56 protein-coding genes (1 of these 56 running past the window's edge) are annotated in these 57671 nt (G+C 50.0%); 45 read left to right on the top strand and 11 right to left on the bottom strand.

Annotation, left to right across the window (positions count from 1 at the left end; genetic code table 11):
- The 10 genes from AC1DF0_RS14170 to AC1DF0_RS14125 form a co-directional block, all read left to right on the top strand.
- Positions 1–216 carry the 3' end of a histidine phosphatase family protein gene (locus AC1DF0_RS14170; RefSeq protein ID WP_442053207.1) on the top strand. The gene continues 372 nt to the left of window position 1, outside the view, so only the last 216 of its 588 coding nucleotides appear in the window; its start codon lies beyond the left edge, outside the window; its stop codon occupies positions 214–216.
- A gap of 190 nt (positions 217–406) precedes the next feature.
- Complete coding sequence (locus AC1DF0_RS14165; protein ID WP_442053208.1) at positions 407–1570, top strand: hypothetical protein; 1164 nt, start codon at positions 407–409, stop codon at positions 1568–1570.
- 76 nt (positions 1571–1646) lie between these two features.
- Complete coding sequence (locus AC1DF0_RS14160) at positions 1647–2153, top strand: gamma carbonic anhydrase family protein (RefSeq protein ID WP_442053209.1); 507 nt, start codon at positions 1647–1649, stop codon at positions 2151–2153.
- 22 nt (positions 2154–2175) lie between these two features.
- The gene (locus tag AC1DF0_RS14155) at positions 2176–2358 is read left to right on the top strand and encodes an IDEAL domain-containing protein (RefSeq protein WP_307467129.1); all 183 of its coding nucleotides are present in this window, start codon (positions 2176–2178) and stop codon (positions 2356–2358) included.
- Between the two features lie 175 nt (positions 2359–2533).
- Positions 2534–2956: a DUF2487 family protein gene (locus tag AC1DF0_RS14150; protein ID WP_442053210.1), complete on the top strand. Its 423-nt coding sequence runs from the start codon at positions 2534–2536 to the stop codon at positions 2954–2956.
- A gap of 242 nt (positions 2957–3198) precedes the next feature.
- Complete coding sequence (locus tag AC1DF0_RS14145; RefSeq protein ID WP_337103449.1) at positions 3199–3732, top strand: Rieske (2Fe-2S) protein; 534 nt, start codon at positions 3199–3201, stop codon at positions 3730–3732.
- Positions 3733–3748: 16 nt separating this feature from the next.
- Entirely contained in the window at positions 3749–4420 is a 672-nt protein-coding gene (gene qcrB / locus AC1DF0_RS14140; protein WP_307201559.1) for a menaquinol-cytochrome c reductase cytochrome b subunit, read from the top strand.
- A gap of 19 nt (positions 4421–4439) precedes the next feature.
- Entirely contained in the window at positions 4440–5315 is an 876-nt protein-coding gene (locus AC1DF0_RS14135; RefSeq protein ID WP_477574429.1) for a c-type cytochrome, read from the top strand.
- Positions 5316–5375: 60 nt separating this feature from the next.
- Positions 5376–6005, top strand: a complete 630-nt coding sequence (locus AC1DF0_RS14130; protein ID WP_442053213.1) for a DUF1405 domain-containing protein — start codon at positions 5376–5378, stop codon at positions 6003–6005.
- Positions 6006–6048: 43 nt separating this feature from the next.
- Positions 6049–6918 carry a sporulation protein YpjB gene (locus tag AC1DF0_RS14125; protein ID WP_477574428.1) on the top strand — a complete coding sequence of 290 codons (870 nt, stop codon included), beginning with the start codon at positions 6049–6051 and terminating at the stop codon, positions 6916–6918.
- On the opposite strand, the gene AC1DF0_RS14120 is transcribed toward AC1DF0_RS14125, so the two are convergent.
- On the bottom strand, positions 6902–7141 hold the full coding sequence (locus AC1DF0_RS14120; RefSeq protein WP_477574760.1) for a DUF2179 domain-containing protein: 240 nt from the start codon (positions 7139–7141) through the stop codon (positions 6902–6904). The two genes, AC1DF0_RS14125 and AC1DF0_RS14120, sit on opposite strands and share 17 nt — an antisense overlap.
- A gap of 136 nt (positions 7142–7277) precedes the next feature.
- Here AC1DF0_RS14120 and AC1DF0_RS14115 point away from each other — a divergent pair, with 136 nt between their 5' ends.
- The 21 genes from AC1DF0_RS14115 (at position 7278) to AC1DF0_RS14015 (ending at position 27670) form a co-directional block, all read left to right on the top strand.
- On the top strand, positions 7278–7613 hold the full coding sequence (locus tag AC1DF0_RS14115; RefSeq protein WP_477574427.1) for a nucleotide pyrophosphohydrolase: 336 nt from the start codon (positions 7278–7280) through the stop codon (positions 7611–7613).
- 54 nt (positions 7614–7667) lie between these two features.
- Positions 7668–8213: a tetratricopeptide repeat protein gene (locus AC1DF0_RS14110; protein WP_477574426.1), complete on the top strand. Its 546-nt coding sequence runs from the start codon at positions 7668–7670 to the stop codon at positions 8211–8213.
- A 5-nt stretch (positions 8214–8218) separates the two neighbouring features.
- Complete coding sequence (dapB, locus tag AC1DF0_RS14105) at positions 8219–9025, top strand: 4-hydroxy-tetrahydrodipicolinate reductase (protein ID WP_442053217.1); 807 nt, start codon at positions 8219–8221, stop codon at positions 9023–9025.
- Between the two features lie 30 nt (positions 9026–9055).
- Complete coding sequence (locus AC1DF0_RS14100; RefSeq protein ID WP_442053218.1) at positions 9056–9478, top strand: methylglyoxal synthase; 423 nt, start codon at positions 9056–9058, stop codon at positions 9476–9478.
- Positions 9475–10191 carry a bacillithiol biosynthesis deacetylase BshB1 gene (gene bshB1 / locus AC1DF0_RS14095; RefSeq protein ID WP_442053219.1) on the top strand — a complete coding sequence of 239 codons (717 nt, stop codon included), beginning with the start codon at positions 9475–9477 and terminating at the stop codon, positions 10189–10191. Before AC1DF0_RS14100 ends, bshB1 begins: the two co-directional genes overlap by 4 nt.
- A gap of 74 nt (positions 10192–10265) precedes the next feature.
- Positions 10266–11429, top strand: coding sequence for an N-acetyl-alpha-D-glucosaminyl L-malate synthase BshA (gene bshA, locus AC1DF0_RS14090; protein ID WP_477574425.1), 1164 nt, complete (start codon positions 10266–10268; stop codon positions 11427–11429).
- A gap of 42 nt (positions 11430–11471) precedes the next feature.
- Positions 11472–12782, top strand: coding sequence for a CCA tRNA nucleotidyltransferase (locus AC1DF0_RS14085; RefSeq protein WP_477574424.1), 1311 nt, complete (start codon positions 11472–11474; stop codon positions 12780–12782).
- Complete coding sequence (locus AC1DF0_RS14080; RefSeq protein WP_477574423.1) at positions 12775–13749, top strand: biotin--[acetyl-CoA-carboxylase] ligase; 975 nt, start codon at positions 12775–12777, stop codon at positions 13747–13749. The genes AC1DF0_RS14085 and AC1DF0_RS14080 overlap by 8 nt, the downstream gene beginning before the upstream one ends.
- Positions 13750–14041: 292 nt before the next feature.
- Positions 14042–14971, top strand: a complete 930-nt coding sequence (panB, locus tag AC1DF0_RS14075) for a 3-methyl-2-oxobutanoate hydroxymethyltransferase (RefSeq protein ID WP_477574422.1) — start codon at positions 14042–14044, stop codon at positions 14969–14971.
- A complete protein-coding gene (gene panC, locus AC1DF0_RS14070; protein ID WP_442051825.1) occupies positions 14968–15918 on the top strand; it encodes a pantoate--beta-alanine ligase in 951 nt (316 codons plus the stop codon). Before panB ends, panC begins: the two co-directional genes overlap by 4 nt.
- Positions 15845–16228 carry an aspartate 1-decarboxylase gene (gene panD, locus AC1DF0_RS14065; protein WP_337103435.1) on the top strand — a complete coding sequence of 128 codons (384 nt, stop codon included), beginning with the start codon at positions 15845–15847 and terminating at the stop codon, positions 16226–16228. Before panC ends, panD begins: the two co-directional genes overlap by 74 nt.
- Positions 16229–16367: 139 nt before the next feature.
- Entirely contained in the window at positions 16368–17114 is a 747-nt protein-coding gene (locus tag AC1DF0_RS14060) for a hypothetical protein (protein WP_442051824.1), read from the top strand.
- Positions 17115–17118: 4 nt separating this feature from the next.
- Positions 17119–20046, top strand: coding sequence for an ATP-dependent DNA helicase DinG (dinG, locus tag AC1DF0_RS14055; protein ID WP_477574759.1), 2928 nt, complete (start codon positions 17119–17121; stop codon positions 20044–20046).
- Positions 20043–20699, top strand: a complete 657-nt coding sequence (locus AC1DF0_RS14050; RefSeq protein WP_442051823.1) for a redox-sensing transcriptional repressor Rex — start codon at positions 20043–20045, stop codon at positions 20697–20699. Before dinG ends, AC1DF0_RS14050 begins: the two co-directional genes overlap by 4 nt.
- Positions 20680–21990, top strand: coding sequence for an amidohydrolase (locus tag AC1DF0_RS14045; RefSeq protein ID WP_477574421.1), 1311 nt, complete (start codon positions 20680–20682; stop codon positions 21988–21990). The genes AC1DF0_RS14050 and AC1DF0_RS14045 overlap by 20 nt, the downstream gene beginning before the upstream one ends.
- Positions 21990–22562, top strand: a complete 573-nt coding sequence (locus AC1DF0_RS14040; protein WP_477574420.1) for a cell wall elongation regulator TseB-like domain-containing protein — start codon at positions 21990–21992, stop codon at positions 22560–22562. The genes AC1DF0_RS14045 and AC1DF0_RS14040 overlap by 1 nt, the downstream gene beginning before the upstream one ends.
- A gap of 111 nt (positions 22563–22673) precedes the next feature.
- Entirely contained in the window at positions 22674–23213 is a 540-nt protein-coding gene (locus tag AC1DF0_RS14035) for a hypothetical protein (protein WP_442051820.1), read from the top strand.
- A 1-nt stretch (position 23214) separates the two neighbouring features.
- Complete coding sequence (locus AC1DF0_RS14030; RefSeq protein WP_477574758.1) at positions 23215–24699, top strand: AAA family ATPase; 1485 nt, start codon at positions 23215–23217, stop codon at positions 24697–24699.
- Between the two features lie 173 nt (positions 24700–24872).
- Positions 24873–25745 carry a 3-hydroxyacyl-CoA dehydrogenase family protein gene (locus AC1DF0_RS14025; RefSeq protein ID WP_442051819.1) on the top strand — a complete coding sequence of 291 codons (873 nt, stop codon included), beginning with the start codon at positions 24873–24875 and terminating at the stop codon, positions 25743–25745.
- A complete protein-coding gene (locus AC1DF0_RS14020) occupies positions 25745–26956 on the top strand; it encodes an acetate/propionate family kinase (protein WP_442051818.1) in 1212 nt (403 codons plus the stop codon). Before AC1DF0_RS14025 ends, AC1DF0_RS14020 begins: the two co-directional genes overlap by 1 nt.
- A 21-nt stretch (positions 26957–26977) precedes the next feature.
- Complete coding sequence (locus AC1DF0_RS14015) at positions 26978–27670, top strand: DnaD domain protein (protein ID WP_442051817.1); 693 nt, start codon at positions 26978–26980, stop codon at positions 27668–27670.
- Positions 27671–27733: 63 nt separating this feature from the next.
- Here the strand turns inward: AC1DF0_RS14015 and AC1DF0_RS14010 are convergent, their stop codons facing one another.
- The 9 genes from AC1DF0_RS14010 to AC1DF0_RS13970 form a co-directional block, all read right to left on the bottom strand.
- On the bottom strand, positions 27734–28747 hold the full coding sequence (locus AC1DF0_RS14010) for a MerR family transcriptional regulator (RefSeq protein WP_477574419.1): 1014 nt from the start codon (positions 28745–28747) through the stop codon (positions 27734–27736).
- Between the two features lie 127 nt (positions 28748–28874).
- The gene (mtnB, locus tag AC1DF0_RS14005; RefSeq protein ID WP_477574418.1) at positions 28875–29522 is read right to left on the bottom strand and encodes a methylthioribulose 1-phosphate dehydratase; all 648 of its coding nucleotides are present in this window, start codon (positions 29520–29522) and stop codon (positions 28875–28877) included.
- A complete protein-coding gene (locus AC1DF0_RS14000) occupies positions 29512–30192 on the bottom strand; it encodes a 2-hydroxy-3-keto-5-methylthiopentenyl-1-phosphate phosphatase (RefSeq protein ID WP_477574417.1) in 681 nt (226 codons plus the stop codon). The genes mtnB and AC1DF0_RS14000 overlap by 11 nt, the downstream gene beginning before the upstream one ends.
- Positions 30192–31421 (bottom strand): 2,3-diketo-5-methylthiopentyl-1-phosphate enolase, encoded by a 1230-nt coding sequence (locus AC1DF0_RS13995; RefSeq protein ID WP_477574416.1) that lies wholly within the window; start codon positions 31419–31421, stop codon positions 30192–30194. The genes AC1DF0_RS14000 and AC1DF0_RS13995 overlap by 1 nt, the downstream gene beginning before the upstream one ends.
- Positions 31418–32287 carry a pyrroline-5-carboxylate reductase gene (gene proC, locus AC1DF0_RS13990; protein ID WP_477574415.1) on the bottom strand — a complete coding sequence of 290 codons (870 nt, stop codon included), beginning with the start codon at positions 32285–32287 and terminating at the stop codon, positions 31418–31420. Before proC ends, AC1DF0_RS13995 begins: the two co-directional genes overlap by 4 nt.
- A gap of 34 nt (positions 32288–32321) precedes the next feature.
- Positions 32322–33578, bottom strand: coding sequence for a glutamate-5-semialdehyde dehydrogenase (locus AC1DF0_RS13985; protein ID WP_477574414.1), 1257 nt, complete (start codon positions 33576–33578; stop codon positions 32322–32324).
- A gap of 31 nt (positions 33579–33609) precedes the next feature.
- Entirely contained in the window at positions 33610–34713 is a 1104-nt protein-coding gene (proB, locus tag AC1DF0_RS13980) for a glutamate 5-kinase (RefSeq protein ID WP_477574413.1), read from the bottom strand.
- Between the two features lie 393 nt (positions 34714–35106).
- Complete coding sequence (locus AC1DF0_RS13975) at positions 35107–36297, bottom strand: aminotransferase class I/II-fold pyridoxal phosphate-dependent enzyme (RefSeq protein WP_477574412.1); 1191 nt, start codon at positions 36295–36297, stop codon at positions 35107–35109.
- A 127-nt stretch (positions 36298–36424) separates the two neighbouring features.
- On the bottom strand, positions 36425–36904 hold the full coding sequence (locus AC1DF0_RS13970) for a hypothetical protein (RefSeq protein WP_477574411.1): 480 nt from the start codon (positions 36902–36904) through the stop codon (positions 36425–36427).
- 122 nt (positions 36905–37026) lie between these two features.
- Here AC1DF0_RS13970 and AC1DF0_RS13965 point away from each other — a divergent pair, with 122 nt between their 5' ends.
- The gene (locus AC1DF0_RS13965) at positions 37027–37827 is read left to right on the top strand and encodes a carbon-nitrogen family hydrolase (RefSeq protein ID WP_477574410.1); all 801 of its coding nucleotides are present in this window, start codon (positions 37027–37029) and stop codon (positions 37825–37827) included.
- On the opposite strand, the gene AC1DF0_RS13960 is transcribed toward AC1DF0_RS13965, so the two are convergent.
- The gene (locus AC1DF0_RS13960; protein WP_337103417.1) at positions 37828–38721 is read right to left on the bottom strand and encodes a LysR family transcriptional regulator; all 894 of its coding nucleotides are present in this window, start codon (positions 38719–38721) and stop codon (positions 37828–37830) included.
- Positions 38722–38886: 165 nt separating this feature from the next.
- On the opposite strand from AC1DF0_RS13960, the gene leuC reads away from it, so the two are divergent.
- From leuC to AC1DF0_RS13895, 13 genes are all read left to right on the top strand, one after another.
- Entirely contained in the window at positions 38887–40302 is a 1416-nt protein-coding gene (gene leuC, locus AC1DF0_RS13955; protein ID WP_477574409.1) for a 3-isopropylmalate dehydratase large subunit, read from the top strand.
- Between the two features lie 28 nt (positions 40303–40330).
- The gene (leuD, locus tag AC1DF0_RS13950) at positions 40331–40930 is read left to right on the top strand and encodes a 3-isopropylmalate dehydratase small subunit (RefSeq protein ID WP_477574408.1); all 600 of its coding nucleotides are present in this window, start codon (positions 40331–40333) and stop codon (positions 40928–40930) included.
- A 158-nt stretch (positions 40931–41088) separates the two neighbouring features.
- Entirely contained in the window at positions 41089–42501 is a 1413-nt protein-coding gene (locus tag AC1DF0_RS13945) for an N-acetylmuramoyl-L-alanine amidase (protein WP_477574407.1), read from the top strand.
- Positions 42502–42520: 19 nt separating this feature from the next.
- Entirely contained in the window at positions 42521–43060 is a 540-nt protein-coding gene (locus AC1DF0_RS13940) for a GerMN domain-containing protein (RefSeq protein ID WP_477574406.1), read from the top strand.
- Positions 43061–43096: 36 nt separating this feature from the next.
- Positions 43097–45154 (top strand): S-layer homology domain-containing protein, encoded by a 2058-nt coding sequence (locus AC1DF0_RS13935; protein ID WP_477574405.1) that lies wholly within the window; start codon positions 43097–43099, stop codon positions 45152–45154.
- Between the two features lie 149 nt (positions 45155–45303).
- Positions 45304–45996, top strand: a complete 693-nt coding sequence (gene nth, locus AC1DF0_RS13930) for an endonuclease III (protein WP_475821602.1) — start codon at positions 45304–45306, stop codon at positions 45994–45996.
- 5 nt (positions 45997–46001) lie between these two features.
- Complete coding sequence (locus AC1DF0_RS13925; RefSeq protein WP_307201479.1) at positions 46002–46274, top strand: NAD/NADP transhydrogenase alpha subunit; 273 nt, start codon at positions 46002–46004, stop codon at positions 46272–46274.
- 11 nt (positions 46275–46285) lie between these two features.
- Positions 46286–49957, top strand: a complete 3672-nt coding sequence (locus AC1DF0_RS13920) for a dynamin family protein (RefSeq protein WP_477574404.1) — start codon at positions 46286–46288, stop codon at positions 49955–49957.
- 296 nt (positions 49958–50253) lie between these two features.
- Complete coding sequence (locus AC1DF0_RS13915; RefSeq protein ID WP_442051800.1) at positions 50254–52044, top strand: ABC transporter ATP-binding protein; 1791 nt, start codon at positions 50254–50256, stop codon at positions 52042–52044.
- Entirely contained in the window at positions 52044–53876 is a 1833-nt protein-coding gene (locus AC1DF0_RS13910; RefSeq protein ID WP_477574403.1) for an ABC transporter ATP-binding protein, read from the top strand. Before AC1DF0_RS13915 ends, AC1DF0_RS13910 begins: the two co-directional genes overlap by 1 nt.
- Positions 53877–54011: 135 nt before the next feature.
- Positions 54012–55193: a formate-dependent phosphoribosylglycinamide formyltransferase gene (gene purT, locus AC1DF0_RS13905; RefSeq protein WP_477574402.1), complete on the top strand. Its 1182-nt coding sequence runs from the start codon at positions 54012–54014 to the stop codon at positions 55191–55193.
- 452 nt (positions 55194–55645) lie between these two features.
- The gene (locus AC1DF0_RS13900) at positions 55646–56134 is read left to right on the top strand and encodes a hypothetical protein (RefSeq protein WP_477574401.1); all 489 of its coding nucleotides are present in this window, start codon (positions 55646–55648) and stop codon (positions 56132–56134) included.
- A gap of 833 nt (positions 56135–56967) precedes the next feature.
- Entirely contained in the window at positions 56968–57480 is a 513-nt protein-coding gene (locus AC1DF0_RS13895) for a hypothetical protein (protein ID WP_477574400.1), read from the top strand.
- Positions 57481–57671 lie beyond the last annotated feature (191 nt).

Below are 57671 nucleotides of genomic sequence, written 5' to 3'. Positions count from 1 at the left end.
AGCGCACTGAAGGAGCTAAGCTTACAATATAATGAACGTAATGTGCTGATCGTCTCGCATGGCAGTTTCCTTGCAATGCTGCTTCATAAGCTCTGCGAAGGTCTTGGCGACGAACGGCTGAATAATTTATCGTATTCGATACTTGAATATAAGGATGGTATTTGGTCTCCGCTGCTTCATAATTGTACGAGGCATCTTGAGCCGAGCCTGAAATAGAAGGAAGTCACATCATCTCTATCGATGATGTGGCTTCTTTTTTTGCGGAGACGATGCTTTCATCATGTTTTAAATGTGCGAGATTGACCCATAATGGTTATAAATGACGCTAATTCACACACAGTAAGCTTACGTAAAAGACGCGGCAAAGACAGGCAGGTTGTTCGCGTCAGGCAGAAAGGAGAGAGCGATGAATTTATCGGATATGCTAGGATACGCAGATATCCAGCAGCTCAGCAGAATTGCAGACGTATACCGCTGCGAGTGCAACGGTCATTCCAAAAACGAGTTGATTCAATCCATTCTCTCTACGGTAAGTCGAAATGATGTATTTGAAGCGCAGATCAGCACGATGAAGATGGAGGATTTGCGATTTCTTAATTCGCTTCTCTTTGAAGTGCGCAGCTCCTACAGTCTTGAGGATCTTATTGCACGCGTGCAGCAAGCGCGATTCGGCGAAACCGAAATTCGCGAGGAGGCAGCACCTCCGCCCAAATCGAAGCGTACCCGGAAAAAGGCCGAACAGGAGCCGCAGCCATTAAGTCCGCGGGACATCATCGCAAAATTCAAGCATCAGGGCTGGTTATTCAATGGCTTCAGCGGTCCGAATCGTTATTTGTTCCAAGTGCCGAACGATTTGAAGTCGCGATTTCGCGATACATTAAAACGGAAGTTCGCCGCAGAGCTGCAGTATACCGATGAACCGCCGGTATACCGTGACGAACAGATGCTCATACAGGATGATATCAGGCAGCTTCTCCATTATGCCTACCATAACGAAATCCAATTGACGCCAGACGGCTCGATGTACAAGCGCTTCAGTGTACAGCTGCTGGATCGATTCGGCGTTAGAGAGGAGCTTCCAGGGAAAGGCGAATGGCGGTTCGGCTACGGGAAACATTTCAATTATTACCCGAACCGGATGTCCTATCTATATGACTATTGCTATCACGCCAAATACATAAGCGAGCAGCAGGCAGTCTTAACGGTAACGACAATCGGGCAAGAACGGATCGTTGCAAAGCCGCCAGGCGAAGCCGAGGAGATGTACCGTTACTGGTTGAAGCTGTATAAGAGTCCAATTCCGAATTTGTTGTCATTGGTGCACTGGATCAATGCTTTGTCTGAGGAATGGGTGACGGTACAATCACTCCGTCAGGTGCTGCTGCCGTTTATTAAGCCGTATTATTATGACAGCGCGGAAATGATACTCGAGCAGCGTATTATGATGATGATGGTTCACCTCGGATTACTCAGGTTGGGTGAGCACCCGGAGCATGGAACGGTTGTGCGCATGACGAAGGCAGGAAGAGCGATTGTGGCTGGCGTTTCGCTAGCCGAGCCGATATTTTGAACGCAGCGGATGATTTGACTTTCAATTAGTGAATTGGTAGTATCTCTCTACTTGAATGTATGGGAGATGAAGGATAATGCTATTGCCTTACAAAGGGGTAATGCCGTCGTTGGAGGAGCAAGTCTATATTGCGGAAGGCGCTAAGCTGATCGGCGACGTAAGCTTAGGACGTCAGAGCACCGTATGGTTCAACGCTGTGTTGCGAGGCGATCTCGCTCCAATCCGCATTGGACATAGCTGCAATATCCAAGACGGCGTAATCGGACATGTGAATACGGATCAGCCGCTTATCCTGGACGATGAGGTGTCAGTCGGGCACGGGGCAATCATCCACGGCTGTACGATAGGCAAAGGCACTTTAATTGGAATGGGGGCAATCGTACTTAACGGCGCAGACATCGGTGAATATGCTTTAATAGGAGCCGGTTCGATTGTTACAGAGAACAAAAAAATACCACCCTATACTCTATCACTCGGATCACCCGCCAAAGTCGTAAGAGAACTAACAGATGACGATTTGCAGCGCATGAGAAGGACGATGGAGAGCTATGTGACGAAAGGTATAGAATATAGGATCTCTTAACGCCGGTTTGGAGGTGTATCCTATGGACAAAATGAAGGTAGCGTATGAAGCCATGCTCGGCCTGGCAGCTGAACTGGTGCTGGACGATGCTGTGCTCAAGTTTCAGACGAAGCAAATTCACGAGGCAATCGATAAGGCGCTGGCTGCTGGCGATGAGGATACGTTTTACCGTCTTGCTAAACAATTGAATGCATTAAAACGATAACGGCGCGAGCGTGGTCGAAGTTCCGTTGGAATCGTGAAAATAAGAAGCTTCCAAGTCCGCATATCGGGATATGATGCCCGAAGTTATGCGGAACGGAAGCTTTTTTTTGAAATCTAAGAAATTATCAATTAAACTCAGGTATGATGTTTACAAAACGAAGGCTGGGAGAGAGATTATGAAGTTTAGCGAGATCGAGAAGGAGCAATGGGAAGAGCTGCGCCCGTATTTGGACACCTGCTTGCTGCCTGTAACGGGTATGGACGGTTCAGAGCAGCCTTACGAGGCGACCGAATGGCTGGAGAGATTGCGAGATATAATGGATTTAATTGAAATACCGTTCAAGGGACGTGTAGTGACCTATCCGGCCTGCCATTATGTGACTTCATCCGGTTCATTCTCTGAAAGTGTGAACGCCATGTGCGCGGGTCTGAAGCGCTCAGGCTTCAAATATGTCGTCCTTGTGTCGGCCAATCCGGCGCTTGAACTGAGCTGCGAGCAAGCCGACCTATGGATACGACCGAATGAAGATGGGAATATTCCTGAACAGGCGTTGGTTTCTAACGAAATTCGGTTATTATGGCAATCCCAGACGGAATGATGCGACGATTGGCATTTTGTATAATAAAATCGGGTTTTGGGGAAAACTTATGGCAGACAAGGTCAAATGTGACAAAATGATAACAAATTAATGAACGGCATTTTGTTAGACGCGCAAATATCCAGCCATATTCTTGACGCTCCCTAGCACCTAGGCTATTATAAGTTATGTCCTAGTTCGTCATGTGTTTTGCCGTGCGGCAAGACGCGAGATATGGTTGGCAAAGGGGGTTAGAACAGAAGATGAGTAACCACGAACAACACGAGACCGCGCATCGACCGGTTCAGCGCAAAGAAATGTCCCGGCGTCAATTTTTGTCATATACGCTCGGCGGCACGACTGCATTTATGATGGGCGGCGCGGTATTGCCAATGGTCCGTTTTGCAGTGGACCCGCTCCTTGAGAAGAAGGGCGAAGGCACTTTTGTCAAAGTTGTTGAAGAAAGCAAAATTACAAATGAACCGCAAGAATTCAAATTCAAAATCCATCAAATCGATGGATGGTACGTGAGCGATCCTGAGCTCGCGGCATGGATTTCCAAGGATGACAACGGTACGGTATTTGCACTTTCGCCGGTGTGTAAGCATTTGGGCTGCACGATAGGCTGGAACACGAAAGGCAAAAACGAGTATGATTGTCCTTGTCATGACGCGCGTTATACGAAGGACGGCAAAAACCTTGCCGTAGCACCGAACCCGTTGGATGAATACGAAGTGAAGCTTGAGGACGGATTTGTTTATCTCGGTCCGGTCAAGCCGAACTCGCGGATGAGTTAAGGAGGGCGTATTTCAGATGTTTAAAAGTGTATACAACTGGATTGACGAACGTCTAGACATTACGCCGCTTTGGAGAGACGTTGCGGACCACGAGGTGCCCGAGCACGTTAACCCGGCTCATCATTTCTCCGCTTTCGTATACTGCTTTGGCGGTTTGACGTTCTTCATCACTGTAATTCAAATTTTGTCCGGCATGTTCCTTACCATGTATTATGTTCCGGACATTATTAATGCTTATGCCAGCGTTGACTATTTGCAGCACAAAGTTGCATTCGGACAAATCGTTCGAGGCATGCATCACTTCGGCGCAAGCTTAGTTATCGTAATGATGTTCCTACATACCCTGCGTGTATTCTTTACCGGTTCTTACAAAGCGCCGCGCGAAATGAACTGGGTAGTCGGGATGCTTATTTTCTTCATTATGTTGGGCCTCGGCTTCACAGGTTACCTGTTGCCTTGGGATAACAAAGCTTACTTCGCAACAAAAGTTGGTGTTCAGATCGCTGAATCCGTTCCGTATATCGGGCCGTATATCGCATCGTTCCTATACGGCGGCGACATCGTAGGCGCTCAGACGTTGACTCGCTTCTTCGCTATCCACGTGTTCTTCTTGCCTGGCGCATTGATCGCCATGTTGGCAGCTCACTTCTTGATGATACGGAAGCAAGGTATTTCTGGACCACTTTAAGCGAAGGGAGGATTCTATTATGGCGCATGGTCATAAGTCAGACGAGAAAGTTGTCTACGTAGGCGATTCTCGTGTTAAGAAAAGCAACCATCCGAACATACCGCCGGACTATACCTCTTACCCGGGCAAGTCGGAAGCCTTTATTCCGAACTTCCTGCTTAAAGAATGGATGGTCGGTTGCGTAGTCTTGGTCGGTTTTCTAGTGTGGACAATTGCTGAGCCGGCTCCGCTAGGTTATCCTGCGGATCCGACGAACGCTGCATTTATTCCGATGCCGGACTGGTACTTCCTGTTCCTGTATCAATTCCTTAAGTATCCTTACGTATCACAGGACTACATCGTTCTAGGTACGATGGGTATTCCAGGCGTTATGTTCGGCGCTTTGCTGCTCGCTCCTTTCCTCGATACAGGCAAGGAACGCCGCTTCTACCGCCGTCCGATCGCTTCATCGCTTATGGGTCTTACGTTGATTGCTTGTGTATACTTGACGGTCATATCGTGGGATCACTATCAGCACCAGCTCGAGATCAATGGACAAGTTCCAGAGCATATCGAGCGCGAGGAGAAAGCTCGCGAGGCTGCCGAGAAGGGCGAAGAAAGACCGAACTATACGAAGCCAACCGTGGAAGCTGCATTGGTTGACGCGAATGATCCAGCAATGGATATCGCGAAGCAAGCGCAATGTGTTTCGTGTCATGCAGCTGACCTGAAAGGCCAAGGATCTGTACCTAGCCTGGTAGGCGTAGGCGACAGGCATACGAAGGAAGAGCTTGTTGAGATCGTAACGAACGGTAAAAATAACGGAGCTATGCCTGAATTTGGCTCTAAGCTTTCTACTGAAGAGATAGATCAATTAACAACGTGGCTGTCTAAGCAGAAAGCTGCAACCGAATAACATAAGCAATAGAAAAACCTGATCGTATCATGCGGTCAGGTTTTTTTTGAAGGGAGAACAATGAACAAAATGGTATGGAACAGCTCGATTTTGCTTTATCGTCCTTTTCTATGGCTGCTCTTCTTGGTCAACCTGCTTGGAACGGTATACGGCTACATATGGTATGAAAGCCAGCTCATCTATACATCCGAAAACTTCGATTCGTGGTTATTGGTGTTCGTGCCGGACAGTCCGACTGCCAGCTTATTTTTTACGCTAGCGCTGCTTTACTTGCTATTTCCGCCAAGGAGTTCTTCGCGTCTAGTTACTGGGGGGCGTGCTATTATCGAAGCTCTTGCCGTCGTATGCTCCGTGAAATACGGTATTTGGGCAGTAGCGATGATCGTAGCAGGCGCTTGGCAAGGCGATCAACTCGAGTGGACGCATTATATGCTCATGGCATCGCATTTGGGGATGGCGGTCGAAGCTTTATTATACTTCCGCTATATGAAAGCCGGATTTGCCGCGCTGCTTGTCGGCACAGCTTGGCTGCTGCTGAATGATACGATTGATTATTCGTATGAGGTTTTCCCATGGCTCGCGGATGAATTGGAAGACGATATTCCTGCCGTACGTGCTTTCACATATGGATTGTCGATATTCAGCTTCTTTGCAGCAATGATCGTCTGGCGCTTTAGAAAGAAGGTATAACGCTTGTCTTCCCCTCATAGAATGAAACTATGGGGGGATGTCCATGAAGATACGGATTATGATTCCATTCGTCTTATGTATCGTCATGACGATCGGTTCAGCAGGCGCAGTATGGGGGAACACAATATTTGGCCCTAGCGGCAATTCATTGATAGCAGGTTCCGAGGCGAATATGTTAGCGAGTCTGGACGAGGCGGCCGCTTCATTGTATGAAGCAGCTTATACGAATAATCGCCAAGCCGCATTTCTAAAGCTTCAGCGGTTCAATCAACTTACCAAACAAGCTTCAGTGTCTGGTTCAGGTTCACAAGCTGGTTGGGAAGCGATTAACGAGGCTGTCGCCCAGATCGAGCAGGCTTTGGTTAGAGGTGAGCCAGGTTCAGGCTGGCTAATGGCTGCGACGCGCATTAAGCTGTCTACGGATGCTTTGGTGCGTCCAGAGCATGCCTTATGGCTGCAATATGAGAGCATTCTGCTTCATGATTGGACGAGAGTTCAGCAATCATGGAAGCGGTCGACAGACGATGGCGCACTCGCAGCAAGCGCGGCTATGGATAGCTTAAACGAGCATTTGAACCGAATCGAGCTAGCTGCATCCATTCAGTTTGGCGATACCGCAATTGATGAAGCTCTTGTTCGTGCCCATTATACAAACTTGCTATTGGACGGCATTATAGACGGCGGATCGAATGGTGAACGGGTTAACAAGTCGTTGGATGCGCTAAGGGATAAGCTTGTTCAATTGTTCGATGAAGGACGTGAGACAGCTGTTTTGCCGGTCGTTGCGCCCGCCGCCTCAACGAATCCTATTAGTTGGGCGCTGTTTCTAGGGACCATTATTTGCGCAGTACTAACTTATTCGGGTTGGCGCAAATATCAACGCTCGCCGTATGGAATCAAGCCTTTGAAATAGAGCTATTCTTACTTGAATCCTTCACGTAGCACATCATGCACTTCGTTAATGATATTAATCGCACGAGGGTCGATATTGCGTATATTTGTTTCAAACGGCGGGTTTCCTGCCTTTGGACGACGCAATAGACGACCTCTTTTTGTTGTCCGGCATACGCGCCCTTCGCAGGAAGCCGCGTAAGGCAGCTGGTGAGCGACAATGTGCCTAGCAGCGTGCAGATCATTTGCGCTCGGTCATTCAATAACCGAAAAACATTGATTTTCATGAACGACTTACGTTAACATAGAAACGTATATGGATATGGGCATTTCTACAAGCCAAATCCAAGTTGCAGCTTAGTCAGAAAGGAATTAAAGACGATGTCAGATAAATCGTTGAAGGATATACAAGGTGAAGTTGACGCTTATATTTCGCAATTCAAGGAAGGATACTTCAGTCCTCTTGCGCTTATGGCAAGAATGTCTGAGGAAGTAGGCGAGCTCGCTAGAGAAATCAATCACTACTACGGCGAGAAGCCTAAGAAGGCGGACGAGGCGGATAACTCGGTCGAAATGGAGCTCGGGGACATTTTGTTCCTGCTATCCTGCTTCGCTAATTCACTAGGCATTGATCTCACCGAGGCTCATGATAAGGTCATGCACAAGTTCGCGACGCGCGATGCTAATCGGTGGACGAAGAAAACGACCGAACTGTAAACAAGCTCCTTACATATGCTGTACCATCAACCTGTGTACAAGGAGGATGGGCGGATGGACGGAGAGGGCTGCATCAAGAAAGCTTATGAATTCATCCTTAACAGCGATTTTGAGCAAGCGATATATTGGTTTGAGCAAGCGATAGCGGTAGAGCCGGACAATGCGAGTTATTATCATAAATGCGCGATTTCTTGCTCGCGCAGCGGCAAGTGGAACAAGGCGAAGCATTATGCGGATGGCGCGTTAGCGCTTGAACCGGACAATGCAGAATTCAGATTCCACTTGCATACGATAGAATCGAAGCTGCTTCTGACTGAAGCGAAACTGCTTCTATTGAACGATCCGAATCAACCTGATAAGGCAATAGAGCTGCTTATTGAAGCAACGAGGCTGGATCCGCTCTGCTTCGAAGCCTTCTATACATTAGGTGTCGTATATGGTTCACTCGGTAGATTGGATGAAGCAGTTACTTCCGCGCGCGAGGCGTTACGGCTTGAACCCGAACATTCGTCTGCTCGGACTTTGTTCGCTGATGTAATCCGYAAACGGCGGTCGGAACGGCTAAAGAACGGCGGAACGAAACGAAAAAGGAATAGGTGATTGCGATGACGACTGAGAAAATAAAAGTGGCTGTAGTAGGCGCAAGCGGAAGAATGGGTCGGGAAGTTGTGAAAATGGTGCTGGAGGATGAGGCGCTGCAGCTCGTCGCAGCCGTCGCTCCTTCGGCCGGCCCTGTCGATGCAGGGATCTTCGCGGGCGTTCGCGAAACAGGCGTAACCGTAAGCGCAACGCTAGAAGAAGCACTGGCAAATGCCGGGGCAGATGTTCTTGTTGACTTCACGGTGCCGCATGCGGCATACAGCAATGCTAAGAAATCCATTCTTCACGGAGTTCGTCCGATTATGGGAACAACGGGGTTTACGCCGGAGCAGATCGTGGAGCTGGACGAGCTTTGCAAGGAGAAAGGCATTGGCGGCTTGATCGCGCCTAACTTCTCCATCGGTGCTATACTGATGATGAAGTTCGCCGCACAAGCTTCCAAATATATGCCGCATGTCGAAATTATCGAATATCACGGCGACCAGAAGCTGGATGCACCTTCTGGTACTTCGATCAAGACAGCGGAGCTGATCTCTCAGGTGAGACAAGAGCTTCGCCAAGGCAACCCGAAGGAAGAGGAAACGGTTGAAGGGGCTCGCGGCGGCTATTACAACGGATTCCGCATACATAGTGTCAGACTGCCGGGCGTATTCGCTCAGCAGGAGGTTATCTTCGGCGGTCATGGACAAACGCTCAAGATTCGCCACGATTCTTATGACCGCGCCGGTTATATGCCGGGTGTTAATCTCGCGGTGAAGAAGGTTATGAATTACAGCGGGATGGTCTACGGCTTCGAACATATTATGGATTAATGAGCTTGCGCAGCGGGAGAGGGGAAAGGCATGTTAAAGATCGCATTTATCGCACATGATCGCAAGAAGGAAGAAATGGTTAATTTCGTTATCGCTTATGAGCATGTATTTGTTCCTCATCAATTGTATTCGACCGGCACGACCGGCACTCGCATTATGGAGCAGACGAAGCTTAACATACATCGCTTCAGATCGGGTCCGCTTGGCGGCGACCAGCAGATTGGCGCTCTCGTTGCGGATAATGAAATGGATTTGATTATTTTCTTACGCGACCCGTTAATGGCGCAGCCGCATGAGCCGGACATTATTGCTTTGCTTCGTCTATGCGATGTTCAAGGCATTCCGGTAGCGACGAATATCGCAACAGCCGAGCTGCTTGTGAAGGCGCTGGAACGCGGCGACTTTGCTTGGAGAGAGCTTGTACATAAATACAAGCCGGAGGAAACAAAATGAACGTGAGGACTGCGCAATCGGAGTCATTGGACATACTCGTATTCGGCGCTCATGCCGATGATGCGGAGATTGGGATGGGCGGCACAATCGCGAAGCATGTGCGTGCCGGTCATCGTGTAGGCGTATGTGATTTGACTTTTGCGGAAATGTCCTCAAACGGCACCGTAGAGCTGAGGCAGCAAGAAGCTGCCGCTGCTTCTGCGGTGCTTGGTCTATCCGCAAGAACGAATCTTGGCATGCCTGATCGAGGACTGGAAGGCACGAAGGAGCAGATCGAGCGTATTGTTGCGGAAATTCGTTATTTCCGTCCTCGAATCGTGTTCGCGCCGTATTGGGTAGATCGCCATCCGGATCATGTGAATTGCAGCAGGCTTATCGAGGAAGCGGTATTCAACGCCAAACTTCGTCGATATATGCCGGAGCTTCCTCACGTTCAAGTCGAACAATTCATTTATTATTATATAAACGATGTCGAGCAGGTATCGCTTGTTGTGGATGTAAGCGAGCATTATGACGTGAAGCGTCAATCGATGCTTGCCTATCGCTCGCAATTCAGTCAAGCCTCTGCGGGCGAGGACCGTGTGTCGACCCCGCTGACGAATAGTTATGTTGAACGGGTTGAAGCGAGAGATGCTTTGCTTGGACAAGCCCGCGGCTGGGCCTATGCCGAAGGGTTCGCGATTAAGCGCCCGCATGCTGTAACGTTATTTTAGGATTTTAGACAAATCGTACAGCTCTTGTCGAATACATTAAACAGATAGACGCTTGCACAGGAGGTGCGACAATAGTGGCGAAGAAACTGAAGATCGGCATTACCTGCTACCCTACGCTTGGCGGATCAGGTGTTGTTGCCACAGAGCTCGGCAAACTGCTTGCCGAACGCGGCCATGAGATTCATTTTATTACACATAGCATTCCGTTCCGATTGGGACATTTTCACAAAAATATTTTTTTCCATGAAGTCGAAGTTAACGATTATTATGTATTCCGTTTCCCGCCCTATGATTTATCGCTTGCCAGCAAGATGGCTCAAGTGGCGAAGATGCAGCAGCTAGACCTGCTTCATGTCCATTACGCGGTTCCGCATGCGGTATGCGCTTATTTGGCGAAGCAAATGATTGGCGATGGCTTGAAGACAGTGACGACGCTGCATGGTACGGATATTACGGTACTGGCGCAAGACGAATCGCTTAAGGACTTGATCCGTCTAGCCATTCATCAAAGCGATGCGGTAACCGCCGTATCGAATGATTTGATTAACGAAACGAGAAACCTGCTCGATATTATGACGCCGATTGACTTGACGTATAACTTCGTCGACAAACGGATTTATTATCCGCGCGATTCGGCTTCACTGCGTGCCGATTATGTCAAGCCGCACGAGAAAGTGCTCATGCATATTTCCAACTTCCGTCCCGTGAAGCGGGTCGGAGATGTTATCGATATATTCGCCAAGGTGGCGGAGAAGATGCCTGCGAAGCTGATGCTTGTAGGCGAAGGGCCGGAATTGACCAAGATCCAATGCAAAATCAAAAACATGGGACTTGAAGATCGCGTTGTCTTTCTAGGCAAGCAGGAAGACGTTGCGCAAGTTATTTCACTTGCCGATGTACTGCTGCTGCCATCCGAGAAGGAGAGCTTCGGACTTGTTGCGCTTGAAGCGATGGCATGCGGCGTGCCGACGATCGGCTCTAACGCAGGCGGTATCCCAGAGCTTGTTACGCATGGGGAGACGGGCTTCTTGAGCCCAATTGGCGATGTGGAGAGCATGGCAGAAAACGCGATTCGACTGCTGCAAGACGAGAGGCTGCATGAGCAATTCAGAAAAGCATGTATATTCCGTGCGACGCATGAGTTCTGCAACGATGTGATTACTGCTCAATATGAACAAATTTATTACCGCGTACTCGGAATTGAAGCAGAAATGCCAATGATCGTCTGCGGAGAATAAAGTGCCTGCAAATTGACACATGTATCGGAGGCTGKATAACGTATGAAGCTTACATTGCCCACGCTGCTCGAAGCCGCTGTGCCAATTGTCGCTAAGCTTGAGGAAAACGGTTATGAAGCGGTGTTTGTAGGCGGCGCTGTAAGAGATACGGTAATCGGACTTCCGGTCAAGGACGTCGATATTGCAACCTCTGCGCGGCCTGAACAGGTTATGGCTTTGTTTCCAAAATGTATACCGACGGGTCTCCAGCATGGAACGATTACGATCGTTCATGAGGGTGAGACCTATGAAGTGACGACCTATCGCCAGGAGTCCGCTTACGAGGATTATCGCAAGCCTTCTGGCGTTGCGTACATAATGAGTCTGGAAGGCGATCTGTTGCGCCGCGACTTCACGATCAATGCGATGGCGCTTAAGAAAGACGGGAGCGTATACGATCCATACAGTGGCTCTGACGACATCGAGCTGCGTTACATTCGCTGTGTCGGGGATGCCGATGCGCGCTTTCAGGAAGATGCGCTGCGAATGATGAGAGCTGTCAGGTTCATAGCCGTCTATGGCTATCAGCCGACCGTCTCCACATGGAGGGCGCTTAAGAAGCATAGGGAACTTATGCAGCATATTGCAATGGAACGCGTTCAAGCCGAGCTCGACAAGATGCTTGCCGGCAGTGATCCGCGCAGAGCGCTCTCATGGCTGCATGCGAGCGGCTTGCTGTTTAAGTTGAAAGATAAGCTGCCTCTGCTTCAAAGTTTGAGTCGGAATTGTACCTTATCCACTAGACAAAGCAGTAAAGTATATGGGCGGATCAGCCTGCTTGATGATTTGGATTGCAGGTGGGCTGCCGTGTTGATCGAGAGTGCAATTTCTTCGGAAGCTGCTGATGAATCATTACGACTGCTGAAGCTATCGAATAATCGAAGAATGAGAATTACAGGATTGATCCGGTTGCATGAGAACGCCCTTGGTGTGAGGAGTGAAGGAGCTGTCAACGCTCCTTCCCTTAAGCGGTGGTGGGTAGAGACTGTCATTCGCGAAGGCAGACAAATGTCGGAGGATTGGCTTCTCGTCGAAGCGGCCCTTCATCGTCATGAAGTCGGATCAGGTTCTGATGCAATCGATTTGGCGATGTTGAAGGATCAATTAAATGCGTTTCCAATCGTAACGTTAAAGCAGCTGGATGTGAATGGACGTATGCTCGCTCAGCGGCTTATGAAGCCGGCAGGACCTTGGGTGAGCCGATGTCTGCATCGTCTGCTTGTACATGTGGCTAGCTGCGAGCTCGCGAATGAACGAGAGACGCTGTTCGAGCAAGCCGAACTTTGGGATAAAGAGGACAATAACAATGAGTAACGATAAGCTGTTGCAAATGTTTTTGCGTGAGCCGGGTCAATATGTATCCGGAGAGAAGATGAGCCAGGAGCTGCAAGTGAGCCGTACGGCGATATGGAAGCAGATTCAGAAGCTGGAGACCGAGGGCTATGGCTTCGAGGCATCCCGACGTTTAGGCTACCGATTGTTGAGCATTCCGGACAAGCTCGATTCCGATCTGCTCTCAAGCCGTATGACGTCAAGCCGCTTCGGTAGACACATTCTTATGCACGACACCGTTCAATCGACGCAGATTGTCGCTAGGGATGCGGCAGAGAAAGGCGCTCCGGAAGGGACGCTTATCATTGCAGAACAACAGACGAGCGGTCGGGGTCGCATGGGAAGAGGCTGGGTGTCGCCGAAAGGCAAAGGCATATGGATGAGCATGGTCCTTCGTCCCTCCGTGCCGATTCACTTTGCTCCGCAGTTGACTTTGCTTACTGCTGTAGCGTTGTGCAGAAGCCTGATACGGCTAACGGGGCTATCGATAGGCATCAAATGGCCAAATGACCTGTTAATCGAAGGAAAGAAAATAAGCGGCATTTTATTGGAATCTGCTGCAGAAGACGAACGGCTTCGTTATGTAATTGCCGGTGTGGGCATTAGTGTCAATCTGGAGCCATCCGATTATGTTGACGGACTTCTCGAGAAGGCAACTTCGCTGCGCATCGCTTCCGGACATACGTTGTCGCGTAGCGATATTATCGTTCAGTTCATGCAAGAATGGGAGCAATTGTACGATCTATACCAAGAGCAAGGGTTCGCCCCAATTATTACGTTATGGGAGGCACTCTCGATTTCGCTTGGCAAACCAGCGAGTTTGGTGACACCGCAAGGCACGATAACAGGCATTCCAGTAGGACTAGATACATCCGGCGCGATTAACATTCAATTGGAGGACGGCAGTATCATTCCCATTTTTTCGGCTGAAATGGGCGAACCGACATAAGCTGCGCGCATCCGTTTACGAATAGACAGAAGTCTGTTAAAATAGCGGTATCAGGCGGTATTCCTTGGAAGCTGCACTGACAATCGTTCGACAATTTAAGTTTTATGCAAATGGTTGGAAAAGCACACTCTGCTCTGAGCCGCTAGGACCGAGACAGAAGGAAGCACCATAAGAAATCGTTTCCTTTTCAGTTTGGGGACCTTTTTAGCAGCGGCTAAAAGGTTTTTTTGTGTTTAAAATATAAGAATAGACTTGTTCTGTTCTTATACCATTCGAAGGGGATGAGAAGCTGATGAGGAAACGACTGACGATCACATCGATGAAAAAAATGAAGCAGGAACGCAATGCGATTTCCGTGCTCACCGCTTACGACTATCCTTCGGCGAAATTAGCCGAGGAAGCAGGTATTGACGTTATATTGGTCGGCGATTCGCTCGGAAATGTCGTACTTGGCTACGAGACGACAATACCGGTAACGATCGACGACATCATTTATCATACAAGGGCGGTAGCTCGCGGAGCGGGGCAAACGTTCATCGTTGCCGACATGCCGTTCATGACATACTGCGCGTCACGCGAGACGACTCTTCGCAACGCGGCGCGGATCATGCAGGAGGGCGGAGCGCACGCGCTTAAGCTCGAGGGCGGAACAGAAATTGCGGCAGACGTCGAAGCATTGGTGAAAGCCGGCATTCCGGTGATGGGTCATATCGGACTTACACCGCAATCCGTGCATCAGCTTGGCGGCTACAAGGTGCAAGGGAAGCTCGACAAGGAAGCTGAACGTCTTATGAATGATGCTAAAGCCTTGGAGCAAGCCGGCGCGTTCAGCATCGTGATGGAGCTGGTAACGGAACCTCTCGCAGCGGCAATAAGCGAAGTGCTCACCATTCCTACGATTGGGATCGGGGCAGGACGCGGCTGTGACGGACAAGTGCTTGTCTACCATGATCTGCTGCAATACGCATCGCCTTATACACCCAAAAAATTCGTTAAAACGTATGCTGACATCGGCACCACGATTAGAGATGCCATTCAGTCCTATGTTCAAGATGTTAAAGGGGCTGCCTTCCCAGCGGAAGAGCATGCTTTCCTGGGGCATACGTCGGCTGTTCAACCTCTATACGGAGGCAACGGTTCTGGTGCAACAACAGAAGGGGAGCTAGATGCTGTAGCGACAGAGAAGTCAGAGAAGTCGGCTGCGGAGGTGAGATTGTCATGATCATTAGCCGAACGAAAGCAGACCTTAAGCAGCAATTAGCCACCTTCCGAAAAGAAGGTGCAAGCATCGGTTTTGTGCCGACAATGGGTTATTTGCATGAAGGACATGCAAGCCTGATGCGGCAATCGAAGGAAAATAACGATATTACGGTATTAAGTATATTCGTAAATCCGCTTCAATTCGGTCCGAATGAAGATTTGGACCGATATCCGAAGGATGAAGCAAGAGATCTAGCATTGGCAGAATCGGTTGGCGTAGATGTTGTATTTATGCCATCAGTTGCCGAGATGTATCCGGAGAAACCGCTGACTCGTTTGATCGTCGAGCAGGTTACTGATCGCCTATGCGGGGCATCGCGTCCCGGACATTTTGACGGAGTAGGTCTAGTTGTCAGCAAGCTGTTCCATCTTGTTCAGCCGGATCGCGCTTACTTCGGCATGAAGGATGCCCAGCAAGTAGCCGTGATTGAACAAATCGTGAATGACCTTGATATACCGGTAGAAATTGTGCCTTGTCCGATTGTGCGTGAGCCAGACGGACTTGCATTAAGCTCGCGCAACGTTTATTTAAGCGCGGAGCAGCGCAGCCAAGCGGTTGTGCTGTCGCAAGCTCTCGCACTAGCTAGCGAATGGTACCTGGAGCCTGACATGAACGCTGAACGTCTATTGGCTAAAGTGAAGCTTCATATTAGCCAATCGAGCGAAGCCGTCATTGATTACGTGGAGCTGCTTCATTATCCAAGACTTGACACACTGTCGCAAACGGAATCGTTGTCTGAAGTCATGCAGCCCTTGCTGCTTGCGATGGCGGTTAAATTCGGAACGACAAGATTAATTGATAATTGTTTATTGGAAAGAACGGAGGTACAGGACTATGTTCAGAACAATGATGAAATCAAAGCTTCACCGGGCCACGGTTACGGAAGCGAACCTCAATTATGTAGGTAGCATCACCATTGATGAGGATTTGATGGATGCAGCAGATATATGGGAAAATGAGAAAGTGCAGATCGTAAATAACAATAACGGGGCACGCTTCGAAACGTACGTCATTGTCGGTGAGCGCGGATCAGGCGTCATTTGCTTGAATGGAGCAGCTGCAAGGCAAGTACAGCCCGGAGATCAAGTCATAATAATTTCTTATGCATCCATGAGCAATGAAGAAGCGAAAGCGCACAAGCCGATCGTAACGATATTAGATGCCGATAACAAGCCGCTCCGTTCGCTGACGGAAGAGCTTCATTCAACGATTTTGTAACATTTGCAGTGAAGCGTTCGTTTGTTCTTTAGTTAATTCCTTGCTTATGTAACGGCTGGGATGCTGAATGAAAAGCGTCGTAAAAACAAAAAATGAGCATAACACACTCCTTAATTCTTTGGCGAAGGCGGGATGCGGTATGTTCCAGCATATGTTTACTGAAATGAATGAGCTGCTTGATCGGATGATCCAGCAATATCCTGATGCATGCGAGCAGCAAAAAAGACAGTTCGAGCAGCAAATGAACGAGCTTAAGAAGGTGAGCGATTCGTTCATCGAACAATGGCTTGAATTTGAAGAGAAGCTGTCTGATTTCAAGGACAGCTACGGCGAGCTTTTAAGCAAGTCCGCCCCCGCAACGTCAGGGGCAGGCGGCAGCGAAGCTGTGAAAGCTCTTGAGCAGGAACCAGCTGCATCTTCCGTTTATACAGCTTCTGCTTCGTCTGTTTGCAACAAAGCGGATCTAGAAATTCCTGAAGATGCTGCACCTATTATTTCCAAGGGACAAGGTTATTATAAGTTATTGATGTTCCCTGAAGCCGCGGCGCAGTTTCAAGTCGCTGTAGGGCAATCGCCGGAATGCAACCTTGCTCGTCTGTTTCTGGCCATGACCCATATGCATATGCAGAATTGGAACGAAGCCCAGCGGCATTTTCAATTATTGATTGCATTAACGGACTTCCCTAAATGGCTTGCTTTAGGCTATAATGCGCTAGGATGCATTCAAGCGGTTCATATGAACCTTGCCCATGCGGAGAAGCTGTTCATGAAGGCTCATCAAGTTTATCCCAGCTTTACCGACCCGCTGAACAACTTGAAGTCATGTCAGCAAACGCCTTTGCAATTATCGTTATATTTTGGAAGCACGGAGCTGTGCTGTTTGTGAGAGGATCGGGGAACGAATGAAATTTGCAGTACTGGATTTAGAGACGACCGGGCATAGCCAGTCCGACGATATTTTGCAAATCGGACTGGTCCTTGTTTCGGAAGAGCTTGAAGTATTACAAACGTTCAGCACTTTCGTACGGCCTACTGTACCGATACCGGCTTTTATTACTCAACTAACCGGCATAGACGATGCTGTAGTTGAAGATGCGCCGGAATTGCAAGAGGTGCTCGTACAGCTCATACCCTTGCTTGATGATGCAGTGCTCATCGCGCATAATGTTGGTTTCGATGCAGGCTTTCTGAATCAAGCCCTTGATCGTTGCGGTTACCATGGGTTCGCCGGACGCAGGCTCGATACAATTGAATTGCTTCGCATATTATATCCTTCTATTACGACTTATCAGCTTGGTGCCGTAACGGAAATGTTCGGCATCGAGCATGAAAGCCACCATCGCGCGGATAGCGATGCTCTCGCTACTGCGAACTTATTTATCGAAATTGTTCAGAAGCTTCGCCAATTGCCGCTGCTTACGTTGCAGCGGCTATCTGCGCTCATTAACGATGGAAGCGATTTAAGCTGGTTTATAGCAGAGACGCTGCAGCGTATGGAAGTTCGAAATGTGTTCGAGCCTGCAGAATACGATTACTTTAATCAATTTGCGCTTAAGGTTAGAGAATGGACAGAAGAACAGCCGCCGCGAGCCGAGAGCGACAACTTCTCGCTCGGCGAATTGTCTTTCGAACAATATTTGGCGGATGTGAAGGCGCGTTTCGAAGCTCGCTTCGAAAATTACGAGGAGCGCGAAGCGCAAACGGAAATGTTCCATGAAGTGTACAATGCCTTAAACAGCGACCAGCACTTGCTTATTGAAGCGGGAACAGGAACAGGCAAGTCGTTAGGGTATCTGATACCGGCCTTGTATTACGGCATTCGCAACAATAAAAAGATTGTTGTTAGCACACATACGATTAACTTGCAAGAGCAGCTTCGGCAACGGGATATCCCGCTGCTCGAGGACGTGCTGCCATTTCCTTTCAAGGCTTCGATCTTTAAGGGGAGAGGCAATTACTTATGTTTGCGCAAATTCGAAGGCAAAGTGAATACGAAAGATCTTGTATCGCCAATAGATGATGTCATTACAGCCGCACAAATGGTCGTTTGGCTTGGTGAAACGGAGACCGGAGATCAAGAGGAGCTGAATTTCGGCAACAAAGGCGCTGATTTCTGGTCAACCGTAGCCAGCGATGCCGATTCCTGCCTCAACCGGGCATGTCCGTGGTTCAAACGTTGTTATTATCACCGTGCCAAGCAGGAATCGAACATCGCAGATGTATGTGTAACTAATCATTCGATGTTATTCACCGATATCCAGGCGGACCATCGTTTGCTTCCAACCTACAGCCAACTTATTATAGATGAAGCGCATCATGTGGAAGAGGTCGCGGGCAAGCATCTTGGCATGCAGGTCAGCTATTTCTCGTTCAATCAGGCCGTACAGCGTCTCTATAAGGACGCCAGGTCTGGCTTGCTTCCAGCGCTTAGAATTAAGCTGCAATACGAGGATGATGCGCATCAATCAGCTTGGCTTGAGACAATCGATACGGTCATCCCTATATTTAACGATATTAAAGAACATTGGGATAAACTATTCGAAATGTTCTATAGCTTTACCTCGATATCGAATGAGMTTGCTTCAGGCGAAGCCGGGCAAGCGGTGTGCCGATTGAAGATCGGCGAGCTGCCAGCCGGGTGGGACGACGCCGTTACGACTGAAGGTAATGTGCATACGGAGCTGAATCGGATTATTCGAACGTTGGACAAGATGGTTAATGATATTAAGGATCGTGTGGATGATTCAACGATTCAAGCCGCCATTACGGATCTTAACGGTGCTTTAAGGGATTTGACCCGCGTAAAAGATGAATTGCATATTTTCATCAAGCTGGAGCATGCAGCGTCAGTATTCTGGATTGAGGCGAGCAGCGCCTATCGTTATCGTTCGGTTCATTTGTATGCAGCACCGGTAGATGTGAGCGAGCAGCTTCAGAAATATTTCTTCGATGTCAAAGACAGCATTGTCATGACTTCGGCTACCTTATCGGTACAGAAGTCGTTCCAATACGCGGCCGAACAGCTAGGACTTACAGGGTACGAGGAGCAAGGCCGGCTTAAGACCGTACAATTGCCGTCGCCGTTCAATTATCGGGAGCAGGCGCTCGTCGTCATCCCACGCAACTTCCCGGTATTGAAAGGTTCCTATGTGGATCAAGCCTACTTAGATATGTTGACGGAATCATTGGCGGCATCGGCGAAGGAAACGAAGGGAAGAATGCTTGTATTATTCACATCGTATAAGATGCTGAAGCAAGTGTATGAGCCGCTTAAGGAGCGTTTGTCTGAGTCCGGCATACAAGTGCTGGGCCAAGGCATCGACAGCGGCAACCGGACGAAGCTGACGAGACGTTTCCGGCAGCAGCCCGAATCGGTTCTGCTTGGGACGAGCAGCTTCTGGGAAGGGGTAGATATTCCCGGGGAAGCGCTCATCTGTCTAGCCATTGTACGCTTGCCGTTCCAGCCGCCTAACCATCCGCTTGCGGAGGCTAAGTCAGAGCTGCTGCTCAGGCAGAAGCAAAATCCGTTCATGAAGCTGTCCATACCGCAAGCCGTCATCCGATTCAAGCAAGGATTCGGAAGGCTCGTGCGAACATCGCAAGACAAAGGCATTGTCATCATCTACGATACGCGGATCATCGATGCGTATTACGGCAAGCATTTCCTGTATTCCTTACCAGGCCCGAAGATCGAGACGATGCATACGGAGCAAATGGTGCTGCGCATGCGAGAGTGGCTAAGCAGCAGCGTAAGTGCAACAGATAAGAAGGATTCGAATGAGCAAAAAACAGCGATATCAGAGGAGGAGAAAGGTTGAAGCAGACGAAAATATCAGAAGCTGTCGTTAGACGGCTGCCTATCTATCTTCAAGTGTTGAACGAGCTGCACACTCGTGAAGTTCAAACCGTTTCATCTCAGGAATTGGGCGTTAAGCTCGACCTTAATCCTGCTCAGATTCGCAAGGATCTCGCTTATTTCGGAGAGTTCGGCCGCAAAGGGATCGGCTATGACGTTCTGTATCTCATCGAGAAAATCAGACAAATACTGAAGGTCGATCAACCGATTAACGTGGCGCTCGCCGGCGCCGGTAATCTAGGACATGCTTTATGCAATTACAATAAGTATTCCAAAGACAATATGAAAATCACAGCCGTGTTCGACGCTCATCCGAGCAAGATCGGCATGAGCATTAACAACCTGCAGGTACTGCCGATGGAAGAACTGCCGCGAATTATCGTCCAGCAAAGTATTCGAATCGGTATTATTACCGTGCCTGCCCACGAAGCGCAGAACGTCGCGAATCAATTCGTGGAAGCCGGAATCGAAGGCATATTGAACTTCGCGCCCGCCATTCTGCGCGTTCCCGAGCACATTCGGATTCACAACGCCGATTTCACGCGTGATTTGCTTAGCTTGGCCTATTATTTAGCAGGAGAAGGAGAATCAGCTAATGAGTCAACTATGGATTGAGAACGGCTTATTCGTCACGATGGATGAGAGCCGCATGACGTTTAAAGGGCATATGGTCGTAACGAATGACCGTATTACATACTTGGGGGAAGCTGCGCCTGTTGCGCCTGTAGACGTTGCGGCCGATGCGCAGAAGATCGACGGCAGCAAGCTGGCTTTTATGCCGGGATTGATTAATACGCACGGACATGCGGCAATGACGCTGTTGCGCGGATATTCGGACGATCAAAATTTGCAAGTATGGCTGCAAGAGAAGATGTGGCCGATGGAAGCGAAGTATGTCGATCAAGATACGAAGGCGGGCAGCGCACTCGCTATCGTCGAGATGCTTAAGACAGGTACGACGGCGTTCGTCGATATGTATGATCGGATGGACCAGGTCGCTATGATGGTTGAGCAATCGGGTATTCGGGGCTGCTTGACGCGCGGCGTTATCGGCTTGTGCGAGAAGGAAGTGCAAGACGCGAAGCTGGCAGAAGCGATAGCCTTTGCTCGTGATTGGAATGGTAAAGCCGACGGTAGAATTACGACGATGATATCGCCTCATGCGCCCTATACATGTCCGCCTGATTATATAGAGCGATTCGTTCAAGCGGCGCATGACTATAACCTGCCTCTTCATACTCATATGTCCGAGACAATTGCTGAGGTAGAGCAAAACGTTCGCGATTATGGACTTCGTCCTGTTGAGCATTTGGACAAGCACGGCTTTTTCTCCCGGCCATCGCTTGTAGCCCATGCCGTTCATCTTAACGATGCCGAGATTGAGCTGCTAGCCGCTCGCGGCGTTGCGGTATCTCATAACCCGGTCAGCAACTTGAAGCTGGCGAGCGGCGTTGCCCGCGTGACTGATCTTCTTAAGGCTGGCGTTACCGTATCGCTTGGGACGGATAGCGTAGCGAGCAACAATAACCTGGACTTGTTCCAAGAAATTCAGCTTGCCGCTCTTCTGCACAAGGGAGTATCTGGCGATCCGACGGCTATCCCTGCGGTTGAAGCGCTTCGTATGGGAACGGTATACGGCGCCCGCTCGATTTGGCAGCAAGATCAGATTGGCGTCTTGCGTGTAGGCATGAAAGCCGACTTTATTGCGATTAATTTGGATCAGCCTCAGTTCTACCCGCTGACAGATATCGTATCGCATTTGGTTTATTCCGGCTCGGGGCGCGATGTGCAGCATGTGTGGGTAGATGGACGTCAAGTTGTTCAAAATGGTGAATGTACATTGTTGGATGAGGAACAAATCCGCTTCGAAGCGCAAGCGAGCTTCGAGCGTTTGCTGCAAGCCTAATGCGCGCGGATACGAAGAAACGTCCGCCGATTATGACTACGCAGCGATGGATCTTTGTCATCGTCGCCGTTCTGCTCATCATTATCACGACGACAGCGATTTATTATAAGGATATCAAGTCTCCTCGATGGTCAGATGAGAGGGCGGCGAAAGCCGACGCGATAGAAGCAGCTGAATTGACGGAAGTCGATCAAATAAGCAAGCATATTTGGGATCAAGTAAGTTGGTTTGTTTCCGGTAAAAATGCGGATGGCGAACAGATCTACGTATGGCTACCGCGACCTGTAGACGAAGAAACTGACGAAGAAACATCGACGCAAGAACCGGAACCGATTGTCGTGAAAGCATCCGAAGCAGAGGCGAAGAAGGCCATTCGGGCCAAGTTCGACCTCGCGAAGCCTGAAGCTGTTGTAAAGCGAATGCAGCCTGGGCTGCTTGGCGACAAACCGGTATGGGAAATCTTTTATACGCTTAAGGCAGACGAGACCCATTACTACTACGATTTTTATTCATTTACGAGCGGCGCTTTTTTGAACGAATATAAGCTACCAGCGAAGACGGAGCCTCAATAGGCTCCGTTTCCTGTTTTTACACCGACCGATCTGCTGATAGATATGATATAATTTCGTATAGCGTGATTGATATACGGTTTATCTATCAATTAAATCGGAGGCGATAAAGAGATGAAAAAAATAAGCGTCGTACCGGTCATTGTTACAGCCGCTATATCCGTTGCTGTATTGTTCGGCGGATATACGATATATAATCAAGTCGCTGTTGCCGCGCCTCTTGAGGATGCGATTGCAGACGTGCCGGGAATTGTGAGTTCGGCAAAGCCGAAGATGAGCAAGGATCAAGTAACGATTGATGTCACGTTATCGCAAGATGCGAATCTGCGCGAGATCTATCAATCGATTAATCATAATGGTAAAAGCGCCATAGGCAGCCGTGAACTAAAGCTGGATGTTCTTAACGAATCGAACAAGGTGCTGGATGATTATTGGTATCAAGCGCTGTTCGAAGTAGCGGAAGCGATGGAAAATAAAGCTTACTCGAATATTCCTAAGGCGCTTGAAGAAGCAGGACACGATAACCCTGCAATTCATGCTGAAACCGAGATGGACGACAATAACATTTACATTACGTTGCAAACGGATGATGCGGTTAAGTTTATCGTATTGCCAAGAACGCCTGCACAGATGGGAGTGTGGGAAAATGCGTAATATACGCCAATACGGGATGGAAATTGCAATCGGCGTTGTACCGGTACTCATTGCTTTCTTTATTTATATTGGCTTGAATGTCGTTCCGATCGTAATGCTTGGTGTATTAGGATTTGCGCTTGTATATCTGGCAAGAGGCAAAGGACGGATGACGGCTGCATCAAGCCGGAAGCGCAGCGCCGGCACTAAATCGGCACCGCTTATGTTCGAGCAGATTGGCGGTCAAGATCGCGCGAAGCAGGAGCTTATTGAATCCCTTGATTTTCTAGTCAAGCAGGAACAGATCGCGAAGCTCGGCATACGTCCGATGAAAGGCATTTTATTGGCAGGTCCGCCGGGGACAGGTAAGACGTTGCTCGCAAGAGCGGCTGCCCACTACACGGATTCGATTTATTTGGCTGCTTCCGGTAGTGAATTCGTAGAAATGTATGTCGGTGTCGGTGCTAGCCGTATTCGCGATTTGTTCTCCGAGGCACGGACGAAAGCAAAGAAAGCAGGCAAAAAAAGCGCAGTTATTTTTATTGATGAAATCGAGGTTATCGGCGGCAAGAGAGACGGCGGCCAGCATCGTGAGTATGATCAGACGCTCAATCAGCTGCTGACTGAGATGGATGGTATCCATCCGAACGAATCGCCGCGCATCTTGTTAATTGCGGCAACGAACCGCAAGGAGATGCTTGACTCGGCCTTGCTTCGCCCAGGGCGTTTCGACCGTCATATCGGCGTTGAGCTTCCCGACAAGAAGGGCAGACTGCATATTCTAAATATCCACGCAAATAATAAACCTATGGATGATTCCGTAGATTTGGATAAGGTCGCAGCCGAGTCGTTCGGCTTCTCCGGGGCGCAGCTCGAAAGTGTGATGAACGAAGCAGCTATCTATGCGATGCGTGAATCAAGCGCAACGATCATCGAGCGTCATCTATCCATGGCGATTGATAAAGTCATGATGGGCGAGAAGACCGACCGCGAGGCGACAAAGGAAGAGCGAGAGCGCGTGGCGCTTCATGAGCTTGGACATGCGATTATGGCAGAGCTTACTCGCCCCGGCAGCGTATCGCAGGTCGCACTGTCGCCGCGCGGACAAGCACTTGGTTATGTGCGGCACAATCCGCAGCAGGATCGGTACTTGTATACAACGCAGTTCTTGAACAGTCAAATTATGATTGCGCTTGGCGGCGCGGCTGCCGAGGAAATGTTCTATGGCGAGCGCAGCACCGGCTCGCGAGGCGACTTCGAGCAGGCGATGAATATCGTGAAAACGTTAGTGGAATCGGGTCTGACCGAGGAAGGGATCGTAGATTCCTCGATGATGACACCCGAGGCTTGGGCAAGAATAAATCGTACGATATTGGATGAGCTGATGGTGGAAACAAAAACGATGCTTGAACAGAGACGCGGCGTGTTCACCAGCTCGCTTCAGACGCTGCTGAAAGAGGAAATGCTTAGCGGCGATGAATTCCGTAAATTGTTAGTTGCAGCTTGACGAAATATGTTGCATGATAGCAGAACAAATCTTACAATTTGAAGGCGGGCACCATGTCCGCCTTCTATTTTTGTTGAAATTCGTTATAATAAGAATGAACTACATATGCGTTCAAAACGTGCATTCCGGTTATAAGGGAGCATCGTATACCGGATTCAAAGGAGCAATGGGCAGTGTTGATTAAAACAGTTGGTGTCGTCGGCCTGGGAACGATGGGGCAAGGCATTACAGAGATGCTTGCAGCCAATGGCTTGGACGTTATCGTAGTAGAGCGTACTCAAGAACGTTTGACATATGGGATGGAAATGATCGTCCTAAGTCTCGATAAGCAGATCGAGAAATGGGCGCTCACGCAGGCGGAGCGGAAGCTCATTATGAATCGCGTGCAGACAACGTCAGATTATGACAAGCTCTCGGAATGTGAACTTGTAATCGAGACGATAACGGAAGATTTGGAAAGCAAAAAAACGATATTCGAGCAGTTGGACCAAATATGCGGCCCGGACGTGATTCTTGCAAGCAATACGTCTACGCTAAGCTTAACGGAACTTGCCAGCGTGACGAAATATTCGGATCGCGTGATCGGCATGCACTTCATTTATCCGGTATCGAAGATCGATATCGTTGAGCTTGTGCGCGGTTTGAAGACATCCGAGCATACATTCTCCAGAGCGAAACATTTTGTCGATGAGATCATTCACAAAAAAGGCATCATGGTATTCGAGTCGCCGGGCTTTGTTACGACTCGCTTGATCTGCCTGTTCATTAATGAAGCGCTGCATGTGCTGGAAGAAGGCGTCGCTTCCGCCGAAGACATCGATAACGCGATGCGTATCGGCTATTCGTTCCAGCATGGGCCATTCGAGATGGCTGACCGGTTCGGTCTCGATTCGGTGCTAGCTGCGCTAGACCGGATGTTCAGAGAATATGGCGAGCTGAAGTATCGCCCTTCGATCGTGCTCAAGAAGATGGTGCGAGCAGGTCATCTCGGCGCCAAGTCGGGCGTCGGTTTTTTCAAATACGATAAGGATGGAGACCGAATCTAATGAAAGTTCTTGTCATTAATGCGGGAAGCTCGTCGTTAAAATATCAGTTGTACGATATGAGGGATGAGTCTGTGCTTGCGAGCGGCAGAGTGGAGCGAATCGGTATGGATTCCTCGATTGTGACGCATGAGCCGGCGGGCAAGCCCGAGGTTCGCGACGTAAGTGAAATTCTAGAGCATGTAACCGCGGTTAAGCGGGTCATCGACATGCTGACAAATAAAGAGTATGGCGTGATCGGCAGTATGAACGAGATTGATGCGGTTGGGCATCGTGTTGTACACGGGGGTGAAGTGTTCAAGAGCTCGGTTCTCGTTACCCAGGATGTTAAGCTTGAGATTCGCAGGTTATTCGACTTGGCGCCGCTTCATAATCCGGCTCATATGATGGGGATTACGGCTGTTGAGTCGAATCTGCCGCATGTGCCGCAGGCCGTCGTATTCGATACGGCGTTCCATCAGACGATGCCTAATACTTCGTACTTATATCCTATTCCTAAAGTGTTGTATCGCAGACATAAGATTCGTCGTTACGGCTTTCACGGCACCTCCCATTCGTATGTAAGCGGACAAGCAGCCGCATACTTGGGCAAGCCGCTTGCGTCTTTGAAAATGGTATCCTGCCATATCGGTAACGGTGCTAGTTGTGCCGCTATATTGGATGGTCAATCGTTCGATACGAGCATGGGGATGACGCCGCTTGAAGGATTAATGATGGGCACGCGCAGCGGCGATATCGATCCGGCAATCGTTCCATTCGTCATGAACAAAGAAGAGCTTACGCTGAATGAAGTGAACTCGATGCTTAATAAGCATAGCGGCATGATTGCCATATCAGGAATCAGCAGCGACATGCGCGAGATTACTGAGGCGATGGAGGACGGCGACAAAAACGCCAAGCTGGCATTCGATATGTATGTGTATCGGTTGAAGAAATATATTGGCGCTTACGCAGCGGCAATGAACGGTATAGACACGCTTGTTTTCACGGCAGGCGTGGGCGAGAACTCTTCGGCAGTAAGAAAGGCCGTGTGCGAGGGCATTACGTTCCTTGGCATCGAGATCGATGACGAGCGCAACACGGTTCGCAGCAAGGAAGTACGTGAAATATCGAAGGACAGCTCGCGTGTGAAAGTTTTGGTTGTTCCGACAAATGAAGAGCTGCTTATCGCGAGAGATACGTATGAGCTGGTTAAGGCGGCACATTCGTCATAAGGAGAAGGGGGCCGGCAGACGATGAGCAACGAAATATGGAAAGCCTATTCACATGGCATGGCTGCCGCGCTGCAAGAAGGCGGCGTTTATTTGTCAGCCATGCTGCTCCGCAGTTATAGGGATCTGGAATTATCCGACTCAGAGGCGATGCTGCTGCTGCAGCTTATTGCTTTCGCAGAGGTAGAGCACAACGATTTTCCGACGCCGGAGGAGCTTGCGAATCGTATGGGCACGGGCTCAAGAGCGATCGGACAAATGCTGAACAGGCTCATCAAGGATCAATTTTTGACGATAGACGAATATATCGATAGCGTTACCGGTATGCAATCGGAGCGATACAATTGGAGCGGCTGGCTGATGAAGGCGGCTGATTGGACTGCCGAGCACAAACGGGAGACGAAGAAGGCGGAGCGCCAGCTCATGAAAGCAACAGCAGAACCGGTTACAAGCGCCGGCGAAATGTTCCATGTGTTCGAGCAGGAATTCGGCCGTCTGCTGTCGCCATTCGAGTGCGAGACGATTAGCGTCTGGCTTGATCAAGACCGATATACAGAGGAACTCATTCTTCTCGCATTAAAGGAAGCTGTGTTCGCAGGCAAACTAAGTCTCAAATATATCGACCGGATTTTGTTCGAATGGGGACGCAACCGGGTTACGAACGTAGACGAAGCGCGAGCGCATTCCCAGAAGTTCCGCGGCGGCGGTCGAAACTAGAAGTTCATAATCGGAGCCGGATTGTGGATAACGCTTGAGTATGATTTCATAGGACCGTCAGGATTAACTTTCCTGACGGTTTTTGTTCATTCGAAGGGCATAAAGAAGGTAAACAGACGAGTGGAGCTCTTCGGCAACAACGGAGTAGCCGCGTGCAGTGAGCCAGTGTTGCAGAGGAAGAGGCTGAACTGGCGTATCGGTTACTTCTTCGGAAGTCGCGGTTTGCATAATATCGGTAATTATGATTCGACCGCCTGGGAGCAGCACGCGATTCATCTCTTCTAGCGCGAGTAATTGCTGAGACGAGCTGAGATGGCGGAATGCGAAGCTGCAGCCGATAAATGAAAAGTTGGATTCGGCAAGCGGCAATGCGAGCATATTGCCTTGCTTAATCGAGGCATGCGGTATCCGAGCATGAAGCAGGTCGATCATTGCCGCAGATTGTTCCACGACGGTGAGACTTGCTCCTGCGCTAGCCAGCATGACTGATAGATTTCCTGATCCGCCGCCAAGCTCAAGGCCTCTATCGCCCTCCTTAGGGTCAATCCATTCAAGGGTGTGAATTAATGCGTGCTCATATTGTTCTGCCGTAATAAGGCCTTCAAGCGCAGCTAGCGGTGCTTCTATGCCATATTGGACGGCCATCTCATTATAGTTCCACTGATCAGACCATGATTCGCGGATCATCCGATTTTGTTTCATACGCAAAGCCGCTGCTTCGGCATCGGCAAGCTGTGTTTCGCCCAGCTGCTGCCATGATCGGATCGTCTGGTCTAACGCTTGAAGCGATTGCGTTGCCGCGACCCAATCTTCGTAGAGCAGAGCTCTTGCCTGGTCAACTATACGAATGAACTCTACTGGCCGATCGATGGCTTGAAGTGCTTCTTTGATGACGGAAAGGGGCATTCCAAGCTCTCTCAGTGAGACGACCCAGCGAAGCTTCGTCATATCGATATCCGAATAAGCACGGTAACCGCTGTTTGGTTCTTTGTATGGATGAACAAGTCCTTTCTCTTCATAAAATCGCAACGTTCGCGGAGTCACGCCTAAGCTTCGTGCTGCTTCATGTACTTTCACCTGTTTTCCTCCTGTCCTGCTTGATACCATGATGGACCTTGACGCTGCGTCAAAGTCAAGTCAATCCCTATAGATACGAAGAAACCAGTCGACCTATAGCAGGCTGACTGGTTCTTTTGATTACGGATTAGCGTTTGTTCAGGAGCTCCCACCGATAGACGTATTCGAAAAGAAATTCGAATGCTTCTATGTGGCGTTTCGCCTCGAACGCGTTAGCGCCCCAAGCATAGATGCCATGCTTGCGAAGCAGAATACCAGGAATTCGGCTATCAAGCCGATCCGTTACTTCAGGAATAATCGATGGTATGTTAGCGAAGTTCGATACGATCGGTATATCAATATGGGCTTCTTCCTCCCATATATTAAGACCTTTAATCAGCTCGACGCCATCTACAGGCACAGCCTTGCGATCCCAGAAATATTCAGAAACGATGCTATTGAATACGGAATGAATGTGAAAAATAGCTCCAGCGCCCGTAAGACGGTAAATCTCGCAATGGATTAACGTTTCGGCCGACGGCTTAAGACGGGTTGCCTCGCAAGGCTTGCCGTCTTGGTCGACGAACAAATAATCCTCGGGCGTGTGAACGGTCTTGTCCTTGCCGCTTGCCGTAATGGCAAACTGGAATTGCTCAGGGCTGTAATCGCCGACGCGTACAGACAAATTACCGCTTGTGCCCGGGAACCACCCGCGTGAGGAGAAAAGCTCTTTTACATCGCGCAGATCAGCGAACGCCTTCTGCTTATCTTCAAATGCAATTTGATCAAAGCTCATGCTGGATGTGACTCCTCTCGGACTTCATGCTATTTATAATGTCATGGAATGTCTCGTATTCGGTATGTGCGATTCCAAGCTCTCTGCACTTCGTTGTCAGATAGGAGCGGGAGTAGACGGTGTCAGCGAGCTTCGCGCCTTCAAAATCGGTTACGCTATCGCCAATAATGATTCTCTCATATTCATCAGCGGGAAAACGGCGCATAATCGTCGTCTTGCACATGCCGCAGTTATTGCTGCATTCATGATCGCAAGGATTCGGCCACGTAATCTCGATTTGGTCACCCGAGAAGTCGCTTCCATTGCAATAGATATGATCCTCCGGTATGCCGAACTGCGACAAAATCGGATAGATGAAGAAATCGATGCCGCCGCTTGTTACGTAGAATTCGATCTGCTCTTCCTTGCAGTACGCTAGGAACTCAGCGAAACCCTCGCGTATAGCAGCATTCGTGATGCCGAACTCAACGACATCTCGCTCTAGCGAAGCAGGAAGGAGGCGGAACATTTGACCGACGCCATCCATAATGGACAGCTCCTGTGCGAGCGTCTTCTCCGCAATCTCCTTCCAGCCCGGCGGATTGAAGTGATTGATGATGGCAACGATGTTGTCGTTTACCGTAATGGTTCCGTCAAAATCACAAAATACGATGCGTTTCTTAGCTGTCATTATTCCTTAATCCCCCAAGCGTCAATTGCCGCCTTCAGCGGCTCGTTGCCTTTCTGCAGCGCAGCTTCGCGAAGCGGAACGCCGTTCAACGTTGCCGTAATCGCCATACGGAATGCTTGTCCTCCGGCTGCCGTACCCATCGGATGACCGTGAATGCCTCCTCCGGCGTTCACGACGACATCGGTGCCGAAGTCCTTCAAGATGAGCGGCACAAGTCCAGGATGAATGCCTGCCGATGGAACCGGGAAGCTTGTCCGCATTTGATGCAGCGGCTGCAGCAGTGCTTCCTTTACGGCCATATTCTCTTCCTTCGGCATGACGACGGAACCGTACGGGGAAGGGAAGAGCGCAAGATCGGCGCCGGCAAGTCTCATCAGCTTGCCAAGGAGCAAGGAAGCGCTAATGCCGTAATGAGGCGATGGATACATAGCGCCGGCCAGAGCCGGATGCGATGCGATCGGAACATTAATCGCACTATCACTGCTTAGCTCATGCAGCGCGTCATAGCCATACGACAGCACATTGAACAGCAGGGCATTCGCTCCAGCCGCAATTGCTTTGCGAGCATTAGCAGCAAGCTGCGAGGTTGGACCTGTCAGATTGACCGCGTAGAGCAGCTTCTGACCCGTTTCCTGCTCGGCTTTGCGCGCGGCTTCCATGCATACTTCGACGCGTTTCTCCAGCGGAGTAAGCGGATTTTCGAACAATATTTCATCGTCCTTAATGAGATCGACGCCGCCAAGCGCTTGTTTGTAGAATTGATCCTGCAGGTTAGCGAGATCATGGCCGACAACGGACTTGAAAATACTCATAAGCAGCGGACGGTCGTGAACGCCAAGCAGATCACGAACGCCGTTCAAGCCGAACTTCGGACCAGGGAACACGGATGAGAAGTCGTCCGACACGTCGAGATCAAGCAGCTTGATGCGGCCGTCCATGGACAGCTTGCCGAATACGGTGACGAGCAGGGCAGGGATGTCGCGGCTGAAGTTAATATCGGGATATGCGATACGAATATCGGCATATCGCTCGCCGGGTGCGGCATTAGCCGGTTCATGCACATCGATCGACAACACTTTGCCGAGATGCTTCTCCATCTCTGCTTTCTTCGCTTCGGGAAGCTCCGTCCAACTGCCAACCGTTAAACCTACCGCGATCGAGAGCGCCTTTTTGTTAAAATCAGCTTTGTCGTCATAGGTACGATACGTCGCTATACAAACTCCGCTCATTCGTTAATGCTCCTCTCGATAGCAGCGCCTAACTCGCCTGCACGCTCAGCGGAGCGGTGCATGCCTTTAATGATCGTTTCCGTGAGCTGGAATTCTGCCATTTTCTCAATGGCAGCTTGTGTCGTTCCGTTCGGAGACGTTACTTTACGCCGAAGCTCGGCTGGCTCTTCGCCAGTCTCGCGAACCATTTGCGCCGCGCMGAGTACCGTTTGCACGACAAGCTCCTTCGCTGCGCCGGCGTCAAGACCAAGCTCGCCAGCCGCCTTCATCATCGCTTCCATGAAGTAGTACACATATGCCGGGCCGCTGCCGGATACGCCGGTAATAGCGGATTGAAGCGGTTCTTCAACCGTCGCCGTAATGCCTACCGACTTGAAGATCGCCTCTGTCAGTTGTCGTTGCTGCTCCGTAACATGCTCCGAATAGCTGATTCCGGTAGCGCCAAGTCCAATCGTACTGGACGTATTCGGCATCGCGCGAACAATCGGTACAGGCGCGCCGAGCAGTTGTTCAATCGATGCGATCGATAGTCCGGCAATGACCGAAATAATAAGCTGATTCGTCGATACGAGCGACTTCATTCCTTTAATAGCTTCCGCGGCATCCTTCGGCTTCATGGCAAGGAAGATAATATCCGCTTGCTGGATATAAGCATCGTTGCTTGCCCCTTGAAGGATCGTTTGAACGCCGTATTGGGAATGAAGCTCCGTCAGTCTCTCTTGATTTTGACGATTAAGCATTGAGATTTGTCCTGAGGCAAGTAGTTCTTCATTAATGATTCCCCGTGCGATTGCTTCGGCCATGGAGCCGGCTCCATAGAAGCAGAGCTGCAGCGATGCAATGCCGGTTTGCGTTAATTGCGTCATGAGATTCTCCTCCAAGCTAAATAGTTGATTATGATTAACCGCGAATTTGTCCGTTGCCGTATATGCGGTATTTGGTCGATGTTAATGCAGGCAGTCCCATTGGACCGCGTGCGTGAAGCTTCTGCGTGCTAATGCCGATCTCCGCTCCAAAGCCGAATTCGAAGCCGTCCGTGAAGCGAGTGGAGGCGTTATGATAAACGGCTGCCGCATCTATTTCTTGAATAAAACGTTCAGCATTATCCGCGTTCTCCGTAACGATACATTCCGAATGCTTCGTTCCGAATTTACGAATATGCTCGAGCGCTTCATCCAGATTAGCGACAATGCGGACATTCATAATGTAATCATTATATTCCGTTGCGTAATCCTCATCCGTAGCAGGCTTAACTTGAACGCCGCTCAAAAGCTCGGCGACACGGCTGCTGCCTCGAAGCTCAACGTTCGCTTCAACGAAAATTTCAGCAAGCTGCGCGAGATGGCGCTCGGCGAATGCTTCGTGTACGAGCAGCGTCTCCATGGAGTTGCAGACCGAAGGACGTTGAACCTTCGCGTTGAATGCAATGTCAGCCGCCATTTGATAGATTGCGCTATCGTCAACAAACGTATGACAAATACCTGCGCCCGTCTCGATGACCGGCACTGTCGCGTTCTCGACGACATTCCGGATAAGTGAAGCGCCGCCGCGCGGAATAACGACGTCTAAGAGACCGTTAAGCTTCAGCATTTCATTGACGGAAGCGCGGTCAGAGTCTTCGATGAGCTGGATGGCATCTGCCGGCAGAGCCGTCTCGGCAAGCGCGCTGCGCAGCACCTCCACAATTTTGCGGTTCGATTCGATAGCCGCAGAGCCGCCTCTTAGGACGACACTATTGCCAGTCTTGAGGCATAAGCCGGTTGCATCAACGGTTACGTTAGGACGCGCTTCATAAATCATGCCGATCACGCCAAGCGGAACACGTCGCTTCTCGACGCGCAGGCCGTTAGGACGATCGAATTGCTCAAGCAATTCACCTACAGGATCAGGAAGTGCAACAATTTGACGAAGCCCTTCCGCAATCGCTTCAACACGGGCCTCATTCAATGCTAGTCGGTCGAGTAGGGATGGGCTGGTGCCTTGATCCCGTCCCCGCTGCAGATCAAGTCCATTCGCCGCAATGATGGCCTCGCTCTCAGCGATTAACCGATCGGCCATACGCGCTAGCGCTTCATTCTTCTGCTCGGTTGTTAGATTATTCATTGTGCTCGCGGCTGTCTGCGCAAGCGTAGCTTTCTGTCTCACTTCACTTAACATTTCAATGTGCCTCCTTTATGAATCGTTATGGTTATAACGTAATCCATTCATCTCGATGTATGACTTCGATTCTTCCGACGTCAACCCGGCGCTTCACTTCCTCGGTCGACAACCCGACGACCGCTTGGATTTGCCAAGCCTCATAATTAATGACGCCGCGTCCGATCGTCTCGCCTTGAGGCGTGACAACCTCTACGACGTCTCCAGAATGAAACTCGCCTTCAATTGCCGTTATCCCGGCAGGGAGAAGGCTCTTGCCGCCCTTGATCAGCGCGGTAACGGCGCCGTCATCAACCGTGATCCGGCCTTGGGGCATCGAATGAAAGCCAAGCCATTGCTTCTTCATTGGAAGACTATGCAGCTTCGTATCAAAGTACGTGCCTCGTCCATTGCCGCCTACGGCTAACGCAAGATCGCCTTCCTGCTGCACCTTGCCGATGAAGGCAGGAACGCCGCCGCGCATGGCAATGCGGGCTGCTTCAATCTTGGAGCGCATGCCGCCTGTGCCAACCGACGAGCCTGCTCCGCCGGCAAGCTTCATAATATCCTCGGATATTTGCTCGACGCGCTCAATCTTGACCGCTTGCGGGTTTTTGCGAGGATCCTCGGTATACAAGCCGTCCATGTCCGTAATGATAATCAGCTTGGAGGCTTTCGCCATAGCTGCCACAAGAGCAGAAAGATTGTCATTATCGCCGAACTTGGGCACCAGCTCATCTGTAGCTACCGTATCGTTTTCATTGATGATTGGAATAATTCGCTTATGCAGCAATTCTTCAAGCGTCATCAGCGCGTTCTGAATGCGCCTGCGATTGGAGAAATCGGCGCGTGTAAGCAAGATTTGAGCAGCGACCATACCGTACTTGCTGAAAGCTTCTTGATAAGCCTGCATAAGCAGTGCTTGGCCGACGGCCGCAGCCGCCTGCTTCTCATGAACGGCCTTCGGCCTTGATGCGTATCCGATCTGACGGAATCCGGCCGCAACAGCTCCCGATGTAACGAGCATAACGCTGTGACCGCTCGCATGCAGAGCGGCAAGCTCCGAGGCAAAATAATGGATCCGCTCGTTGTTCAAGCCGCCTTCCTCGGACGTGAGAGAGCTGCTGCCGATCTTAACAACAATTCGTTCGGACATAATAAAATCACTTCCCCGATTATGATTCATGACTCAACAAGCGTAAACGGATGTCGTCCTATATTTGAACAAAAACAAAAAAGACCTCCGTCCATAAAGGACGAAAGTCTAAACTTCCGCGGTACCACCTTTGTTGACGGCCGTCTTCGTCGGCACATCCAGCTTAAGCCTTGTAACAGTAGGCGCTGTCCGGCAAACGCCGGCCGCTCGGAGGTAGGTTCGGCAAGGGGTCGAGGTAAATTCTTACAGCCCGGCGGAATTTACTCTCTGTTCACGACCTGATCTCGCTTACTGGTCCCGTCATCACGTTTCGTGTTCAATTGAACTTAGCATATCATGTTTCGCGGCGCGCTGTAAAGCAAGGCAAACGGCATGCCAGGCAATTAGCGGAGCTTAGAACAGACCTAACTTGCCTATGCGGAAGACAGCCTCTTGAAGCCGTTCTTCGCTTGTCAGCAATCCGAGGCGCACGAAGCCCTCGCCATGTTCGCCGAATCCGATGCCCGGCGCGACGACAACGTCTGCTTCTTGGAGGACAAGATCGGCGAAGGACTGCGACGTATGTCCTTCAGGCACAGGGAGCCAGCAGAAGAACGAGCCGCCGGGACGAGCGGCCTTCCAGCCGATCTGCTCAAGCGCAGAGAACAGCGCTTCACGGCGGCTCTCATATCTAGCTGTAAGTTCGACTACGCAGTCTTGAGGACCGGTAAGCGCAAGCGCAGCTGCCTCTTGGATGCCGCCGAACAGGCTGCAATAATAATGATCCTGAATCAAGTTGATTAGCGATACGATCTGCGCATTCCCGATTGCAAAACCTACGCGCCAGCCTGCCATATTATACGTCTTGGACAACGTATAAAACTCTACGCCGACTTCCTTAGCGCCAGGCGTCTGCAAGAAACTGATCGGCTTCTTGCCGTCGAATCCGATTGCCCCGTACGCGAAGTCGCTTGCGACGACGATTCCTTGCTCTTCGGCGAACTTCACCGTCTCCGAGTAGAACTCGCTGCTTGCTACTGCGCCTGTCGGGTTGTTCGGGTAGTTCATGAACATCAGCTTCGCACGACTCGCGATATCCGGTGTTATCGCGGTGTAATCCGGCAAGTAATCGTTATTCGCCGTTAGCGGCATAAACGACATTTCGGCGCCGGCGAGCGCTACGCCAGACCAATAATCCGGATAACCGGGGTCCGGTACAAGGCATACATCGCCAGGATTAAGCAGACATTGACTAATTTCAACTAGTCCGGTCTTGCCGCCGAATAGAATTGCAACCTCAGTGGCTGGATCAACATCGACGTCGTAATCCTCCTTATATCGCTTGGCGACAGCTTCCTTAAGAAAGACGTAGCCGCTGAAAGGAGGATATTTATGATAAAGAGGGTTCGCGGCTGACTCTTGCAGCTTCGCTACGATATGGGAAGGGGTCGGCTGGTCCGGATTGCCTTGTCCCAAGTTGATTACATCATGGCCTTTGGCGGCTTGCGCGTTCGCCTTGCCAACCAGCTTGGCGAAAAATTGCGTCGGAAGCACTTTCATACGTTCCGCAGGCTCAATGCGTTGTTGCCCGATATTTGTTTCCATTCGATTCACTCCACCTGATTAATACTTCATATATTTTAATAATGTAGCATGAATGGATCATGAAGAGAAGCAAAAAACAGGCCGAAGCGGTCGCTTCGAGCCTGTTCGATTAGATGCGATATAAACCTTACGGGAGAGCCGGGATTCCTACTTTTTGAATAAATGGCTTAATGTCGGCTTTGACTAAAAATAAGAACGGCTTGCGGTTCTCGTCAAATGCGAGCAGAAGCGGCGGCTTGTCTTTGCAATAAAATAAGAAAAGATCGGCTGTCGATACCGAAATCTCCTTAACCTTAATCGTAACGGGTTTCGTTAGCGGTACTCGGTATACATAGCCGCAGCTCTCATCAGCCGACAGTTGGGGAGCAAGGTCGGTAATGGAGCCAACCCAATCAGCAGCCATCTTCTGAAAGCTGGCATCGTTAGCTATCGTCTTGACGACTTTGCCGGCAGCGACATCAAATACTTGCACGGGCTTTTGTTCAATCTCAGACAACGTTTCGTTATTACTCTGAGCAGGGTCAAATACATACGCGGATGCGGATTGGCCTGCCATCATCATTGCGAAACATGCGATTAGCATGATCGTTGCTCGTTTGAGCCACATGGGCAATTCTCCTTTGTTGACTGCATAGTAGTTAGGACTGTATCCATAACGTTCCCATCTTGACACTGAACCATGAGAGGGTATCATTAGGGAAAATAATGATGTAACTGGAGGAAGCGGATATGACAACAGGGCTGCGGCTTGCTTTGCTGCAAATGAATATAGAAGCGGGAAATCCGGAGGCAAACTTTGGCAGGTTGAAGGAAATGCTGGAGGAGGCTGTTTCTGGGGCAAAGAAACCTGATGTAATCGTGTTCCCGGAAATGTGGAATACCGGTTACGCGCTTACTGAAATCGAAAGTCTTGCTGACAAAAACGGGGAGCGCACGAAAGCAATGCTCTCAAGCTTCGCCAAAGAGCATCAGGTTCATATTGTTGGCGGTTCGATCGCAGAGGCGAAATCGGACGGCGTCTACAACACTACGTACGCTTTCGATCGTGAAGGCAGCGCAGCAGGGGATTATTCCAAAATTCATCTGTTCCGTCTTATGGATGAAGAGAAGTATTTGCAGGCAGGAGACAAGCCGGGATCGCTCACCATCGAGGGCGAGCAAGCCGGCATGATGATCTGTTATGACATCAGGTTCCCTGAGCTTGCGCGCAAGCTGGCGCTGCAAGGCGCGAAGCTGCTGTTCGTGCCAGCGGAATGGCCGCATCCGCGCCTGCATCATTGGCGCACGCTGCTGACCGCGCGCGCAATCGAGAATCAAATGTTCGTCATTGCCTGCAATCGGATGGGCAAGAGCGGAGGTACGAGTTTCTTCGGTCATTCGATGGTGCTTGATCCATGGGGCGAGACGATCGCCGAAGCTGGCGAGGAAGAAACGATTCTGTATGCCGACATCGACTTATCGTTAGTCGATACGGTAAGAAACAAAATCCCCGTATTCGAGGATCGCAGACCTGCGCTTTACAACGAATAATTAACGGTAATTGGTTAATGTCTTATTTAAGGTTCGAATAAAGGCTTCAGCAGCCTTGGACAAATAACGGCCTTTGCGGCTCGCTATAACAAGGGTGCGAGTCGGCTTCGTCGTGAATGAGAGGTAGGCGGGAGCGAATTCCGAGCCTTTGGGCCGTGTAAGCATCTGCGGAACGAAGGCTATGCCCATGCCGCCTGCTACGAGCGACTGGATGGTCTCCATATTGCTGCTCTCGAATACGATGCGAGGCGTGAAGCCGGATTGTTCGCATAGCTCTACCGTTATTTGACGGAAGCCCTGTCCGCGCTTGAGGACAATGAACGGCTCTTCCTGCAATTCACTAATGTCGATGGGCTCCTGTCGGTTCGCAAGCTGATGATGGGGGGGGACGGCTAGACATATTTCTTCCTCTAAAAAAGGCTCCCAGGACAGCGACGCATCKATCAGCGGCAGCGAAAGCAGACTTAAGTCGGTACCGCCGCTTGCGGTCAATTGTTCAAGCTTTGACGTCGTATCCTCGACGAGCACAACCTCGATCTGCGGATATTGAGCGCCGAAGACAGGAAGGACGAGCGGAAGTATATGAGAGCCGGTTATCGGCAGCGTACCTACGACGAGGCGGCCGCGGCGCATCTGAGCCATGTCGTCCATCTCTTGCTTCAATTGCTCGACGGCATCAAGTATCGATTGCGATTTATTAACGAACACTTGTCCTGCTTGCGTGAGCTCAACGGAGTTCGTCGTACGGCGAAACAATAATACGCCGATTTCTTGCTCCAGCTTGGATAGCTGTTGGCTGAGAGAAGGCTGCGCGATATGCAGCTTCTCGGCCGCTCTCGAGAAGTTTTTTTCAATAGCAATTTGAATGACATATTGCAATTGTCTAAGCTCCATGGTCATTTCCTACTTTCGATTGTAAAAGTTGTAAACATTATTTCCATTATAGTTATTACCTATAGACGTTATAGATATTATATCTTGGTTCAATGAAGAAAGAAATGCTATGATAGGTTCAGTTAACAGAGCAGAAAGATTCAAGTAAATGATGGGGTGAGCATAATGACGAAAAAGACAATGTTTGAGAAGATCTGGGATAATCACGTCATTCATCAAGAAACAGGCAAGCCGAGCGTAATTTATATCGACTTGCAGCTTGTGCACGAGGTTACATCGCCGCAAGCGTTCGAAGGCCTTCGCCTTTCGGGCCGCAAAGTGCGCCGTCCTGACCTGACATTCGCAACGATGGATCACAACGTACCTACCAAAGACCGGTTCAATATTAGCGATCCGATCTCGAAGCAGCAGATCGATACGCTGACGCAGAACTGTAAAGACTTCGGCGTTAAGCTGTTCGATCTTGACAGCATCGATCAAGGCGTCGTTCACGTTATGGGACCTGAGCTTGGCTTGACGCATCCGGGTAAAACAATCGTGTGCGGCGACAGCCACACTTCGACGCACGGCGCATTCGGCGCACTTGCATTCGGTATCGGAACGAGCGAGGTTGAGCACGTTCTTGCAACGCAATGCTTGCAGCAATCGAAAGCGAAGACGATGGAAATTCGCTTCAACGGCAAGCGCAAGCCTGGCGTAACGGCGAAAGACATGATCCTCGGCGTAATCGCTCAAGGCGGCACGGACTTCGCAACAGGTTATGTAATCGAGTATACGGGCGAAGCGATCACTAGCCTGACAATGGAAGAACGTATGACGGTCTGCAACATGTCGATCGAAGCCGGCGCTCGCGCAGGTCTGATCGCACCGGACGAAACGACGTTCAACTACCTTCGCGGCCGCGAATACGCGCCAGCGAACTATGAAGAAGCAGTAGAGGCTTGGAAACAACTGACGACGGATGAAGGCGCTGAATACGACACGGTTGTACACTTTGACGTTGACGCTTTGATCCCGCAAGTAACTTGGGGAACGAGCCCGGGTATGGGTACTAACATTACGGCAAAAGTACCATTCCCTGCTGACCTTCCTACTGAGAATGAGCGCAAAGCCGCAGAAGCTGCGCTTGAGTATATGGATTTGAAACCAGGCACGCCTATGACGGAAATCGAAATCGATTATGTGTTCATCGGCTCTTGCACGAACGGCCGTATCGAAGACTTGCGCGCTGCAGCAGAGATCGCTCGCGGCTACAAGGTAAGCGAGAAAGTAACGGCAATTGTCGTACCGGGCTCTGGCCGCGTTAAGATTCAAGCGGAGAAGGAAGGCCTCGACAAAATCTTCACAGAAGCGGGCTTCGAATGGCGTGATGCTGGCTGCTCGATGTGTCTGGCGATGAATCCGGACGTATTGAAACCAGGCCAACGCTGCGCATCGACTTCCAACCGTAACTTCGAGGGTCGTCAAGGCCGCGGCGGACGTACGCACCTTGTATCGCCAGCTATGGCTGTCGCTGCAGCTGTTAACGGACGCTTCACAGACGTACGCGATTGGGAAATCAAAACCGAAGTGTTGAACTAATTGAACGCGAGAGAGGGGTATTCTAGGTATGGAACCGTTTAAACAACTTACAGGCATCGTCGCCCCGGTCGACCGGGTCAATGTCGACACTGACGCTATTATTCCTAAACAATTTTTGAAGCGCATCGAGCGCAGCGGCTTCGGACAGTTTCTCTTCTTCGAATGGCGCTTCCATGAAAGCGGCGAAGTAAATGCCGAGTTCGAACCGAACAAACCGCGCTACGATGGCGCATCCGTACTCATTTCCCGTGCGAACTTCGGTTGCGGCTCCTCCCGTGAGCATGCGCCGTGGGCGATTCTCGATTATGGCTACAAAGTCATTATCGCGCCGTCGTACGCTGATATTTTCTACAACAACTGCTTCAAGAACGGCATTCTGCCAATCAAGCTTAGCGAAGAGCAAGTGGAAGACTTGTTCCAGCGTACTGCGAAGCATGTAGGCTACAAGCTGTCGGTCGATCTTGAGAACAAATTGCTGACTGACGAACATGGCCTTAGCATCGCTTTCGAGCTTGACGAGCACCGTCGTCAGTTCCTGCTTCAAGGTCTCGACGATATCGGCTTGACGCTTCAGCATGAATCGCTGATTACAGCTTACGAGCAGAAGCACGCAGCGCGTCTCGGCTAGTGTAACGCTTGAATGATAAGAGGACAATTACCGGCAACGGCGATTGTCCTCTTTTTTCCTCTAAACGCAACTTTTTCTGACAAGCTGCGTCTATATTTGCGTCTGTAAAAGTCGAATGTTCACATTCGATGCGGGCAATTCAGTCATCGAGGTGGAAAATGAAGAAATTTGTAACCATTCTATTGTTCATGTCCGTATTGTTCACGATGTTTGCTAGCGTAGGACAAGCTGCCGAATCTGTTCCAAAGCTGTATCTGAACGGTCAGCTGCTGCAGCCAGACGCTGATCCGCAGATTGTGAACGAGTCTACGATCGTCCCTATCCGGGTCATATCGGAAGGACTTGGTTTCCAAGTTGATTGGGACAATACGACCAAAACAGTTACGATCAATGACGGAAGCAAAGTTATTATGCTTGCTATTAATAACGATGCTGCACTTGTAAACGATCAAGTGGTTCAAATGCAAACGAAGCCGATCATCGTTAACAAAACGACGCTCGTTCCTATTCGTTTCATTGGCGAGCAATTCGGACTTGAATTCGAGTGGAAGGCAGACACGAAGGAAGTACATATCGTTCAACCGCCGAAAGGCCCGACAGGATGGATTACAGGCGTAGGCTTCGACGGTATTGGCGGCGTCATCGTCAATTACGAAGGATCGTCCAAGCCCAATAAGGTGCAAGTGCTCGATAATCCGAAGCGAATCGTACTCGACTTCCCGAATACGAGCTATTCCTCCGATCTCGCAGCCACTCTGGCTAACGGTCAAGTGAAAGCGGAAGTAACGGATAACCCGTTAATTACGGGCTATCGCTATTCGATCTTCTCCAATAGCCCTACCGTAGCGAGAGTTGTGCTTGATGTGAACGCGGATACGGGTTATATCATGACGGAAGGTGTTGGAGAATTCCGAATTGATCTCATGCCGTCTGGCGAAGTACCGCCTGAGCCGGAGACGCCGACAGACCCTGAACCAGAAGTTCCCGTGGAACCAGAAGTTCCCGTAGATCCCCAGCCTCCGGTCACGGATAACGTGTATGATGTTGTTATTGACGCCGGTCATGGCGGAAGCGACCCAGGAGCCCAAAGCGTCCTGAACAGATGGGAGAAGGAATTTAATCTGAGCGTTGCCCTCAAGATGCAGAAGCTTTTGGCTAACGAGAAGTCGATCAAGGTTCATATGACGAGAACGGGCGATACGTATCCGACACTGCTGGAGCGGATCGCGTTCGCCGAAAACCTGAAGGCCGACATGTTCATTTCCATCCATGCCAACAGCCTGAAGGGCAGCAGCGCTACCGGTTCCGAAACGTATTATTACCGCGAAAACAGCAAGAGCTTGGCGGAGGTCATTCACAAGCATCTGATAGCTGGTACGAAACTCAAAGACCGCGGCGTTAAGAAGGAAGCGTTTAAAGTCATTAAGGAGACGACGATGCCGGCCGTGCTTGTAGAAGCAGGGTTCCTATCGAATGCGGCAGACGCGAAATTACTTTATGACGATGCTGTCCAGAATCGGATTGCAGCCGAGCTAGTAGCCGGCATTAAGGAATATTTCAAATTGAAATAGAAAGCAGGTGTTCAGTCGTATGACGAATGTCAAAGCAAGAGGGCTGCTGGCTGCCTTTCTATTAACATTGACGATTACTGGCTGCGGGGGACAGGACAATCTTCCATCTGGCAATGATGTGTCCGGAGCAACTACCCCGCCGACTGAGGAACAATCGATTGCTGTGAAGCGAACGATTTCGGTGTATTCGACGGATTCCGAATTGTCGAAAACGTCAGCACGCGAAGTCGAGATTGAACTGAGCGATGGCGACKATCAGTTGGCTCTAGTGAAAGCTGCGCTTTCTGAGCTTCAGAAGGACGGCGGAGCAGAAGAGATTTCCTTATGGAAGGCGATCAGCTTCGACAAAGTGAGCTTGGAGGACGGTCTTGCAACCGTCGATATCCTGCTTCCTGATGAAGCGAGGCTGGGAGGACCGGGCGAGATTCTTGCCATCGAGTCGCTCACCAAGACGCTGTTTCAATTCGACTTCGTAGATGCAGTCGATATTCTAGTAGACGGTGAAGCGTTGGAGACTCTAATGGGCCATGTTGAGCTCGAGCATCCTTACCGCAAATAATATAAGGCTTAAGCATAACTATAGGGGGACTTATAAATGCCAATTCATATTAATGGGAAAAAAGCAGTGATCGGGGCGCTTGCTTTGTCACTTGCCTTTGGCGGAGGATATGCGGCTGCTCCACATGCAGCGTATGCTGCTGCCAATGGATTGAACACGCCTTTCAGCGATATTAGCAGCGGCCATTGGGCGGAGAAGCATGTCGCCAAGCTTGCGCTGCAGAACATTATTTCAGGCTACCCGAACGGCACCTTCGCTCCAAGCAAAGACGTTTCCCAGCAAGAAGCCGTCCTAATGGCGCTTCGTTTCGCGGGACTTATGGACAAAGTAGACAACGACCCGAGTGCCGTTATTGAGTTTAACGATTCGTTCGTCGTCAGCAACAGTTTCAAAAAATACGTATTGGTAGCCTTCAATGAAGGTTTGCTTGATACTTCCGAAATGTCGCAAGCGGCCAACGTTCCCGGAACGCCATGGGGTACGAAACCTGCTTCGCGGGAATGGGTTACAAAACTCATTATTAAAGCGATCGGCAAAACAGGATTGGCTGACGGATTAAAAAATACCCCATCCTCGTTCACCGATGGCGGCCAGATCGATTCGCGATACCTGGGCTATGTAAATGCCGCAGTCGAGCTAGAGCTCGTCAAAGGCGTAACGGAGACAACGTTCCAGCCGAAAGCGAATATTACGCGGGCAAGCTTGGCTACGATTCTTAGCTTCGCGCAAGCACAGTTTGAAGTTGACTACGAAGGTCAGACGAGCGGTATCGTATCGAAGCTGTCCGATTCTTCACTGACGGTATACGAGAACGGTGTTGAAACTTCGTATGCGCTGGATGAGAACACGCTTTATTACACGTACAAGAATACAGTGCCGATCAGCAAGTCCAGCTTGCTGCTGTACGGGGATATTACCGTCATTGCCAAGGACGGCGTTGCGAAATACGTAGAAGTGAAAAGCGATACGGTACATACGACGACGGTAGCCGGAACCTTCTTGCGCAACGTGGCCGACGAGAAAAAAATATATTTATGGATCAACAAAGTCCCGGTACCATTTGATTACAACGATTCGGTCATCGTAGAAGATACGGCGGGCACTCCGGTGAAGCTAAGCGATCTGAAAGCCGACAGCCCGATCAGCATCGTACAAGATTCGTTCCGCGACAAGCCGTTGGTGGTCAAAATCGTAACTGCTCCCGTCGCTAGCCAAAACACGGTGAAGGGATTGTTTTTCTCGACGGACGGCAAGATCATCACGATCAAAGAGGGCAGCTCGCTCTCCACAAAATATCTTGCCAAAGAGGTTGAGGTCGAGATMGAAGGCCTTAAGGAGGCTGCGCTGGACGATCTGCTGAAAGAAACGGATCAAGTCGAGCTTACGTTAAACGCAGACGAGCAGGTTACGAAAATCAAGGTCGAAAGCCGCAAGGTCGAAGTGCTGGATCAAGCTAAGATCGCCAGCTTCGTGGAAGACATGAAGCTGCTTACGATCGTCGACGCTGAAGGCAAGAATCCGAAGTCTCTCTACCTTACGGACAAGACGAAAGTGGACTTCTATGGCACGTTCATTTCGGTCGAAAGCTCTTACGACTTGCTACTGCAAGGCACGCAAGTGATATTGTCCTATACAGGGGACAAAGTCGTTTCCATTAAGATCGTAACGTCGTATACGGGTAAATTCGTGTCGATCGATACGCTTGATTACGAGTTAAAAATCAAGCTTGATACGGGAGCAACGCTTACGCTTCCATACTCGGCCAACTATGTCGAGACGCCTGGATCGAATACGACGCCTCTCGCTCAGCTTAAGAAGGATGACATCATCACGGTCGAGCTTAATCCGACGCAAGAGAGCGTCATTAAGATTAAAGCGCATCGCGATGTGACTTATACCGTTCAAGTGATTGATATCATGAACAAGAAGATTCGCGTGCAGCCGGCAACGGGAAGCGCGTTCGAACTGTCGATCAAAGACTTGCCGCTGACGGATAAGGACGGCAAGGAAGCGACGATTGGCAATATTTCCGTAGGCAGCTCGATTACGGCTTCTTATGTAGGATTGCTGCCGACCGCTATCCGCGTGAACTAAAGCAAGGGAATAAAGCCTTAAATTAGGATGTTTCGTGAAAAAACTGCCTTACGGGGCAGTTTTTTTTATAGAAAGTGGCTGTTTGCGGTTGCTAAGCGTGACAAATTTCGCTACACTTTGAACGATAGTGTTAGATTGGAGAGAGGACGATGAATGCGAAGCAGAAAATGCGTCATATATTGGACATCATTGCTGAGATGTTTCCGGATGCTCATTGCGAGCTCAATCACAGCAATCCGTTCGAGTTAACGATAGCCGTCCTATTGTCCGCGCAGTGTACGGACGAAACGGTAAATAAAGTAACCGCATCGTTATTCCAAAAGTATAAGCGGCCTGAGGATTACTTAGGCGTGCCGCTGGAGGAGCTKGAACAGGACATCCGCCGAATCGGTCTGTTTCGCAGTAAAGCGTCCAATATCCAGAAGCTAAGCCGCATTTTGATCGATAAATACGACGGTGAGGTGCCGGCAAGCCATGAAGGCTTGACCGAGCTGCCAGGCGTAGGACGGAAGACGGCTAACGTCGTCATGTCCAATGCCTTCGATGTACCAGCGATCGCGGTAGATACGCATGTTGATCGTGTATCGAAACGTTTAGGCATAGCTAAGCTAGACGATAATGTGCTTGAGGTCGAGAAGAAGCTGATGAAGCTTGTTCCGCAAGAAGAGTGGACGGTGACGCATCACCGGCTCATTTTTTTCGGCCGCTATCATTGCAAAGCTCAAAATCCGCAATGCCCGATCTGTCCATTGCTTGATATGTGCAAGGAAGGCAAGCAGCGTATGAAGGCTGGCAATAAAACGAAAAATAAAGCTGAACTGAAAATAGCTGGTAGGGGATGATAAGGATGAAATGTATTTCCGTGTACACAAACAATTTTGAGCTTTTCTCCGATATTTACGAGCAGGTGCTTGAAGCGCCTCCGCAAGAAAACGAAGACATCGTCGTTGAAGGCATTACGGTCAGCGGCTCGGGCGACGTGCCTGAACAATACATCGAGCGTATGCGCATTAAACCTGAGGTTGTCGTGATGAAGGAGAAGGCGCGCAACATTATGATTTTGCAGCACGGCAACGTGTTCGAAATTTGCTTGCCTTCTGACGAAGAGGAAGCTGTGTAAGGAGCAGAACAATGACTGAAATGACTGTGCAGAGCATAGCGGGAGCTATTGCGAGTGCAGCCGGCGATATGGCTGCTGCAGGAGATAAGCAACATTCACAGCAAGTGCAGGAGCTGAACAGTAAGCTGACCGAAGGTCGGCTTACTGTCGCTTTTTGCGGACATTTCTCGGCAGGGAAGTCCACCCTTATTAATAAGCTATGCGGTACGAAGCTGCTGCCATCGAGTCCAATCCCGACCAGCGCGAATGTCGTATCGATCCGCGGGGGAGACAGAGCTTACGCCGCTGTGGAGACGATCAAGAACGGCGTCACCTCGCAGGCTGAGGTTCGAATTGATGAGCTTGATAAATATTGCGTAGACGGCGAGCAGTTCACGTCGGTGTCCATTATTTATCCGAGCGAAACGCTTGGCGACCATACGGTGCTGCTTGATACGCCGGGAATTGATTCTACGGATGACGCGCATCGGATGGCGACGGAATCGGCGCTTCATTTGGCAGACGTTGTGTTCTACGTAATGGACTATAATCATGTCCAGTCTGAGATTAACTTCGCATTTGCGAAGCAGCTTAAGGACTGGGGCAAGCCCTTATACTTTATTGTTAATCAAATTGATAAGCATCGTGATCGCGAGCTGTCGTTCGAGAGCTATCGCAAAAGCGTAGAGGAAGCGTTCCATGCTTGGCATCTTGAGCCGGCGGGGATCGTTTATTTGTCGTTGCGCGAACCGAGCCATCCGCATCAGGAATGGGATAAGCTCCTCGTGCTGCTTAAGCAGCTTGCCGAGCTTAGAGCGCCGTTGTGTGCCTATAACGTGGATGCGTCGCTTAGACATCTCGTTAAGGGCCACTTGAAGTGGATGCAGGAGCAGCAGGAGCCGGAAAGAGAACGGCTCACAGAGGAGGCTGGCGGGGAAGAAGCGCTTAGCCAGCTTAAGTCGGAAATGGACGGTTTGACGAAGCGTATTCGTTCGCTTCAGGAGCAGAAGGAAATGTTCGGCGCCGAGCTTCGCCAAGAGCTGCAGAAGGTGCTTGATAACGCGAATATTACGCCAGCGGGGCTGCGTGATCTAGCGCAGACGTTCCTGGAGAGCCGCAAGCCGGGCTTCAAGGCGGGGTTGCTGTTCGCAGGAGCTAAGACGGCTGCCGAGCAGGAGCGCCGTCTGGAGGCGTTCCGGGCGGAGCTGAACTCGTTAATTAGCGCTGCTATCGAATGGCATGTGAAGCATTTGCTTCGCCAAGCGGCTGAACGGATCGGTTATAACACGGAACAGCTGGAAACGCAGTTGGGCGAGAAGCTGACGTGGCTGCCTGAGCCGGGTTGGATCGTTGAACGCGTGAAGACCGGAGCCGTGATCGGGAATGAATATACGATGATTTACAGCCGCGAGCTTGCCGCGGATGTGAAAGGGGTATACCGCCAGCGCGCGTTCGGCATTATCGAAGCGCTGGCGGATCATGCGGCGGCAGCGAGCAGCAGCGCTGCCGCCGAGGCGCAGGCGCAGCTTGCGGGGCTACGCTCGCAAGCTGGCGCCGCAGAGGCGCTGGCAGCGCTCGCGGAGCGCGCTGCCGCGCATGCGGCGAGGCTCGCAGCTGAGCTGCCGAGCCCGGCGGCGAAGCCGCAACTGCCGGCGCCGAGCGTATCGGCTGCCGGAGGCGGTTCCGGCGCGGCGGCGGATGCGTCCGCGCCAGCAAGCAGCGGCGGCGCAACGCCGCAGCAGGCTAGCGCGGCTGCGGCTGCTGCTGCCGCCGGCGAAGCTCGCGCGAAGCGCCGCTCGCTCGGAGGCGGCGCCGCGCTCGCGCAGCAGCATAGCGCTGCGACGCGGCTGCTGCGCGCCGCAGAGCTGTTAGAGCCGCACGCGGCTCTAACAGCAGCCGCGCATGCGATGCGCGACAAAGCGAACCGGCTGCAGAACAGCCGGTTCACCATAGCGCTCTTCGGCGCCTTCAGCGCCGGCAAGTCGTCGCTCGCCAACGCGCTGATCGGCGAGCCGGTACTGCCGGTATCGCCGAATCCGACGACGGCGGCGATCAACCGTCTCGTTCCGCCGACGGCGGAGCGGCAGCACGGCACGGCGCTTGTCGTCATGAAGACGCGCGATGCGATTCTTTCCGACGTGCGCTATTCGTTAGCGCTGCTCGGCGAGCAGGCATCCGAGGATAAGCTGCCGGATGCGGGCTCGCTCATGCGCGCCATCGATAAGCTGTCGCCGGATAAGATTCAAGCGGGCGGACGGCCGCATTACAGCTTCCTCCGCGCCGCGCGCGCGGGGTGGGAGCAGCATGAAGGTCAGCTCGGCCAGCAATTGGTAGTCGATCAAGCGGAATATGAGCGTTACGTAGCCGAAGAGGCGCGTTCTTGCTTTGTTAGCGAGATCGAGCTGTACTATGACTGCGATCTGACTGCGCAAGGCATCGTGCTCGTCGATACGCCGGGAGCCGATTCGGTCAACGCCCGTCATACGGGTGTTGCCTTCAACTACATCAAGAACGCTGACGCGGTCTTATTCGTCACGTATTATAACCATGCGTTCTCGCAGGCTGACAGACAGTTTCTGATGCAGCTTGGACGCGTGAAGGACCAGTTCGAACTGGACAAAATGTTCTTCCTCGTTAATGCCGCCGACTTGGCTGCGGATCAGGAGGAGCTGGAAGGCGTGCTTGCGCATGTCGAGGATAACTTGACGAAACATGCGATTCGTAATCCAAGGCTTTATCCGGTATCGAGCCTGCAGGCTCTTGACGGCAAAGTCGACGGTAACGCCGAACTGCTAAGCCGTTCAGGCATTGAAGCCTTCGAAGGCGCGTTCCTCTCCTTCATCCAGAATGATCTCGGCAAGCTGGCGATCGATGCCGCTGAGCAGGATCTTAAGCGTGCTGCGGCTACCGTGGCAGGCTGGGTGAAGAGTGCGGAAGGCGACGCAGCAGCGCGGGAAGCAGAGCTTAACGGCTTGCTTAGGGCTGTTGCGGCGAGCGAGAGCGACCTGGCAGCACTTCGCACCTCAGCTGCGCCAGAGCAACTGGAGCAAGAGGTTAGCGAGCTGCTCTATTATGTCGTGAAACGGATTCAGCAGAGATTCGGCGAGTTCTATAACTTCGCATTCAATCCAGCGTCGCTTCAAGACGATGGACGCGATCTACGCAAAGCGATTTGGACTTCGTGGCTCGAATTGCAGCGGTTGATTCAGCTGGAACTGTCACAGGAGCTCCAAGCGACTTCACTGCGTATGGAACGCGGAGTGCACACATGGCTGCAGAAGCGCTATGAACGTTGCGCTGGAGTGCTGCAAGAGGCGCTAGATGGCTATGACGCGATTCCATATCTTCCTGATGGTCTGCCTACGCCTCCGGAAGCTGCGGCATGGGAAGCAGGCGAGATCGAGTCGAAGTGGCTCTGGAGCCGATTCAAATCGCCTAGACAGTTTTTCGAAGGAGAAGGCAAAGGGAATCTGCGCAAAGACTTGGAAAATGTGCTTGCCCCGTCCTTGAACGGTTGGATGGCAAGCCGCATATCCGAATGGAACGTGCTCTACACTGAATATTGGCAGACAGGTTCCGAACAAGCATCGACAAGACTGCGCGAAGACATGTTAGCCTACGCTGCGGGCAAGCAAAGTACCCTTGAAGGCGGCTCGAATTCCGAGCAGCTGAAGGAACTGCACCAACAGCTTATTAATCTCTAAATATCAATGAACTAAACCGTATCAATCGCAATTATCGCTGAATGCTATTTTGGACGCTGAATTCGTCTGAAATAGCATTTTTTATATTTGTGTGTTTTCATACAAAAACGGAGCAATATGCACATATATGTCATGATTTAAGACTATTTGGGAGCAATGACGGAGTGGCATTCCTATATCGCGAGTATAAGCGACTTCAATCACATATACGCAATTTTATACTGTTTGCCCCTGTATATGGATGCTGTTAATATTCACTCATACTTATAAAACAGCATACGGGGAGATGTTTTTTCTTGGACGTGTTAAGGCAATTAAAACGATTTTATTGGGCTGAACGAAAGTTTATGTTCGCCTCGATCGCGGCGCTCATGTGCGCTACGGCACTTGGGATTGTATATCCCAACCTGCTGCGATACCTGATCGATGATGTCATTACGCCTAGACGTTTCGATCTGGTGCCGGCGCTTGCGTTCACGGTCGTAGGCGTCGTCGCATTCAAAGCCTGCTTGCAGTTTCTGCACGGCTTCTTCGGAGGAAGACTAGGCAACCGCGTAGCATTCAGATTACGCAACGCCAGCTATGACAAATTGCAAACGCTGTCCTTCCAATATTATGACAAGGCGAAGACAGGCGATCTGATGTCCCGTCTTACAGCCGATTTAGAGGCGATCCGCAACTTTGTCGGCTTCGGATTCGCACAGATTTTGAACATGGTGCTGATGGTAGTGTTCGGCGGCATCATGATGATGACGATTCATTGGCAATTGACGCTTATAACGCTAGTTACGATTCCATTGCTCATATTCACGGCGCTTCGCTTCGAGAAAAACATTCATCCGGCTTTCCGTGAAATGCGCAAAGCGATGAGTAATCTGACGACTGCGGTCCAAGAGAACATTACAGGCGTCCGTACGGTCAAATCGTTCGCAAGGGAGACGCATGAAGTATCGAAGTTCTCGACGCGCAGCGAGGCTTATCAGACGAACCAAGTCGGCGCGGCCGTCATATGGGCCAAATTTTTCCCCGTAATGGAGCTTGTGGCGAACGTGAGCGCCGTTATCTTGCTTGTAGCAGGAGGCATTCTCGTTATTAACGGAGAATTGAAGCTAGGCGAGTTCGTTGCCTTCTTCAGCTTGATTTGGTACATTATCGGCCCGATGTGGGGACTTGGCTTCCATATCAATAACTACACGCAATTCAAAGCGTCGGGGGAGCGGGTGCTGGAGCTTCTCAATGAGCATATACACGTGAGAAATATCGAGAACGCGGTTGAAGTAACTAACGAGACGGTCAAAGGCCATGTAAGCTTCGAAAATGTAACGTTCAGCTATCCGGACAAATCGCCGGCGGTTACGAACATCAACATCGACGCACCGGCCGGTTCGGTCATCGGGATGCTCGGCGCGACCGGTTCAGGCAAGTCAACGCTCATTCAGCTTCTGATGCGTGCTTACACCGTGAAGCAAGGCGTCATTAAACTTGACGGCATGGATATCCGCAATTTGGACGTGGCGAGTCTTCGCCGCCAAATCGCGCCAGTTTTCCAAGAGACATTCTTGTTCTCGGCATCTATCCGCGACAACATAGCTTACGGAGTGAAGGATGTAACGAATGAACAGATCGAAGCTGCCGCTAAGCTGGCCAAGGCGCATGACTTTATTATGGAGCTGCCGCTTGGTTACGCGACGATCGTCGGCGAGCGGGGGATGGGCTTGTCTGGCGGACAGAAGCAGCGTATCGCCATCGCGCGTGCGTTAATCAAAAATCCGCGCATTCTCGTCCTTGACGATGCTACAAGCGCGGTAGACATGGAGACCGAGCATGAGATTCAAGCAGGCTTCAAGGAGCTGATGGCCGGACGTACCACTTTTGTCATCGCGCATCGGATCTCTTCACTGCGTCACGCCGATGAAATTATCGTGCTTGATAAAGGGGTTATCGTACAGCGCGGCAAGCATGCCGATCTGATTGCGGTAGACGGTCCTTATCGCGATACGTACAACATTCAATATGCCGACTTTTTACAGAAAGACGATGCCGCTTCAGCTTTAACAGCGCAAGGTCAGAAAAGGAGCACCGTATAATGAGCACAAGTTCCCATACGCAAGCCAAAGCTAAAAACAAAAACGAACGGTTCGTATATCAAGACGACGAGCTGATCGAAAAGCCGTTCAACTGGGCGCAGCTGCGCAGGCTGTTTATGTATATGAAGCCGTATTCGAAACAGCTGATGCCCGTCATCGTAATGATGATCTTAGGTACGTTGACGAGGCTCGGCGTACCGGCGCTCGTCATTCTCGCTATCGACGAAGCGATTCAACCGGAGAACGGCGCTTCCGCAAGCATTCCTAAGCTGCTTGTTATTGCTGGCATTATGTTATTCCTTTATGTAATACAATGGGCTTCTAATACTTATCGGATTAAGTACACGAACATTATTGGGCAGCAAGTTATTTATGATCTTCGGAACCACTTGTTCCAGCACATTCAGAAGCTGTCGTTCCGCTTCTATGACAAACGTCCAGCCGGATCCGTGCTCGTGCGGGTAACGAATGACGTCAATGCGCTGCAGGACTTGTTCACGAACGGCGTCGTCAACCTATTGATGGACTGCGTGCAGCTGTTCGGTATCGTAATCATCCTGCTCGTCTGGAACTTCAAGCTTGGTCTCGCGGTTATGATTACCGTTCCGATCATGTTCTTGGTCTCGACTTCGCTTCGCAAAAGGATTCGCTTTGCTTGGCAAGACGTGCGCATTAAGCAATCACGTATCAACTCGCACTTGAATGAAAGTATTCAAGGGATGAAGGTTACGCAATCATTCGTGCAAGAGAAAGACAATATGGGTTTTTTCGATCATATGAATACGGTCAACGTAAAATCGTGGAACAAAGCTTCCGCGCTGAACCAAGCGTTCGGTCCCGTTATTGAGATTACGGCAGCAATAGGCACGTTCATTCTGTTCTGGTACGGTGCACATCTGATTCAGCAGGATGTTATCACAGTCGGTTTGCTAGTCGGCTATGCGAACTACATCGGCAACTTCTGGGACCCGATTAACCGCTTAGGCCAAATGTACTCTCAACTGCTTATTGCTATGGCATCGTCCGAGCGGATCTTCGAGTTCATCGATGAAGAGCCGACGGTAGGCGAACAAGAGGAAGCAAGAAGCTTGCCGAAAATTAAGGGCCAAGTGAAATTCGATAATATTATTTTCGAATACGAGCCTGGCAGACCGGCGCTTAAGGGAGTGACCATCGACGTCAGAGAAGGCCAATCGATTGCGCTTGTCGGTCATACAGGCTCGGGTAAAAGCACCATTATTAATCTGCTCTGCCGGTTCTACGATCCGGTGCAAGGGCGCGTATTGATCGACGGCATTGATATTCGCGATGTAACGATCGAGAGTCTGCGCTCGCAGGTCGGAATCGTGCTGCAGGATACGTTTATCTTCGCTGGTTCGATTCGCGACAACATCCGTTACGGCCGTCTGAATGCGACCGATGACGAGATCGTGAAAGCGGCGCAAGCCGTTCATGCCCATGAGTTCATCATGAGCTTGCCGGATGGCTACGATACGCAGGTAGAGGAGCGAGGCAATGTGCTCTCGATGGGCCAACGCCAGCTTCTATCGTTCGCACGCGCATTGCTTGCCGATCCTCGTATTCTTATTTTGGATGAGGCAACGGCAAGCATCGATACCGAAACCGAATTGAAGATTCAGGAAGCGCTCAAGGCGCTCTTGAAAGGCCGTACTTCATTCATGATTGCGCATCGACTGTCGACGATTCGACATGCGGATGACATTATCGTGCTGGATCACGGTGAGATTGTTGAGCAAGGAAATCACGAACAATTAATTCGCAAGCGCGGCGTATATAACGGATTAATTGAGGCACAGTACCGTTTCTTGTAAGGAATCTAGTCATTTATAGTTGATTTTTGATGAAGAAACCTCCACAATGAAAGAAAAAAGCCGAACATCGGTTAGACCGTGCTTTATCTCGCGGTTTAACGGAAATGGCTTACTTTCAGGAGGTTTTTTCTCATTATGTATGGATCACCGCTATCTCCGAATGCCCGTAAACTGCTTCTGCTCGGTTCGGGAGAGCTTGGCAAAGAGGTTGCCATTGAAGCGCAAAGGCTCGGAGTCGAGACCATTGCCGTCGATCGCTACAGCCATGCTCCAGCCATGCAGGTGGCTCATCGCAGCTATGTGACAGATATGCTGGATGGCGCAGCGATTCGCCGTATTATAGAAGAAGAGAAGCCTGATTTTATCGTACCTGAGATAGAGGCGATCGCCACAGAAACGCTGCTTGAGCTCGAACAGGAGGGACATCGCGTCATCCCGACGGCTCGCGCTGCGAGATTGACGATGGATCGCGAAGGCATCCGCCGTTTGGCTGCCGAGACACTTGGATTACCTACTGCTCCCTATCAGTTCGCCGATTCTTTGGAGGAGCTTCGCCAAGCTGCTGCTGTACTAGGTTTCCCGTGCGTTATTAAGCCGATTATGTCTTCATCGGGCAAAGGGCAGAGCGTATGCCGTTCCGAAGCGGATATTGAAGGCTGCTGGAATTATGCGATGGAAGGCGGAAGAGCGAAGAAGCAGCGCATTATTGTGGAAGGCTTCATCACCTTCGAATCGGAAATTACATTGCTAACTGTTCGTTCGGTCTCCGGCACAAGCTACTGTGCGCCGATCGGTCATATACAGAAGGACGGAGATTATATTGAGTCCTGGCAGCCGCATGATATGACGATGAGTCAGATCGAGGAAGCGGAAGCAATCGCCCGCCAAATCACGGACGAGCTAGGCGGTTACGGCTTATATGGCGTGGAGCTCTTCATTACGAAGGACGGCGTATTGTTCAGTGAAGTTTCGCCAAGGCCTCATGATACCGGCATGGTGACGATGGCGACACAAGATTTAACGGAGTTCGCCCTTCATGTGCGTGCCATCCTCGGTTACCCGATTCCGACAATCCGTTTGTTGTCGCCAGGCGCTTCCTATACGCTTAAGGCGGACCGCGAGAGCAGCAGCTTCGCCGTTGGCGGCTTAGAAGAGGCGTTGTCCGTACCGAACACGCAAGTACGCGTCTTCGGCAAGCCGGAGACGAAGGTTGGCCGTCGCATGGCCGTTGCGCTGAGCAGCGGCGCAGATGTCGAGCAAGCCCGCCAGCAGGCAAGACAAGCAGCCGAAGCGCTGTATATCGAATATAAAGAATAAGCTAGCGTAATAGAGAGCGGTCTGGTTTTTTAGAGTGGAAATCGTCCAACCAAACAGGCAGTTGAACAGCTATCAAGCACATTTGATTGGATAACATACAGCCTAAACCGCCTTTGTAGCTCATTTCCGTCTAAATTACCTCATTAGCCTGTAGAAAATCCAATCAAACTGCTTTTTTGATCTCATTTAGCCCATTAGGCTGGATGAAATCCAATCATAGCCCCTAATTCTTAAAGAACCGTTTCTTGATAGATGGAAGTACGACCAACCATTTACGAAAGGAACGGTTTTTTTGTATCCTCGAAATTACATCCCATGCTTAGCCTGTTGGTGACAGAATAAAAGACATTGAAATAACTAGTATCTCTATCGAAATTTTGTTATGGTTTTCCTAGGAATATATTTCCTGTTAAGGAAAGGAAAACGAATAGGATGGGAAATACCATCTCAACATGCCTTTTGGCAATAGGTGTACTTTTACTTGGATTAGCTTTATCTCAGGAATTACATTAGCAACCGATGAATATGGCGATTTCCAAATAGAAATTGCTTTGTATTGGTGGATTTCAGGTATTATTTCAGGGTTTGTTTTTATTGGATTATCCGAGATTGTGAATTTACTGCAAAAGTTGCTAGATAAAAACAGTGGTGTTACTCAGTCGATACCATCCATGTCATCCTATATGCGTGATGAAAATGTAATTAAAGAAACCATTACTCCCTCGCCTAATGGTGAGAATGAGACGGATGAAACCGAAATTAAAGTTAAGGATCTAACGATTCTTATTAATGATGAACAGAATAAGGGACAATTTTGGATCACTAATTCTAATGTCAGAATAATGAAGAAGTCTATGTTTCAATCTGATTCCGAAGCTCAGCTTGTCAAAGTAATCAATAAGAGCAATCTTTCTGCTGATTATGAAAGAAATAAAGACTAGATTATTTTTAGCTTCATTGAAGGAAACAACAATCATAAGTTGGCATTTAAGACACATAACATCTACGACTATGAACGAATCGTTAACTTGCTAAAATATGAGAAAAAGTAAATGAAACTATCGTAATTTTACGACAGTGTAAAACCTCTGTAGCTGACCAATACGATCGGCTGCCTTTTCATTAAACTAATCGGCAGAGGAAGGAGTGTTTAATCACTACGCGAATATCTAAAAATATTAAGGCGTTTACGAAGTACGCAAATATGATGTTATCCGAAACCACTGTAATTCGAATAGGGCCAGAATATCAACAAAGAGCAAGAGGAACTAAAACTTGTTACTCGCGCCAACACATGAATGATACGATTCGTTACCGTGTCGCGGATGTGTTGAGTAGACAGACATAGATCAGATTAGAAACAGAAGAATAAGTAGATCCCAAAACGGAAGTAGAACCAAAACAGAGCAGACCAAAAACAGAGGTAGATCAAAAACAAAGTTAGATCAAAATCAGAAGAAGATTAAAAACAGAGGAAGATCAAAAACAGAAGTAGAACAAGAATATGAAATATAGATTGAAAGTTGTTCGAGAAGCCAGTGGCATCGGATAACACCATATTCACGCATCGGGCATTCGCCCTCGGTCCGGCAGAAGTTAGAAGTGGATTCGGAGAGGCAGTTTCAGTCGCGAGGAAGTTGGATCAGCCGGACACATCCGCACCGACTAACTGCGCAAGCGCAGCCGGCGACATTCGTCGCCTTAAGTCGGTGGGACGTCGTGAATCCCAAACGTTATATGACAGTGCGAAGTGAAAATATAGGGAGGGAAAACCATGAAAAGTAAAAAAGAGTATAAAGATGAAATCGAACTTAAGTACGGCAAACCATTAAAGGAAGTTATGTATGAATTAATAGTAGAACGATATATGGATCAGTGGGACGGCGCTAAGGAGCTAGGCATACCTACTGATTTATTTGTTTCATGGAGAACACAATTTCGGCTCGGTCCACTTCAAAGAAGTGCTGATTTAGCTGAGCGTAGACATTTTGAAACAATCAATGAATATAAAGAAGAATTAAAAGACATTGATCTAGAAAGAGACTTTAAATATAAAGGTGAAGTCTCACTTAGAGGATTTAAAGAAGTAATTGAACGAATGCTTGAGCTTGAGAAGCGTAGAGGAATATTGTTGAATACAAGTTCATCTTCAGATTTTAAAATGTTATTTCAAACAAATCTCCTCGAAGAAATGATTAATTATTTGAATAAGTACGAGAATGATAAATTACATCAGAAGTTTGATTTCGATTTGCAAATTATTAACTCGTTCAAGAATGATAAATAAATGTGAGTTATTCAAAGCACCGTCATATAACACCAGATTCACGCATCGGGCATTCGCCCTCGGTCCGGCACGAAGTTAGAAGAGGGTTCGGAGAGGCATTTCAGTTTCAATGAAGTAGTAGCAGCCGGACACATCCGCACCACCTAACYGCGTCGCGGCCGCCCTTCGGGCTTAGCCGCCCTTCGGGCTTA

This window comes from Paenibacillus sp. 05T425, assembly GCF_056396205.1.
Note: the sequence above shows the minus strand (reverse complement) of the source record. Positions and strands in the feature narration are given on the sequence as shown.

Excerpts from the sequence above, each read along its gene's own strand:
- AC1DF0_RS14000 (WP_477574417.1), bottom strand. The coding sequence starts at position 30,192 with ATGACAGCTAAGAAACGCATCGTATTTTGTGATTTTGACGGAACCATT.
- proB (WP_477574413.1), bottom strand. The coding sequence starts at position 34,713 with ATGTCCGAACGAATTGTTGTTAAGATCGGCAGCAGCTCTCTCACGTCC.
- AC1DF0_RS13970 (WP_477574411.1), bottom strand. The coding sequence starts at position 36,904 with ATGTGGCTCAAACGAGCAACGATCATGCTAATCGCATGTTTCGCAATG.
- AC1DF0_RS14150 (WP_442053210.1), top strand. The coding sequence starts at position 2,534 with ATGAAGTTTAGCGAGATCGAGAAGGAGCAATGGGAAGAGCTGCGCCCG.
- AC1DF0_RS13975 (WP_477574412.1), bottom strand. The coding sequence starts at position 36,297 with ATGGAAACAAATATCGGGCAACAACGCATTGAGCCTGCGGAACGTATG.
- AC1DF0_RS14015 (WP_442051817.1), top strand. The coding sequence starts at position 26,978 with ATGAGCAACGAAATATGGAAAGCCTATTCACATGGCATGGCTGCCGCG.
- AC1DF0_RS13995 (WP_477574416.1), bottom strand. The coding sequence starts at position 31,421 with ATGAGCGGAGTTTGTATAGCGACGTATCGTACCTATGACGACAAAGCT.
- leuD (WP_477574408.1), top strand. The coding sequence starts at position 40,331 with ATGGAACCGTTTAAACAACTTACAGGCATCGTCGCCCCGGTCGACCGG.
- AC1DF0_RS13985 (WP_477574414.1), bottom strand. The coding sequence starts at position 33,578 with ATGTTAAGTGAAGTGAGACAGAAAGCTACGCTTGCGCAGACAGCCGCG.
- panD (WP_337103435.1), top strand. The coding sequence starts at position 15,845 with ATGTTCAGAACAATGATGAAATCAAAGCTTCACCGGGCCACGGTTACG.
- AC1DF0_RS13910 (WP_477574403.1), top strand. The coding sequence starts at position 52,044 with ATGAGCACAAGTTCCCATACGCAAGCCAAAGCTAAAAACAAAAACGAA.
- panB (WP_477574422.1), top strand. The coding sequence starts at position 14,042 with ATGAGGAAACGACTGACGATCACATCGATGAAAAAAATGAAGCAGGAA.
- AC1DF0_RS13920 (WP_477574404.1), top strand. The coding sequence starts at position 46,286 with ATGACTGAAATGACTGTGCAGAGCATAGCGGGAGCTATTGCGAGTGCA.
- AC1DF0_RS14040 (WP_477574420.1), top strand. The coding sequence starts at position 21,990 with ATGCGCGCGGATACGAAGAAACGTCCGCCGATTATGACTACGCAGCGA.
- purT (WP_477574402.1), top strand. The coding sequence starts at position 54,012 with ATGTATGGATCACCGCTATCTCCGAATGCCCGTAAACTGCTTCTGCTC.
- mtnB (WP_477574418.1), bottom strand. The coding sequence starts at position 29,522 with ATGAGCTTTGATCAAATTGCATTTGAAGATAAGCAGAAGGCGTTCGCT.
- AC1DF0_RS14020 (WP_442051818.1), top strand. The coding sequence starts at position 25,745 with ATGAAAGTTCTTGTCATTAATGCGGGAAGCTCGTCGTTAAAATATCAG.
- AC1DF0_RS14120 (WP_477574760.1), bottom strand. The coding sequence starts at position 7,141 with ATGATCTGCACGCTGCTAGGCACATTGTCGCTCACCAGCTGCCTTACG.
- AC1DF0_RS13900 (WP_477574401.1), top strand. The coding sequence starts at position 55,646 with ATGCCTTTTGGCAATAGGTGTACTTTTACTTGGATTAGCTTTATCTCA.
- AC1DF0_RS14165 (WP_442053208.1), top strand. The coding sequence starts at position 407 with ATGAATTTATCGGATATGCTAGGATACGCAGATATCCAGCAGCTCAGC.
- AC1DF0_RS14130 (WP_442053213.1), top strand. The coding sequence starts at position 5,376 with ATGAACAAAATGGTATGGAACAGCTCGATTTTGCTTTATCGTCCTTTT.
- AC1DF0_RS14125 (WP_477574428.1), top strand. The coding sequence starts at position 6,049 with ATGAAGATACGGATTATGATTCCATTCGTCTTATGTATCGTCATGACG.
- AC1DF0_RS13895 (WP_477574400.1), top strand. The coding sequence starts at position 56,968 with ATGAAAAGTAAAAAAGAGTATAAAGATGAAATCGAACTTAAGTACGGC.
- AC1DF0_RS14145 (WP_337103449.1), top strand. The coding sequence starts at position 3,199 with ATGAGTAACCACGAACAACACGAGACCGCGCATCGACCGGTTCAGCGC.
- AC1DF0_RS13965 (WP_477574410.1), top strand. The coding sequence starts at position 37,027 with ATGACAACAGGGCTGCGGCTTGCTTTGCTGCAAATGAATATAGAAGCG.
- AC1DF0_RS14115 (WP_477574427.1), top strand. The coding sequence starts at position 7,278 with ATGTCAGATAAATCGTTGAAGGATATACAAGGTGAAGTTGACGCTTAT.
- AC1DF0_RS14160 (WP_442053209.1), top strand. The coding sequence starts at position 1,647 with ATGCTATTGCCTTACAAAGGGGTAATGCCGTCGTTGGAGGAGCAAGTC.
- AC1DF0_RS14045 (WP_477574421.1), top strand. The coding sequence starts at position 20,680 with ATGAGTCAACTATGGATTGAGAACGGCTTATTCGTCACGATGGATGAG.
- AC1DF0_RS13945 (WP_477574407.1), top strand. The coding sequence starts at position 41,089 with ATGAAGAAATTTGTAACCATTCTATTGTTCATGTCCGTATTGTTCACG.
- AC1DF0_RS14080 (WP_477574423.1), top strand. The coding sequence starts at position 12,775 with ATGAGTAACGATAAGCTGTTGCAAATGTTTTTGCGTGAGCCGGGTCAA.
- panC (WP_442051825.1), top strand. The coding sequence starts at position 14,968 with ATGATCATTAGCCGAACGAAAGCAGACCTTAAGCAGCAATTAGCCACC.
- bshB1 (WP_442053219.1), top strand. The coding sequence starts at position 9,475 with ATGAACGTGAGGACTGCGCAATCGGAGTCATTGGACATACTCGTATTC.
- AC1DF0_RS13925 (WP_307201479.1), top strand. The coding sequence starts at position 46,002 with ATGAAATGTATTTCCGTGTACACAAACAATTTTGAGCTTTTCTCCGAT.
- AC1DF0_RS14135 (WP_477574429.1), top strand. The coding sequence starts at position 4,440 with ATGGCGCATGGTCATAAGTCAGACGAGAAAGTTGTCTACGTAGGCGAT.
- AC1DF0_RS14155 (WP_307467129.1), top strand. The coding sequence starts at position 2,176 with ATGGACAAAATGAAGGTAGCGTATGAAGCCATGCTCGGCCTGGCAGCT.
- qcrB (WP_307201559.1), top strand. The coding sequence starts at position 3,749 with ATGTTTAAAAGTGTATACAACTGGATTGACGAACGTCTAGACATTACG.
- AC1DF0_RS14085 (WP_477574424.1), top strand. The coding sequence starts at position 11,472 with ATGAAGCTTACATTGCCCACGCTGCTCGAAGCCGCTGTGCCAATTGTC.
- AC1DF0_RS14035 (WP_442051820.1), top strand. The coding sequence starts at position 22,674 with ATGAAAAAAATAAGCGTCGTACCGGTCATTGTTACAGCCGCTATATCC.
- AC1DF0_RS14060 (WP_442051824.1), top strand. The coding sequence starts at position 16,368 with ATGTTCCAGCATATGTTTACTGAAATGAATGAGCTGCTTGATCGGATG.
- AC1DF0_RS14100 (WP_442053218.1), top strand. The coding sequence starts at position 9,056 with ATGTTAAAGATCGCATTTATCGCACATGATCGCAAGAAGGAAGAAATG.
- leuC (WP_477574409.1), top strand. The coding sequence starts at position 38,887 with ATGACGAAAAAGACAATGTTTGAGAAGATCTGGGATAATCACGTCATT.
- dapB (WP_442053217.1), top strand. The coding sequence starts at position 8,219 with ATGACGACTGAGAAAATAAAAGTGGCTGTAGTAGGCGCAAGCGGAAGA.